At 38.0% G+C, this 56,934-nt stretch carries 68 protein-coding genes, 1 pseudogene, 2 riboswitches and 2 other annotated features (2 of these 73 only partly in view); of the genes and pseudogenes, 66 read left to right on the forward strand and 3 right to left on the reverse strand.

What is annotated here, in order from left to right; all coding sequences use genetic code 11:
• The 62 genes and pseudogenes from gltX to CD30_RS03525 form a co-directional block, all read left to right on the forward strand.
• Window positions 1–1,332, forward strand: the 3' portion of a protein-coding gene (gene gltX / locus CD30_RS03220) for a glutamate--tRNA ligase (protein ID WP_036172385.1). Its footprint begins 129 nt before the window's first position; 1,332 of the gene's 1,461 nt are visible here — the last part of the coding sequence; its start codon lies off the left edge, out of view; the stop codon is at window positions 1,330–1,332.
• Between the two features lie 101 nt (window positions 1,333–1,433).
• Window positions 1,434–1,659: a binding site (T-box leader), on the forward strand.
• A gap of 95 nt (window positions 1,660–1,754) precedes the next feature.
• Window positions 1,755–3,158, forward strand: coding sequence for a cysteine--tRNA ligase (cysS, locus tag CD30_RS03225; RefSeq protein ID WP_036172387.1), 1,404 nt, complete (start codon window positions 1,755–1,757; stop codon window positions 3,156–3,158).
• A 1-nt stretch (window position 3,159) separates the two neighbouring features.
• Window positions 3,160–3,579 (forward strand): Mini-ribonuclease 3, encoded by a 420-nt coding sequence (locus CD30_RS03230; RefSeq protein ID WP_036172388.1) that lies wholly within the window; start codon window positions 3,160–3,162, stop codon window positions 3,577–3,579.
• Window positions 3,576–4,331, forward strand: coding sequence for a 23S rRNA (guanosine(2251)-2'-O)-methyltransferase RlmB (rlmB, locus tag CD30_RS03235; RefSeq protein ID WP_036172390.1), 756 nt, complete (start codon window positions 3,576–3,578; stop codon window positions 4,329–4,331). Before CD30_RS03230 ends, rlmB begins: the two co-directional genes overlap by 4 nt.
• A 5-nt stretch (window positions 4,332–4,336) precedes the next feature.
• Window positions 4,337–4,849 carry an NYN domain-containing protein gene (locus CD30_RS03240; RefSeq protein WP_036172392.1) on the forward strand — a complete coding sequence of 171 codons (513 nt, stop codon included), beginning with the start codon at window positions 4,337–4,339 and terminating at the stop codon, window positions 4,847–4,849.
• 71 nt (window positions 4,850–4,920) lie between these two features.
• A complete protein-coding gene (gene sigH, locus CD30_RS03245) occupies window positions 4,921–5,568 on the forward strand; it encodes an RNA polymerase sporulation sigma factor SigH (RefSeq protein ID WP_036172394.1) in 648 nt (215 codons plus the stop codon).
• A gap of 83 nt (window positions 5,569–5,651) precedes the next feature.
• Window positions 5,652–5,798 carry a 50S ribosomal protein L33 gene (gene rpmG / locus CD30_RS03250; protein ID WP_036172396.1) on the forward strand — a complete coding sequence of 49 codons (147 nt, stop codon included), beginning with the start codon at window positions 5,652–5,654 and terminating at the stop codon, window positions 5,796–5,798.
• Between the two features lie 82 nt (window positions 5,799–5,880).
• On the forward strand, window positions 5,881–6,066 hold the full coding sequence (gene secE / locus CD30_RS03255) for a preprotein translocase subunit SecE (RefSeq protein WP_036172398.1): 186 nt from the start codon (window positions 5,881–5,883) through the stop codon (window positions 6,064–6,066).
• A 156-nt stretch (window positions 6,067–6,222) separates the two neighbouring features.
• Window positions 6,223–6,759, forward strand: a complete 537-nt coding sequence (gene nusG, locus CD30_RS03260; RefSeq protein WP_036172400.1) for a transcription termination/antitermination protein NusG — start codon at window positions 6,223–6,225, stop codon at window positions 6,757–6,759.
• Window positions 6,760–6,953: 194 nt separating this feature from the next.
• Window positions 6,954–7,379 (forward strand): 50S ribosomal protein L11, encoded by a 426-nt coding sequence (rplK, locus tag CD30_RS03265; protein ID WP_036172402.1) that lies wholly within the window; start codon window positions 6,954–6,956, stop codon window positions 7,377–7,379.
• A gap of 123 nt (window positions 7,380–7,502) precedes the next feature.
• Complete coding sequence (rplA, locus tag CD30_RS03270; RefSeq protein ID WP_036172404.1) at window positions 7,503–8,201, forward strand: 50S ribosomal protein L1; 699 nt, start codon at window positions 7,503–7,505, stop codon at window positions 8,199–8,201.
• A gap of 72 nt (window positions 8,202–8,273) precedes the next feature.
• Window positions 8,274–8,416, forward strand: a sequence feature (ribosomal protein L10 leader region).
• 30 nt (window positions 8,417–8,446) lie between these two features.
• Window positions 8,447–8,950 carry a 50S ribosomal protein L10 gene (rplJ, locus tag CD30_RS03275; protein WP_036172406.1) on the forward strand — a complete coding sequence of 168 codons (504 nt, stop codon included), beginning with the start codon at window positions 8,447–8,449 and terminating at the stop codon, window positions 8,948–8,950.
• An 82-nt stretch (window positions 8,951–9,032) separates the two neighbouring features.
• Entirely contained in the window at window positions 9,033–9,395 is a 363-nt protein-coding gene (gene rplL / locus CD30_RS03280; RefSeq protein ID WP_036172408.1) for a 50S ribosomal protein L7/L12, read from the forward strand.
• A 128-nt stretch (window positions 9,396–9,523) separates the two neighbouring features.
• A complete protein-coding gene (locus CD30_RS03285) occupies window positions 9,524–10,126 on the forward strand; it encodes a class I SAM-dependent methyltransferase (RefSeq protein ID WP_036172559.1) in 603 nt (200 codons plus the stop codon).
• Window positions 10,127–10,369: 243 nt separating this feature from the next.
• Window positions 10,370–13,936: a DNA-directed RNA polymerase subunit beta gene (gene rpoB, locus CD30_RS03290; protein WP_170933635.1), complete on the forward strand. Its 3,567-nt coding sequence runs from the start codon at window positions 10,370–10,372 to the stop codon at window positions 13,934–13,936.
• A 152-nt stretch (window positions 13,937–14,088) separates the two neighbouring features.
• The gene (gene rpoC, locus CD30_RS03295) at window positions 14,089–17,778 is read left to right on the forward strand and encodes a DNA-directed RNA polymerase subunit beta' (protein ID WP_036172414.1); all 3,690 of its coding nucleotides are present in this window, start codon (window positions 14,089–14,091) and stop codon (window positions 17,776–17,778) included.
• 129 nt (window positions 17,779–17,907) lie between these two features.
• Window positions 17,908–18,159: a 50S ribosomal protein L7ae-like protein gene (locus tag CD30_RS03300; protein WP_036172416.1), complete on the forward strand. Its 252-nt coding sequence runs from the start codon at window positions 17,908–17,910 to the stop codon at window positions 18,157–18,159.
• Window positions 18,160–18,255: 96 nt separating this feature from the next.
• The gene (gene rpsL / locus CD30_RS03305) at window positions 18,256–18,675 is read left to right on the forward strand and encodes a 30S ribosomal protein S12 (protein WP_036172418.1); all 420 of its coding nucleotides are present in this window, start codon (window positions 18,256–18,258) and stop codon (window positions 18,673–18,675) included.
• A 44-nt stretch (window positions 18,676–18,719) separates the two neighbouring features.
• A complete protein-coding gene (rpsG, locus tag CD30_RS03310; RefSeq protein ID WP_036172420.1) occupies window positions 18,720–19,190 on the forward strand; it encodes a 30S ribosomal protein S7 in 471 nt (156 codons plus the stop codon).
• Window positions 19,191–19,282: 92 nt separating this feature from the next.
• Window positions 19,283–21,361 (forward strand): elongation factor G, encoded by a 2,079-nt coding sequence (gene fusA / locus CD30_RS03315; RefSeq protein WP_036172422.1) that lies wholly within the window; start codon window positions 19,283–19,285, stop codon window positions 21,359–21,361.
• Window positions 21,362–21,491: 130 nt separating this feature from the next.
• Window positions 21,492–22,679, forward strand: coding sequence for an elongation factor Tu (tuf, locus tag CD30_RS03320; RefSeq protein ID WP_036172424.1), 1,188 nt, complete (start codon window positions 21,492–21,494; stop codon window positions 22,677–22,679).
• A 211-nt stretch (window positions 22,680–22,890) separates the two neighbouring features.
• Complete coding sequence (locus CD30_RS03325; protein WP_052126030.1) at window positions 22,891–23,604, forward strand: response regulator transcription factor; 714 nt, start codon at window positions 22,891–22,893, stop codon at window positions 23,602–23,604.
• A 9-nt stretch (window positions 23,605–23,613) separates the two neighbouring features.
• On the forward strand, window positions 23,614–24,633 hold the full coding sequence (locus tag CD30_RS03330; RefSeq protein ID WP_036172428.1) for a sensor histidine kinase: 1,020 nt from the start codon (window positions 23,614–23,616) through the stop codon (window positions 24,631–24,633).
• Between the two features lie 98 nt (window positions 24,634–24,731).
• Window positions 24,732–25,493 (forward strand): ABC transporter ATP-binding protein, encoded by a 762-nt coding sequence (locus CD30_RS03335; protein WP_036172561.1) that lies wholly within the window; start codon window positions 24,732–24,734, stop codon window positions 25,491–25,493.
• Entirely contained in the window at window positions 25,483–27,465 is a 1,983-nt protein-coding gene (locus CD30_RS03340; protein ID WP_036172430.1) for an FtsX-like permease family protein, read from the forward strand. Before CD30_RS03335 ends, CD30_RS03340 begins: the two co-directional genes overlap by 11 nt.
• Window positions 27,466–27,602: 137 nt before the next feature.
• Window positions 27,603–28,922, forward strand: coding sequence for a Na+/H+ antiporter family protein (locus tag CD30_RS03345; protein ID WP_036172563.1), 1,320 nt, complete (start codon window positions 27,603–27,605; stop codon window positions 28,920–28,922).
• A gap of 359 nt (window positions 28,923–29,281) precedes the next feature.
• Window positions 29,282–29,590 (forward strand): 30S ribosomal protein S10, encoded by a 309-nt coding sequence (rpsJ, locus tag CD30_RS03350; RefSeq protein ID WP_036172433.1) that lies wholly within the window; start codon window positions 29,282–29,284, stop codon window positions 29,588–29,590.
• 48 nt (window positions 29,591–29,638) lie between these two features.
• Window positions 29,639–30,268 (forward strand): 50S ribosomal protein L3, encoded by a 630-nt coding sequence (gene rplC, locus CD30_RS03355; protein ID WP_036172435.1) that lies wholly within the window; start codon window positions 29,639–29,641, stop codon window positions 30,266–30,268.
• A gap of 26 nt (window positions 30,269–30,294) precedes the next feature.
• Complete coding sequence (rplD, locus tag CD30_RS03360) at window positions 30,295–30,918, forward strand: 50S ribosomal protein L4 (protein WP_036172437.1); 624 nt, start codon at window positions 30,295–30,297, stop codon at window positions 30,916–30,918.
• Window positions 30,918–31,196, forward strand: coding sequence for a 50S ribosomal protein L23 (gene rplW, locus CD30_RS03365; RefSeq protein ID WP_036172439.1), 279 nt, complete (start codon window positions 30,918–30,920; stop codon window positions 31,194–31,196). The genes rplD and rplW overlap by 1 nt, the downstream gene beginning before the upstream one ends.
• Before the next feature lie 51 nt (window positions 31,197–31,247).
• Window positions 31,248–32,078: a 50S ribosomal protein L2 gene (rplB, locus tag CD30_RS03370; RefSeq protein WP_036172441.1), complete on the forward strand. Its 831-nt coding sequence runs from the start codon at window positions 31,248–31,250 to the stop codon at window positions 32,076–32,078.
• Window positions 32,079–32,138: 60 nt separating this feature from the next.
• Entirely contained in the window at window positions 32,139–32,417 is a 279-nt protein-coding gene (gene rpsS / locus CD30_RS03375; RefSeq protein WP_036172443.1) for a 30S ribosomal protein S19, read from the forward strand.
• 22 nt (window positions 32,418–32,439) lie between these two features.
• The gene (gene rplV / locus CD30_RS03380) at window positions 32,440–32,784 is read left to right on the forward strand and encodes a 50S ribosomal protein L22 (RefSeq protein WP_036172445.1); all 345 of its coding nucleotides are present in this window, start codon (window positions 32,440–32,442) and stop codon (window positions 32,782–32,784) included.
• A 3-nt stretch (window positions 32,785–32,787) separates the two neighbouring features.
• Window positions 32,788–33,444: a 30S ribosomal protein S3 gene (gene rpsC / locus CD30_RS03385; RefSeq protein ID WP_036172447.1), complete on the forward strand. Its 657-nt coding sequence runs from the start codon at window positions 32,788–32,790 to the stop codon at window positions 33,442–33,444.
• 2 nt (window positions 33,445–33,446) lie between these two features.
• Complete coding sequence (rplP, locus tag CD30_RS03390; RefSeq protein ID WP_036172449.1) at window positions 33,447–33,881, forward strand: 50S ribosomal protein L16; 435 nt, start codon at window positions 33,447–33,449, stop codon at window positions 33,879–33,881.
• The gene (rpmC, locus tag CD30_RS03395) at window positions 33,871–34,071 is read left to right on the forward strand and encodes a 50S ribosomal protein L29 (protein ID WP_036172451.1); all 201 of its coding nucleotides are present in this window, start codon (window positions 33,871–33,873) and stop codon (window positions 34,069–34,071) included. Before rplP ends, rpmC begins: the two co-directional genes overlap by 11 nt.
• Before the next feature lie 18 nt (window positions 34,072–34,089).
• Window positions 34,090–34,353, forward strand: a complete 264-nt coding sequence (rpsQ, locus tag CD30_RS03400) for a 30S ribosomal protein S17 (RefSeq protein WP_036172453.1) — start codon at window positions 34,090–34,092, stop codon at window positions 34,351–34,353.
• A gap of 42 nt (window positions 34,354–34,395) precedes the next feature.
• The gene (gene rplN / locus CD30_RS03405; protein WP_036172455.1) at window positions 34,396–34,764 is read left to right on the forward strand and encodes a 50S ribosomal protein L14; all 369 of its coding nucleotides are present in this window, start codon (window positions 34,396–34,398) and stop codon (window positions 34,762–34,764) included.
• Window positions 34,765–34,801: 37 nt separating this feature from the next.
• Window positions 34,802–35,110: a 50S ribosomal protein L24 gene (gene rplX / locus CD30_RS03410; RefSeq protein ID WP_036172457.1), complete on the forward strand. Its 309-nt coding sequence runs from the start codon at window positions 34,802–34,804 to the stop codon at window positions 35,108–35,110.
• A gap of 28 nt (window positions 35,111–35,138) precedes the next feature.
• Window positions 35,139–35,678, forward strand: coding sequence for a 50S ribosomal protein L5 (gene rplE, locus CD30_RS03415; protein ID WP_036172459.1), 540 nt, complete (start codon window positions 35,139–35,141; stop codon window positions 35,676–35,678).
• A gap of 21 nt (window positions 35,679–35,699) precedes the next feature.
• Entirely contained in the window at window positions 35,700–35,885 is a 186-nt protein-coding gene (locus tag CD30_RS03420) for a type Z 30S ribosomal protein S14 (protein WP_004233656.1), read from the forward strand.
• Window positions 35,886–35,915: 30 nt separating this feature from the next.
• Window positions 35,916–36,314: a 30S ribosomal protein S8 gene (gene rpsH, locus CD30_RS03425; RefSeq protein ID WP_036172461.1), complete on the forward strand. Its 399-nt coding sequence runs from the start codon at window positions 35,916–35,918 to the stop codon at window positions 36,312–36,314.
• A gap of 30 nt (window positions 36,315–36,344) precedes the next feature.
• On the forward strand, window positions 36,345–36,884 hold the full coding sequence (gene rplF, locus CD30_RS03430; protein ID WP_036172463.1) for a 50S ribosomal protein L6: 540 nt from the start codon (window positions 36,345–36,347) through the stop codon (window positions 36,882–36,884).
• 33 nt (window positions 36,885–36,917) lie between these two features.
• Window positions 36,918–37,277: a 50S ribosomal protein L18 gene (gene rplR / locus CD30_RS03435; RefSeq protein ID WP_036172465.1), complete on the forward strand. Its 360-nt coding sequence runs from the start codon at window positions 36,918–36,920 to the stop codon at window positions 37,275–37,277.
• Window positions 37,278–37,298: 21 nt separating this feature from the next.
• Window positions 37,299–37,799, forward strand: a complete 501-nt coding sequence (rpsE, locus tag CD30_RS03440; protein ID WP_036172467.1) for a 30S ribosomal protein S5 — start codon at window positions 37,299–37,301, stop codon at window positions 37,797–37,799.
• A gap of 13 nt (window positions 37,800–37,812) precedes the next feature.
• Window positions 37,813–37,995, forward strand: coding sequence for a 50S ribosomal protein L30 (gene rpmD / locus CD30_RS03445; protein WP_036172469.1), 183 nt, complete (start codon window positions 37,813–37,815; stop codon window positions 37,993–37,995).
• A 34-nt stretch (window positions 37,996–38,029) separates the two neighbouring features.
• Complete coding sequence (gene rplO / locus CD30_RS03450) at window positions 38,030–38,470, forward strand: 50S ribosomal protein L15 (protein ID WP_036172471.1); 441 nt, start codon at window positions 38,030–38,032, stop codon at window positions 38,468–38,470.
• Complete coding sequence (gene secY, locus CD30_RS03455) at window positions 38,470–39,765, forward strand: preprotein translocase subunit SecY (RefSeq protein WP_036172473.1); 1,296 nt, start codon at window positions 38,470–38,472, stop codon at window positions 39,763–39,765. The genes rplO and secY overlap by 1 nt, the downstream gene beginning before the upstream one ends.
• A 67-nt stretch (window positions 39,766–39,832) precedes the next feature.
• Window positions 39,833–40,489, forward strand: a complete 657-nt coding sequence (locus tag CD30_RS03460) for an adenylate kinase (protein ID WP_036172475.1) — start codon at window positions 39,833–39,835, stop codon at window positions 40,487–40,489.
• Between the two features lie 429 nt (window positions 40,490–40,918).
• On the forward strand, window positions 40,919–41,137 hold the full coding sequence (gene infA, locus CD30_RS03465) for a translation initiation factor IF-1 (RefSeq protein ID WP_016429904.1): 219 nt from the start codon (window positions 40,919–40,921) through the stop codon (window positions 41,135–41,137).
• Window positions 41,138–41,174: 37 nt separating this feature from the next.
• Complete coding sequence (gene rpmJ, locus CD30_RS03470; protein WP_000868344.1) at window positions 41,175–41,288, forward strand: 50S ribosomal protein L36; 114 nt, start codon at window positions 41,175–41,177, stop codon at window positions 41,286–41,288.
• Window positions 41,289–41,311: 23 nt separating this feature from the next.
• Window positions 41,312–41,677 (forward strand): 30S ribosomal protein S13, encoded by a 366-nt coding sequence (rpsM, locus tag CD30_RS03475; protein WP_036172481.1) that lies wholly within the window; start codon window positions 41,312–41,314, stop codon window positions 41,675–41,677.
• Window positions 41,678–41,701: 24 nt separating this feature from the next.
• Window positions 41,702–42,091, forward strand: coding sequence for a 30S ribosomal protein S11 (rpsK, locus tag CD30_RS03480; protein ID WP_036172483.1), 390 nt, complete (start codon window positions 41,702–41,704; stop codon window positions 42,089–42,091).
• 119 nt (window positions 42,092–42,210) lie between these two features.
• Window positions 42,211–43,155, forward strand: a complete 945-nt coding sequence (locus CD30_RS03485; RefSeq protein WP_036172485.1) for a DNA-directed RNA polymerase subunit alpha — start codon at window positions 42,211–42,213, stop codon at window positions 43,153–43,155.
• 44 nt (window positions 43,156–43,199) lie between these two features.
• Window positions 43,200–43,580, forward strand: coding sequence for a 50S ribosomal protein L17 (gene rplQ, locus CD30_RS03490; protein ID WP_036172487.1), 381 nt, complete (start codon window positions 43,200–43,202; stop codon window positions 43,578–43,580).
• Window positions 43,581–44,146: 566 nt separating this feature from the next.
• Complete coding sequence (locus tag CD30_RS03495) at window positions 44,147–44,992, forward strand: energy-coupling factor ABC transporter ATP-binding protein (protein ID WP_036172489.1); 846 nt, start codon at window positions 44,147–44,149, stop codon at window positions 44,990–44,992.
• Complete coding sequence (locus tag CD30_RS03500) at window positions 44,968–45,840, forward strand: energy-coupling factor ABC transporter ATP-binding protein (RefSeq protein WP_036172491.1); 873 nt, start codon at window positions 44,968–44,970, stop codon at window positions 45,838–45,840. The genes CD30_RS03495 and CD30_RS03500 overlap by 25 nt, the downstream gene beginning before the upstream one ends.
• Window positions 45,837–46,634, forward strand: a complete 798-nt coding sequence (locus CD30_RS03505) for an energy-coupling factor transporter transmembrane component T family protein (protein ID WP_036172493.1) — start codon at window positions 45,837–45,839, stop codon at window positions 46,632–46,634. The genes CD30_RS03500 and CD30_RS03505 overlap by 4 nt, the downstream gene beginning before the upstream one ends.
• 14 nt (window positions 46,635–46,648) lie before the next feature.
• On the forward strand, window positions 46,649–47,389 hold the full coding sequence (gene truA, locus CD30_RS03510) for a tRNA pseudouridine(38-40) synthase TruA (RefSeq protein ID WP_036172495.1): 741 nt from the start codon (window positions 46,649–46,651) through the stop codon (window positions 47,387–47,389).
• Window positions 47,390–47,600: 211 nt separating this feature from the next.
• Entirely contained in the window at window positions 47,601–48,038 is a 438-nt protein-coding gene (rplM, locus tag CD30_RS03515) for a 50S ribosomal protein L13 (protein WP_036172497.1), read from the forward strand.
• A 22-nt stretch (window positions 48,039–48,060) separates the two neighbouring features.
• Window positions 48,061–48,453, forward strand: a complete 393-nt coding sequence (gene rpsI / locus CD30_RS03520) for a 30S ribosomal protein S9 (RefSeq protein ID WP_036172498.1) — start codon at window positions 48,061–48,063, stop codon at window positions 48,451–48,453.
• Window positions 48,454–48,792: 339 nt separating this feature from the next.
• A pseudogene (locus CD30_RS03525) lies at window positions 48,793–49,053 on the forward strand (transposase); the annotation flags it as partial.
• A gap of 110 nt (window positions 49,054–49,163) precedes the next feature.
• Here CD30_RS03525 and CD30_RS03530 read toward each other — a convergent pair.
• The gene (locus CD30_RS03530; protein ID WP_036172502.1) at window positions 49,164–50,642 is read right to left on the reverse strand and encodes an aldehyde dehydrogenase family protein; all 1,479 of its coding nucleotides are present in this window, start codon (window positions 50,640–50,642) and stop codon (window positions 49,164–49,166) included.
• Between the two features lie 261 nt (window positions 50,643–50,903).
• A riboswitch (TPP riboswitch) is annotated at window positions 50,904–51,003 on the forward strand.
• A gap of 54 nt (window positions 51,004–51,057) precedes the next feature.
• A riboswitch (TPP riboswitch) is annotated at window positions 51,058–51,157 on the forward strand.
• A 122-nt stretch (window positions 51,158–51,279) separates the two neighbouring features.
• Here CD30_RS03530 and thiM point away from each other — a divergent pair.
• The 4 genes from thiM to CD30_RS03550 are packed head-to-tail and all read left to right on the forward strand — an operon-like array spanning window position 51,280 to window position 54,208.
• Window positions 51,280–52,023, forward strand: coding sequence for a hydroxyethylthiazole kinase (thiM, locus tag CD30_RS03535; protein ID WP_170933636.1), 744 nt, complete (start codon window positions 51,280–51,282; stop codon window positions 52,021–52,023).
• The gene (gene thiD, locus CD30_RS03540; protein ID WP_036172506.1) at window positions 52,020–52,835 is read left to right on the forward strand and encodes a bifunctional hydroxymethylpyrimidine kinase/phosphomethylpyrimidine kinase; all 816 of its coding nucleotides are present in this window, start codon (window positions 52,020–52,022) and stop codon (window positions 52,833–52,835) included. Before thiM ends, thiD begins: the two co-directional genes overlap by 4 nt.
• Entirely contained in the window at window positions 52,825–53,460 is a 636-nt protein-coding gene (gene thiE / locus CD30_RS03545) for a thiamine phosphate synthase (RefSeq protein WP_141096030.1), read from the forward strand. Before thiD ends, thiE begins: the two co-directional genes overlap by 11 nt.
• Entirely contained in the window at window positions 53,447–54,208 is a 762-nt protein-coding gene (locus CD30_RS03550) for a 3-oxoacyl-ACP reductase (RefSeq protein ID WP_036172508.1), read from the forward strand. The genes thiE and CD30_RS03550 overlap by 14 nt, the downstream gene beginning before the upstream one ends.
• Before the next feature lie 178 nt (window positions 54,209–54,386).
• Here the strand turns inward: CD30_RS03550 and CD30_RS03555 are convergent, their stop codons facing one another.
• On the reverse strand, window positions 54,387–55,073 hold the full coding sequence (locus CD30_RS03555; protein ID WP_036172510.1) for an N-acetylmuramoyl-L-alanine amidase family protein: 687 nt from the start codon (window positions 55,071–55,073) through the stop codon (window positions 54,387–54,389).
• 329 nt (window positions 55,074–55,402) lie between these two features.
• A protein-coding gene (locus CD30_RS03560) for a HAMP domain-containing sensor histidine kinase (RefSeq protein WP_036172512.1) crosses the window boundary here: on the reverse strand, window positions 55,403–56,934 show its 3' portion. It continues 250 nt past the right edge of the window; the window shows 1,532 of its 1,782 coding nt (coding positions 251–1,782); its start codon lies beyond the right edge, outside the window; the stop codon is at window positions 55,403–55,405.

Below are 56,934 nucleotides of genomic sequence, written 5' to 3' on the forward strand. Positions count from 1 at the left end.
GAGGATACTGATATTGAGCGTAATGTTGAGGGAGGAGAAGCATCTCAACTAGATAACTTACGTTGGTTAGGTATTATTCCAGATGAATCAATTGATATTGGCGGTCCATATGCACCTTATAGACAAATGGAACGTTTAGATATTTATAAAAAACATGCGGAAGAGATGTTAGAGCGTGGGGTTGCGTATAAATGCTTCTGTACAACAGAAGAACTAGAAGCATCTCGTGAGGCACAAAAAGCAAAAGGCGTAGCAGCTCCTACTTACGATGGAAAATGCCGTCATTTAACAGCAGAGCAGGTCGCTGAAAAAGAAGCTGCAGGAATTCCTTATACAATTCGTATTCGTGTACCTGAAAACACAACTTATCGTTTCACTGATTTAGTGCGTGGAGATGTAACCTTCGAATCAAAAGACATCGGTGACTGGGTTCTGGTAAAAGCAAATGGCATCCCAACTTACAACTATGCTGTAGTATTAGACGATCACTTTATGGATATTACACATGTATTCCGTGGGGAAGAGCATTTATCAAACACACCAAAACAAATGATGATCTTTGATGCTTTTGGCTGGGAGTATCCACAGTACGGTCATATGACATTAATTGTAAATGAAAATCACAAAAAATTATCTAAACGTGATGAATCGATCATTCAATTTGTTTCTCAATATAAAGACCTTGGTTACTTACCAGAAGCGATGTTTAATTTCTTTGCGCTGTTAGGCTGGTCTCCAGAAGGGGAAGAAGAAATATTCACGAAAGAACAATTTATCGAAATGTTTGATGAAAAGCGTCTTTCGAAGTCACCTTCTATGTTTGATAAAAATAAACTAACATGGATGAACAATCAATACATTAAAAAATTGTCGCTAGAAGAAGTAGTTGAACTATCTTTACCACATTTACAAAAGGCTGGCTTGCTTCCAGAAGAGCTTTCTCCAGAACAACAAGCTTGGGCAACAGGTCTTATTGCTTTGTATCATAATCAAATGAGCTTTGGTGCGGAAATCGTTGAATTATCAAGCCTATTCTTTAAAGATGAGATTGAATATGATGAGGAATCAAAAGAAGTTCTTGCGGGTGAACAAGTTCCTGAAGTAATGGCTTCTTTTAAAGCTCAACTTACAGCGCTTGAAAGCTTTGATGCACCATCTATTAAAGCGGCCATTAAAGCTGTTCAAAAGGAAACTGGACATAAAGGGAAAAACCTATTTATGCCGATTCGCGTGGTGACTACGGGGCAAATGCATGGTCCCGAATTAGCGGACGCTATTGCTTTAATCGGAAAAGAAAAAGCAATTGAACGCGTTTCAAAGTTTGCAAATTAGAATTAATTGACTTTTAATGACCATGTTGTAAAATGAACTTACAAAAATGTTCAAATGATTTTGAAAGTCTATTTCGTTAATATAAAAAGCATGTGAAATTGTTAAAAGCGTTGAGAAGGAGAAGTACGTAAAATATGTTTCAAAGAGAGGGTCATCATCGGCTGAAAGTGACCTAAACCTCTATTTTACAGAAATGCACCTTTGAGCACTTTGCCGAAGCATTAGTAGGCAGGTCGGGTAGTTCTCGTTATTGGACTTATGAGAGGAAGGCATATACTGCTTTCAATCAGAGTGGAACCGCGCAATTTGTGTATAGGCGTCTCTGTCATTTTAAAAAAATGATAGAGGCGTTTTATTTTTTACCGCTAATTATGTGAACCTTTCATTATGGATTATACGTTAAAAAAGGAGAGAAAGTTTAAATGACTATCCAAATATTCAACTCTTTGACAAGACAGAAGGAGCCATTCGTTCCGCTTGAAGAAGGAAAAGTAAAAATGTATGTATGTGGTCCAACAGTATATAACTACATTCATATAGGGAATGCAAGACCTGTCATCGTTTATGACACAGTTAGACGCTACTTCCAATACAAAGGCTACGATGTAAAATATGTATCAAATTTTACTGATGTAGATGACAAAATTATTAAAGCTGCCAACGAATTAGGAGAAGAAGTATTCGAATTAACAGAGCGCTTTATTCATGCGTATTTTGAAGATATTACAGCGCTTGGCTGTAAAAAAGCAGATGTCCATCCTCGTGTAACGAATCACATGGACGATATTATCGATTTTATTAAAGTGTTAGTTGATAAAGGATATGCCTATGAATCCCAAGGTGATGTATATTATCGTACTCGTAAATTCGAGGGATACGGGAAATTAAGCCATCAATCCATCGATGATTTAAAAGTAGGTGCAAGAATTGAAGCTGGTGAAAAGAAAGAAGATCCATTAGATTTCGCACTATGGAAAGCAGCGAAGCCTGGTGAAATTAAATGGGAAAGCCCTTGGGGAGAAGGACGTCCTGGCTGGCATATTGAATGTTCTGTCATGGCAAGAGAGCATTTAGGAGATACAATTGATATTCATGCAGGTGGTCAAGACTTAACATTCCCTCACCACGAAAATGAGATTGCGCAATCGGAAAGCTATACAGGAAAGACCTTCGCAAAATATTGGATGCATAATGGGTATATTAATATTGATAATGAAAAAATGTCAAAATCCCTTGGTAATTTCGTATTAGTACATGACATCCGTCAGCAACTAGATCCGCAAGTATTACGATTCTTTATGTTATCCGTGCATTATCGTCACCCAATTAACTTTGCACAAGACTTAGTAGAATCTGCTAAGGCTGGGTTAGAACGATTACGCACTGCTTATTCAAATGTTCAACATAGACTAACTGCGACAACGGACTTATCGGAAAATGGTGACGAGTGGTTAGAAAAAGTTGCAAAAGTAAAGGGCCAATTTGAAGAAGCAATGGATGATGACTTTAATACAGCAAACGCTATTTCTGCATTGTTTGAATTAGCACGAATTGCGAACACGTATTTAAATGAAAAAAATACAGAGGAACGAGTGTTAAAGGCCTTCACAGAAACCTTTGATCAGCTTGGTGGTGTGTTAGGTGTTCAGTTTAATGCAGAAAACGAATTGTTAGATGAGGAGATTGAAGCATTAATTGAAGAGCGTAATATGGCGAGAAAAAATCGCGATTTCGCTAAATCAGATGAAATACGTGATAAGCTTCTAGAAATGAACATCGTCCTAGAAGACACTCGTCAAGGAACACGTTGGAAACGAGGTCTCTAATATGTCGCAATTGCGAATAGAAGATGTCAAGCAACTAAATGCGTTAGCACTAGCTTATATGGGAGATGCCGTTCTTGAACAAAAAGTTCGAGAACATCTCCTTATGATTGGACGAGCAAAACCGAATCATTTGCATAAAGAGGCTACTCATTATGTTTCGGCAAAAGCCCAATCAATGGTTGTCCACCGATTAATTGATGAAAAGTATTTAACAGAAGAAGAATTAACCGTTTTTAAAAGAGGAAGAAATGCAAAATCAGGATCTGTACCAAAAAATACAGACGTCCAAACGTATCGAAATAGTTCGGGATTTGAAGCGGTATTGGGTTATTTATTTTTAACAAAGCAGATGGAGCGCGTGAATCATGTGATTGAATACGCAATCGAAATTGTCGAGCAATCGAAAGGGGCATCAACATGACTGAACAAAATAATGAAATGATAGCTGGAAAAAACCCTGTCTTAGAGGCTCTTCGTTCAGGCCGAGAAATTAATAAATTGTGGATTGCAGAAGGCGTTAAGAAAACCGGGATTAATGAAGTTCTCGATTTAGCGAGAGAGCGCGGCGTACTTGTCCAATTTGTACCTAAAAAAAAGGTGGACCAATTAACAGATGCTAACCATCAAGGCATTGTTGCCTCTGTTGCAGCTTATAACTATGCGGAATTAGATGATTTATTTGAAGCTGCAAAAGCTAAAAACGAAGACCCATTCTTTTTAATTTTAGATGAGCTAGAAGATCCTCATAATTTAGGATCTATTATGCGAACTGCAGATGCAATAGGTGTTCATGGTATAATTATTCCAAAAAGAAGAGCAGTAGGATTAACAGCGGTTGTTGCCAAGGCATCCACAGGTGCCATTGAGCACGTTCCAGTTGTGAGAGTGACGAATTTAGCTCAAACGGTAGATGAGCTAAAAGACAGAGGTGTTTGGATAGCGGGAACAGATGCAAAAGGATCAGTTGATTATCGTAAGATGGATGCCACTTTACCCCTAGCCATTATTATCGGCAGTGAAGGGCGCGGAATGAGTAGATTACTTAAAGAAAAATGTGATTTTTTATACCATTTGCCAATGATCGGTCATGTTACATCTTTAAATGCTTCGGTAGCAGCAAGCTTGTTAATGTACGAAGTATTTCGTAAAAGACAAGAACGATTGGATAAGTAATATCTATGCAAAACATTTTGTTAGTTGATGGTTACAATATAATTGGCGCTTGGAAAGAATTACGTCCGCTCCGTGATAAAAGTTTTGAAGAGGCACGAAACCGATTGCTCGATCTTATGGCAGAATACAAAGCAGCAATGGGCTGGAGAGTAATTGTTGTCTTTGACGCCCACTTGGTACCTGGCATTGAACAAACATATATACAAAATTCGGTTGAAGTAATCTATACAAGAAAAAATGAAACTGCCGATGAAAGAATTGAGAAACTAACAAATGAATTAAAAGGTCGTAAAATACAAATTTATGTTGCTACCTCTGATATGACAGAACAAAATGTGATTTTTGGTCAAGGTGCTCTCAGAAAATCTGCAAGAGAACTAGAAATTGAGATGCAAATTATACAGTCCCAAATCTCATCAGAAGTAAAAACAAAGCAAGTAGAGAAGCCAGCAAGTAGAATTTCTTTACCAAAGGAAATAGCAATAGAATTTGAGAAATGGAGACGAGGTTTGAAATAACTCATTGACCGATATTTTCCAATTCCGTTATACTGATTCTAAAAACGATTCCTGCGTTTGGGGTGAGGCCGTTGCTAAAAAGTAATCAAACACAAGTGTTACAGCGATTTGAGGATCATACTGATGAACAACTGATTGAATTAGTACATCAAGGTAGTACCGATGCGTTAGATTATTTAATAACAAAATATCGATTGTTTGTGAAAGCGAAGGCACGTTCCTATTTTTTAATTGGTGCAGATAAGGAAGATATAATTCAAGAAGGAATGATAGGTTTATATAAAGCGATACGAGATTTTAAGGGAGACAAGCTTTCGTCATTTCGGGCATTTGCTGAACTCTGTATCACCCGCCAAATCATCACGGCCATAAAGACAGCGACGAGACAAAAGCACATCCCATTAAATTCCTATGTTTCTCTTGATAAACCAATTTATGATGAAGAGTCTGATAGAACTTTATTAGATGTTATTACATCTACAGAATCTGAAGACCCAGAACATTTAATGATTCACCGTGAAGAGTATTCGCATCTAGAAGAAAAAATTGGCGAAATACTAAGTGAGTTAGAACAACAGGTTTTAGCATTATACTTAGATGGACAATCCTATAACGAGATATCTGAAGAATTGAATCGTCATGTTAAATCTATTGATAACGCACTCCAACGAGTTAAAAGAAAGCTTGAACGACATTTAGAAATTGATCAAAGTAATTAGTTTGATTTTACAGAATGTTGACACGAAGTTCTTTAGATGATAGTCTTTATAGGACATCCTGCGCAAAAAAAGAGTGATTATATATGGCGAAAAAAGTCGTATTGAGTTGTGAAAAATGTGGATCGAGAAATTATTCGTTCCCAGATAAAGAGGATTCAACAAAACGTCTTGAACTAAAGAAGTTTTGTGCTCATTGTAATGAGCATACTTTACACAAACAAACGAAATGATAAATTATATTCAATTATTGAGAGTGAATAGTTGAAATAGTAAACACATAGAATAGACGATTTGTTCGGAGGTTAAGCTGTAATGGGCAAGATAAAACAATTTTTCCATGATGTAATGTCAGAAATGAGAAAAACTAGCTGGCCAAAAAGTAAAGAGCTTACGAAATATACAGTAGTCGTTATTTCAACTGTAATATTTTTTGCAATATTCTTCATGCTAGTTGACTTAGGAATTTCGAGTTTAGTTCGTTGGTACTTTGCGTTATAATGATGTTAATATGAATATTTTGAAATAGCCCGTCACAAAGATTAACGGGTTTTTTTCATTTGTTTTATAATATTAAAGAGACTGTATTTAAAAAATTGTATCGATATACGTATTTCGTATATGTAAAGGAGGAACGGACGCTTAGTCCTGCTAATTATGGAGAAAAAGTGGTATGTAGTTCATACTTATTCGGGTTATGAAAATCGAGTGAAGGCAAATTTAGAAAAACGTGTTGAAACAATGGGCATGCAAGATAATATCTTTCGTGTAATCGTTCCTGAACATGAAGAGACAGATTTAAAAGACGGTAAAAAACGTACAGTAATGCGCAAAGTATTTCCGGGCTATGTGTTAGTGGAAATGATCTTAACTGATGAATCTTGGTATGTAGTTCGTAATACGCCTGGTGTCACTGGCTTTATCGGTTCTTCAGGTGGTGGAGCAAAACCAACACCGTTATTGCCTGAAGAAGCAGATCGACTACTTCGTCAAATGGGCATGACGAAGAAAACGGTTGGTGAAATTGATATAACTGTTGGTGAACTTGTTGAGGTTTTAGATGGACCATTTGCTCACTTCCAAGGGAAAGTTGAAGAGGTTGATGCGGACAAAGGTAAAGTAAAAGTTACTATTGACATGTTCGGCCGTGAAACAAAAATGGAATTAGATTTCGAGCAAATACAAAAAATATAGGTATAAATTGGGGAGTAAACTATTCAAATATTTTACTTGCTAATATGTTTTAAAAGTGATATCATTTCATAGGTCAGACTGTCCAAAGGATAGTTTGCATGAATAGTAATGTTATCGGCAAATTGCTGACAAACAGATATTGAGTGGGAGGGGAAACCCAATTACCACATCACGGACTTAAGGAGGTGTGTCTCGTGGCTAAAAAAGTTATTAAAATCGTAAAACTTCAAATCCCTGCTGGTAAAGCAAACCCAGCGCCACCGGTTGGTCCTGCACTAGGTCAAGCAGGTGTTAATATCATGGGATTCTGTAAGGAGTTCAACGCACGTACAGCTGATCAAGCTGGTTTAATTATTCCAGTTGAAATTACAGTGTTTGAAGACCGTTCTTTCACTTTTATTACAAAAACGCCACCTGCGGCAGTATTACTTAAAGTAGCAGCAGGTATCCAATCTGGATCTGGTGAACCAAACCGTAAAAAAGTTGCAACGGTTAAACGTGATAAAGTTCGCGAAATCGCTGAACAAAAAATGCCTGACCTAAATGCTGCATCTGTAGAAGCGGCTATGAAAATGGTTGAAGGTACAGCACGAAGCATGGGTATTGTTATTGAAGACTAATTCCCGAAACACTTGATGATGAAGGCTTTTGTAAATGAGGTTGCGTTAGGTTCTTTGGAACTCGCAACCTCTATTCGTGGGAGGATTATCCGCTACAACCACAATCAAGGAGGAAAATATAAAATGGCAAAAAAAGGTAAAAGACTGCAAGATGCAGTGAAATTAGTTGACCGTTCGAAATTATATGCAGCTGAAGAAGCAATCGCTTTAGCTCAAAAAACAAGCACAGTTAACTTTGACGCAACAGTTGAAGTAGCTTTCAAACTTGGTATAGATACTCGTAAAAATGACCAACAAATCCGTGGTGCTGTAGTACTACCAAACGGAACTGGTAAAACTCAACGTGTATTAGTATTCGCTAAAGGTGAAAAACTTAAAGAAGCAGAAGCAGCGGGTGCTGACTATGTAGGCGATGCTGAATACATCAACAAAATCCAACAAGGTTGGTTTGAGTTCGACGTAATCGTTGCAACTCCAGACATGATGGGTGAAGTTGGTAAACTTGGTCGTGTATTAGGACCTAAAGGTTTAATGCCAAACCCTAAAACTGGTACAGTTACTTTTGACGTAACTAAAGCTATCAACGAAATTAAAGCTGGTAAAGTTGAATACCGTGCTGATAAAGCTGGTATTATTCACGCTCCTATCGGTAAAGTTTCATTCGAAACTGAAAAATTAGTTGAAAACTTCTTAGCTGTATTTGACGTAGTTCAAAAAGCAAAACCTGCAGCAGCTAAAGGTACTTACATGAAATCTGTAAACGTAACTACAACTATGGGACCATCAGTGAAAATTGATTCTACTAGTGTAGTTGTTAAATAATATATTTGTTTAACTAATTCCACGAGAATATAGTTGACAACCATCCGCTTCTTTGGTAAGATGGATGCTGTTGTGAATCATCCATTTGTACCGTAGACAGTAGGGGTGCTTAGACACTTAATGATCCTACCGAGGACATCGGAAATCAGATTCTTTTTAGATGATGACTTTCTGCCTCTATGTCTGTACGGCATAGAGGCTTTTCTTTTGTCGGTATAAATGACATTCTAATAGGAGGTGTCAAAATGAGCAGTACAGCAATCGAATCAAAACAAGTAGTAGTACAAGAAATCGCTGAGAAGTTTCAATCTGCTTCTTCAGTAGTAGTAGTTGACTACCGTGGTCTAACTGTTGCTCAAGTTACTGAACTTCGTAAACAACTTCGCGAAGCTGGTGTTGAGTTCAAAGTGTTCAAAAATACTTTAGCTCGTCGTGCAGCAGAAATCGCTGGTTTAGAAGGTATTAACGAAGCATTAACTGGACCAAATGCTATCGCGTTCTCGAAAGAAGACGTAGTAGCTCCAGCTAAAATTATCAACGAATTCGCTAAGAAAAACGAAGCTCTTGAAATTAAAGCTGGTATTATCGAAGGTTCTATATCTTCAGCTGAAGATGTTAAAGCACTTGCAGAACTTCCATCACGCGAAGGTCTACTTTCTATGCTTTTATCAGTACTTCAAGCTCCAATGCGCAACTTCGCGCTTGCAACAAAAGCAGTTGCAGATCAAAAAGAAGAACAAGGCGCTTAATTCAAATAAGTGCTTAAAGTTACAATCTAACACAAGGCAAATGGCCTAAAAACAATCATATATCCAATAGGAGGAAATAATAATGAGCAAAGAGCAAATCTTAGAAGCTATCAAAGAGATGACAGTTCTTGAATTAAACGATTTAGTAAAAGCAATTGAAGAAGAATTTGGTGTAACAGCTGCTGCTCCTGTAGCAGTAGTAGGTGGCGCAGGTGCTGCTGCTGCTGAAGAAAAAACTGAATTTGATGTAGTACTAGCTAGCGCTGGTGACCAAAAAATCAAAGTTATCAAAGTGGTACGTGAAATCACTGGTCTTGGCTTAAAAGAAGCTAAAGAATTAGTTGACAACGCTCCAAAACCATTAAAAGAAGGCGTTTCTAAAGAAGAAGCTGAAGATATCAAAGCTAAAATCGAAGAAGTTGGCGCTTCTGTAGAAGTTAAATAATTTCACTTTCATAACGAAGGTATTTAAAAGTGATTGCAAAGGTCTATTAATGACTTTTGCAATTGCTAAAAAGCTCGTCCTAATCGGCGAGCTTTCTTCATTTCTCCTAAGGAGGCGTATAAATGTCTATGTCTGAACATTATTATTCGAAAAAGCCTCAAACAGAAAGTAAGCCACGTCATTGGACCTTTAATTTACTTGGGCACGAGTTTCGATTTGAAACGGATGCTGGTGTATTCAGTAAAAGCGAAGTAGATTTTGGATCCCGTACTTTAATAGAATCTTTTGTACTGCCAGAAGTAGATGGAGTCGTGATGGATATTGGATGCGGTTATGGTCCGATAGGGCTGGCAATTGCAAAAGAACATCCCGAACGAACAATTTACATGATGGACGTCAACGAAAGGGCGATTGCACTTGCGCAAAAAAACGCTCAAACTAACGGGATTCAAAATGTACGTATTTTTGAAAGTGATGGCGTATCAGCTGTTGAAGAAGACGTCAACGCGGCCGCAATATTAACCAATCCGCCAATAAGAGCCGGAAAAGAAACGATATTCCGCTTTTACGATGGCGCTTATGAAAAACTAGTATCAAACGGTGAATTGTGGGTTGTCATTCAAAAGAAACAAGGAGCACCATCAACAGTTGCTCATTTAGAAGAAAAATTTACCGAAGTTGAAGTAGTGGAGAAGAAAAAAGGGTACTGGATTATAAAGGCGAAAAAATAAGGAAGATATGTATAAAATATTGACTTGACAAATCGCCTGTGATAACATAATAAAATGCAAAAATATTATTTTGTGGGAGTATGCCCTTTTGTATGTAACCAGAATTTGATGGTTATACTTCCCATGAATAAGTTTAGTTTAACCGAAAATGAGATCTAAGAAAAGACTCGTTTTCTTTTTGTCTTTCGAAATCATACACTATTTGGATGATTTTGCAAAGACCTATTATCGCTTTAATGAGGGGTGAATAAGTTGACAGGTCAACTAGTTCAGTACGGACAACACCGCCAGCGTAGAAGCTTTGCGCGTATTAAAGAGGTGCTGGAGCTTCCGAATTTAATCGAAATTCAAACAGCATCTTATGAGTGGTTCCTTGAAGAAGGATTGCGTGAAATGTTCCGTGACATTTCGCCAATCGAAGATTTTACAGGCAATCTATCACTTGAATTCATCGATTACACTTTAGGTGAACCTAAATATGATGTCGATGAATGTAAAGAACGTGACGTTACTTATGCTGCGCCATTGCGCGTAAAGGTGCGTCTTCATAACAAAGAAACAGATGAAGTAAAAGAGCAAGATGTCTTTATGGGTGATTTCCCATTAATGACGGAAGTAGGTACTTTTGTAATCAATGGTGCCGAACGCGTTATCGTTTCACAATTAGTTCGCTCACCAAGCGTTTATTTCCATGACAAAACGGATAAAAACGGTAAAAAAGGGTTTGGCGCTACAGTAATTCCAAACCGCGGTGCATGGTTAGAATATGAAACTGATGCGAAAGATATCGTTTATGTTCGTATTGATCGTACTCGTAAGCTTCCGGCAACAGTATTACTTCGAGCTTTAGGCTTCGGTTCTGACCAAGAAATTATTGATATTTTAGGGGATAACGAGTATTTACGTAATACCCTAGAAAAAGATAATACGGACAGTACAGAAAAAGCATTATTAGAAATTTATGAACGCCTTCGTCCAGGAGAACCGCCGACAGTAGAAAGCGCAAAAAGCTTACTATATTCACGTTTCTTCGATGCTAAACGCTATGATTTAGCGAATGTTGGACGTTATAAAATGAATAAAAAGCTACACATTAAAAATCGTTTATTTAACCAAACGATTGCTGAAACGCTTGTTGATCCTGAAACAGGAGAAATTTTAGCTGAAAAAGGAACAGTTCTTGATCGTCGTAATCTAGATCGATTAATCCCTTATTTAGAAAAAGGCATTGGCTTCCGTACATTATCACAGGTTGGTGGTGTATTAGAAGAAGATGTAACTGTTCAGTCAATTAAAATTTTCGCTCCAAACGATGAAGCGCAAAAAGAAATCAATATTATTTCTAACGCCTATATTGAAGAAGAAGTGAAGAACTTAACTCCGGCAGATATTATCGCTTCAATGTCATACTTCTTTAATCTATTACACGGTGTTGGAAACACTGATGATATTGACCATTTAGGTAACCGTCGTTTACGTTCAGTAGGCGAATTACTACAAAATCAATTCCGTATTGGATTGTCTCGTATGGAACGTGTTGTACGTGAACGTATGTCAATTAACGATACGGCATCAATCGTTCCACAACAATTAATCAATATTCGTCCAGTAATTGCTTCAATTAAAGAATTCTTTGGTAGTTCTCAATTATCGCAATTCATGGACCAAACAAACCCTCTAGCTGAATTGACACATAAACGTCGTCTATCTGCATTAGGGCCAGGTGGTTTAACACGTGAGCGAGCTGGTATGGAAGTTCGTGACGTTCACTATTCGCACTATGGTCGTATGTGTCCGATTGAAACACCTGAGGGTCCAAACATCGGTTTAATTAACTCACTTTCATCATATGCAAAAGTAAATAAATTTGGTTTTATTGAAACGCCATATCGTCGTGTTGATCCTGAAACAGGTCGAGTAACGGAGCATATTGATTATTTAACAGCTGATGAAGAAGATAACTATATCGTTGCACAAGCAAACTCACCATTAAATCCTGATGGTTCATTTGCAAACGAGGAAGTTTTAGGTCGTTTCCGTGGGGATAACACAGTCTTCAAAAGAGATCGTGTTGACTACATGGACGTATCTCCAAAACAAGTAGTATCTGCTGCGACAGCATGTATTCCATTCTTAGAAAACGATGACTCAAACCGTGCATTAATGGGTGCGAACATGCAACGTCAAGCAGTTCCGTTATTAAACCCAGAAGCACCATTCGTTGGAACTGGTATGGAACACGTGAATGCTCGTGATTCAGGAGCTGCAGTAGTTAATAAATATCACGGTATTGTTGAACATGTTGAAGCTCGTTCAATTCATGTACGTCGAGTTGAAGAAATTGACGGTAAAGAGGTTAAAGGTGAATTAGTAAAATACAAACTACAAAAATTCACTCGTTCAAACCATGGTACGTCTATTAACCAACGCCCGATTGTAAAAGTTGGCGATCGTGTTAAACCGAAAGATATTTTAGCTGATGGTCCTTCTATGGAACAAGGTGAACTTGCATTAGGTCGTAATGTGCTAGTAGCCTTCATGACATGGGAAGGTTTCAACTATGAAGATGCCGTTATTATGAATGAACGCCTTGTACGTGATGATGTTTATACATCTGTTCATATTGAAGAATATGAATCAGAATCACGCGATACTAAACTAGGACCTGAGGAAATCACACGTGATATTCCTAACGTTGGTGAAGATGCTCTTCGCAACTTAGATGATCGTGGAATTATTCGTATAGGCGCTGAAGTTCGCGACGGTGATATTCTTGTAGGTAAAGTAACTCCAAAAGGGGTAACTGAGTTAACTGCTGAAGAACGCTTATTACATGCAATCTTTGGTGAAAAAGCTCGTGAAGTTCGTGATACTTCTTTACGTGTACCACATGGTGCAGGCGGTATCGTTCTTGATGTAAAAGTCTTCAATCGTGAAGATGGTGATGAACTACCACCAGGTGTTAACCAATTAGTTCGTGTTTATATTGTTCAAAAACGTAAAATCCGCGTTGGGGACAAAATGGCCGGACGTCATGGTAACAAAGGGGTAATTTCTCGTATTTTACCTGAAGAAGATATGCCATTCATGCCAGACGGAACACCGGTTGATATCATGTTAAATCCACTTGGGGTACCATCTCGTATGAACATCGGACAAGTTTTAGAGCTTCACTTAGGTATGGCTGCTCGTTACTTAGGTCTTCATATGGCTACACCAGTATTTGATGGAGCAAATGAAGAAGATGTTTGGGAAACAATGGAAGAAGCTGGTATGAACCGTGACGGTAAAACGATCCTTTATGATGGTCGTTCTGGTGAGCCATTCGATAACCGTGTATCTGTAGGTATCATGTATATGATTAAACTTGCTCACATGGTTGATGACAAACTACACGCTCGTTCCACTGGACCATACTCACTTGTTACACAACAACCACTTGGCGGTAAAGCTCAATTTGGTGGTCAACGTTTCGGTGAGATGGAGGTTTGGGCACTTGAAGCCTATGGTGCTGCTTACACACTTCAAGAAATTTTAACAATCAAATCCGACGATGTTGTTGGACGTGTTAAAACTTATGAAGCAATCGTTAAAGGTGAAAGTGTACCAGAACCAGGTGTACCTGAATCATTCAAAGTATTAATTAAAGAACTTCAATCTTTAGGTTTAGATGTGAAAATGTTAACTGTAAACGATGAAGAAGTTGAACTTCGTGATTTAGATGATGAGGATGAACTTCAACCAGCGGATGCTTTAAACATTTTGCCTGAAAACGGAAAAGAAGAAGATACTGTAGAATCATTTGAATAATAATAGTTATTGTATCGGGTAATTGAACTTTACCCGATACAATAAAAGCTATAATTTAACAAATTTATTTATACAAAAGAGTTCTCTTTTGTAATTGATGTCGAGCTTCGGAAGAGTCGGTAAAGGACTTATACTAAAGGGAGGTAGGCTCCTTGATAGACGTTAATGAATTTGAATATATGAAAATTGGTTTAGCATCACCTGATAAAATCCGTTCGTGGTCATATGGTGAAGTAAAAAAACCTGAAACAATCAACTATCGTACTTTAAAACCTGAAAAAGACGGTCTATTCTGTGAACGTATTTTCGGACCAACAAAAGATTGGGAATGTCACTGCGGTAAATACAAACGTGTACGCTATAAAGGTGTAGTTTGTGATCGTTGTGGTGTTGAAGTTACAAGAGCTAAAGTGCGTCGTGAACGTATGGGCCACATTGAATTGGCTGCTCCTGTATCTCATATTTGGTATTTTAAAGGTATTCCAAGCCGTATGGGACTTATCCTTGATATGTCTCCACGTGCATTGGAAGAAGTAATTTACTTTGCTTCATATGTTGTAATCGAGCCTGCTGGCACTAGTTTAGAAAAGAAACAACTTCTTTCTGAAAAAGAGTACCGTGCATATCGTGAAAAGTTCGGTAATAGTTTTGAAGCTGCAATGGGTGCAGAAGCTATTAAAAAACTTCTACAACAAATTGATTTAGAAGATGAAACAGCAGTCTTAAAAGAAGAACTAAAAACTGCTCAAGGTCAACGTCGTACTCGTGCGATCAAACGCCTTGAAGTAATCGAGTCATTCCGTAACTCTGGTAACAAACCGGAATGGATGATTTTAGATGTACTTCCAGTAATTCCACCAGAGCTTCGTCCTATGGTGCAATTAGATGGTGGCCGTTTTGCTACTTCTGACTTAAATGATTTATATCGTCGTGTTATTAACCGTAATAACCGTTTAAAACGTCTTCTTGATCTTGGTGCACCTAGCATCATCGTTCAAAACGAAAAACGTATGCTACAAGAGGCAGTTGACGCTCTAATCGATAACGGTCGTCGTGGTCGTCCTGTAACTGGTCCTGGTAACCGTCCGTTAAAATCCCTTTCTCATATGTTAAAAGGGAAACAAGGTCGTTTCCGTCAAAACTTACTAGGTAAACGTGTTGACTATTCTGGTCGTTCGGTTATCGTAGTAGGTCCAAACCTAAAAATGTACCAATGCGGACTTCCAAAAGAAATGGCTATCGAATTATTCAAGCCTTTCGTAATGAAAGAGCTTGTTGAACGTGGCCTTGCTCATAACATTAAGAGCGCGAAACGTAAAATCGAACGTTTGCACAACGAAGTTTGGGACGTTCTTGAGGATGTCATCCGTGAACACCCAGTTTTACTTAACCGTGCACCAACATTGCATAGATTAGGTATTCAAGCGTTTGAACCAACACTTGTAGAAGGCCGTGCAATTCGTCTTCACCCATTAGTATGTACAGCATATAACGCTGACTTCGATGGTGACCAAATGGCGGTACACGTTCCTTTATCTGCGGAAGCTCAAGCGGAAGCTCGTTTACTTATGTTAGCGGCACAAAACATCCTAAATCCAAAAGATGGTAAGCCAGTTGTTACACCATCTCAAGATATGGTATTAGGTAACTACTATTTAACACTTGAGCGTGAAAATGCTCGTGGTGAAGGTTCTGTATTCTATGGACCTAATGAAGTGTTAATTGCATATCAAACAGGTAATGTTCATTTACACACTCGTATCGCAATTAAAGCAAGTTCATTAAACAACCAAACATTTACTGATGAGCAAAATGAAATGTTCTTATTAACAACGGTTGGTAAGGTTATTTTCAATGAAATTTTACCTGAATCATTCCCTTACATTAATGAACCAACAGCTTATAATTTAGAGCAAAAAACGCCTGAAAAATATTTCACTCACTTAAGAATTGATGATGAGTTACTAAAAGAAGTGGAAGCTAGCGAAGGCTACAGTGCACTTTCTGAACAAGAAAAAATTGATGCGAAACGTCAAGCAGTATTGAAAAAATACTTTGAGCAAGCACCAATTATTCACCCATTCCGTAAAAAGTTCTTAGGTAGTATCATTGCGGAAGTGTTTAAACGTTTCCACATTACAGAAACATCTAAAATGCTTGACCGAATGAAAGACCTTGGATTTAAATATTCAACTAAAGCAGGTATTACTGTTGGTGTATCTGATATCGTTGTATTACCTGAAAAAGGCGAAATTCTAGAAGAAGCTCAGAAAAAAGTAGATAAAGTAACTGTTCAATTCCGTCGTGGTCTTATTACGGAAGAAGAACGCTATGATCGCGTAATTTCAAGCTGGTCAGCGGCTAAAGATGAAATTCAGTCAAAACTGATGGACTCTTTACCTAACACTAACCCTATCTTCATGATGAGTGACTCTGGTGCCCGTGGTAACGCATCAAACTTTACTCAGCTTGCAGGTATGCGTGGTTTAATGGCCAACCCAGCTGGTCGAATTATCGAACTTCCAATCAAATCTTCATTCCGTGAAGGTTTAACAGTATTGGAGTACTTCATCTCTACTCACGGTGCTCGTAAAGGTCTAGCCGATACAGCATTAAAAACTGCCGATTCAGGTTACTTAACACGTCGTCTTGTAGACGTTGCACAGGATGTAATCGTTCGTGAAGACGACTGTGGAACTGACCGTGGACTAACAATTGGTGCTTTAAAAGAAGGTACTGAAATTATCGAAGGTTTAGATGAACGTATTGTTGGACGTCATACGAAGAAAACAATTCGTCATCCTGAAACAGGCGAAGTAATTTTAGAACGTGATCAATTGATTACACAAGATGTAGCTCGTGAAATTATCGATGCGGGTATCGAAGAAGTAACAATACGTTCTGCATTCACATGTAATACAAAACATGGCGTATGTAAAAAATGTTACGGAATCAACCTTGCAACTGGTGAAGAGGTAGAAGTTGGAGAAGCGGTTGGTATTATCGCTGCACAATCTATCGGTGAACCAGGTACACAATTAACAATGCGTACATTCCATACAGGTGGGGTTGCAGGTAACGATATTACACAAGGTCTTCCACGTATCCAAGAGATTTTTGAAGCTCGTAATCCAAAAGGGCAGGCAGTAATTTCTGAAATTACAGGTACTGTTACAGAAATCGATGAAATTCGTGAAGGCTTAAAAGAGCTCACAATTCAAGGTGAAATTGAAACTCGTAAGTATCAAGCGCCTTATAATGCTCGATTAAAAGTTCAAATTGGTGATACGATCAGACCAGGTCAAATCTTGACAGAAGGTTCAATCGATCCAAAACAATTATTAAAAGTAAAAGATGTTGCGACAGTTCAAGAATACTTGCTAAAAGAAGTACAAAAAGTATATCGTATGCAAGGGGTAGAAATTGGCGACAAACACATCGAAGTGATGGTTCGTCAAATGCTACGTAAAGTTCGCGTAATTGAAGCCGGAGATACTGAATTGTTACCAGGATCGTTACTAGATATTCACCAATTCACTGAAGCAAACAGAGACGCCATTACAAATGGTAAAGTACCAGCTACATGTCGCCCTGTTATTCTTGGTATTACTAAAGCATCTCTTGAAACAGAATCATTCTTATCTGCTGCATCATTCCAAGAAACAACTCGTGTGTTAACAGATGCTGCAATCAAAGGTAAACGTGATGAATTACTTGGACTAAAAGAAAACGTAATTATCGGTAAGCTTGTTCCAGCAGGTACAGGTATGCAACGTTACCGTCAAATTCGTATTAAAGATGACCGAGTAGATGCACAAGAAGAACTTACTTCAGCTGAATAATTAATAAAAATGAATTCCAAGGAGAAATTCTCTCCTTGGAATTTTATAAAAATAATTGACAGTTTGATCGTGTAGTGATAATATACTTAAGGTTGATAGTTAACTGTCTGTACTTCGGAGGATATGTAAATGTCTTATGAAAAAGTTAAGCAGGCTAGTAAAACAATCATAGGGACAAAGCAAGCAATTAAAGCAATAAATGCTAGCCAAGTTAAAGAGATTGTCGTTGCACTTGATGCAGAAACCCGAGTAACCGATCCAGTAATCCTTCTTGCAAAAGAAGTCGGTATACCAGTGAATCTCGTCGAGTCGAAAAAAGAGCTTGGAAAAGCTTGCGGCATTCAAGTGGGTGCTGCAGTTGTTGCAATTGCAATGCATTAGTTTTTGTGTTAAATCACAAAGACTTGTTTTTTACCCAAAAAATGAACCACCTGGATGTGTGGTATTACATGAATGAAACGAAGGGAGGAAAAACCGATGCCTACAATTAACCAATTGGTACGTAAGCCTCGTAAATCTAAAATCACGAAATCAAATTCACCTGCGTTAAATAGAGGGTATAACAGTTTCAAAAAATCTTTAACAAACGTTAACTCTCCACAAAAACGTGGCGTTTGTACTCGTGTTGGTACAATGACACCTAAAAAACCTAACTCAGCGTTACGTAAATACGCTCGTGTACGTTTAACTAACCAAATCGAAGTTACAGCTTACATTCCTGGTGAAGGTCATAACTTACAAGAACACAGCGTTGTATTAATTCGCGGTGGACGTGTAAAAGACTTACCAGGGGTACGTTATCATATCGTTCGTGGTGCTCTTGATACTGCTGGTGTAAATGGCCGTATGCAATCACGCTCTTTATATGGTACAAAACGTCCAAAAGAGAAAAAATAATTTGACTTAAATAAATAGATAATTATTTGAAAGGAGGAAAACACATGCCTCGTAAAGGTCCTGTTTCCAAACGTGACGTGTTACCAGATCCAATTTATAATTCAAAACTAGTAACTCGTTTAATCAACAAAATGATGATTGATGGTAAAAGAGGTACTTCTCAAAAGATTTTATACGGTGCGTTCGAATTAGTTAAAGAACGTTCTGGTAATGATCCAATTGAAGTATTCGAAGCTGCATTAAATAACGTAATGCCAGTTCTTGAAGTACGTGCTCGTCGTGTTGGTGGTTCTAACTACCAAGTACCGGTTGAAGTTCGTCCAGAACGTCGTATTACATTAGGTCTTCGTTATTTAGTTAACTACTCTCGTCTTCGTGGTGAAAAAACTATGGAAGAGCGTTTAGCTAACGAAATCCTTGATGCATCTAACAACACAGGTGCTTCAGTGAAAAAACGTGAAGATATGCACAAAATGGCAGAAGCAAACAAAGCATTTGCACACTATCGTTGGTAATTTAAACTACGTGCTGGTGATAAACTAGTACGTAGATTTAAATATATAGTCAAAAAAATGTCTATACCCAATATGGAAGGAGAAAATTTCCTATGAAACGCGAATTCTCACTAGAGAATACACGTAATATTGGGATCATGGCTCACATTGATGCTGGTAAAACAACAACAACTGAGCGTATCCTTTATTACACTGGTAAGATTCACAAAATCGGTGAAACTCATGAAGGTGCCTCTCAAATGGACTGGATGGAGCAAGAACAAGAACGTGGTATCACTATCACTTCTGCTGCGACAACAGCTCAATGGAAAGGTAACCGAGTAAACATCATTGACACACCAGGACACGTAGACTTCACAGTAGAGGTTGAACGTTCATTGCGTGTACTTGATGGTGCAGTAACAGTACTTGATGCTCAATCTGGTGTTGAGCCACAAACTGAAACTGTATGGCGTCAAGCTACAACTTATGGTGTTCCACGTATCGTATTTGTTAACAAAATGGATAAAATCGGTGCGGATTTCTTGTACTCAGTGAAAACTCTTCACGAACGTTTACAAGCAAACGCTCACCCAATTCAATTACCAATCGGTTCTGAAGATCAATTCGAAGCAATTATCGATTTAGTTGAAATGAAAGCAATCTTCTATGGTAACGACCTTGGTACTGATATCCAAGAACGTGAAATTCCTGAAGAATATAAAGCACAAGCTGAAGAATACCGTGAAAAATTAATTGAAGCGGTTGCCGAATTAGATGAAGAGCTTATGGAAAAATACTTCGCTGGTGAAGAAATCACTATCGAAGAGCTAAAAGCTGGTATCCGTAAAGCAACTTTATCAGTAGAATTCTATCCAGTTATTTGTGGTACAGCGTTTAAAAATAAAGGTGTTCAATTAATGCTTGATGCAGTAATTGACTATCTACCTGCTCCGACAGACGTAGAATCAATTAAAGGTGTAGATCCTGACACAGGTGAAGAAATCGTTCGTCATTCTAGCGATGAAGAACCATTCTCTGCACTAGCATTCAAAGTTATGACTGACCCTTATGTTGGTAAATTAACATTCTTCCGTGTGTACTCTGGTATCTTAGATTCAGGTTCATACGTACAAAACTCTACAAAAGGTAAACGTGAACGTGTAGGTCGTATCCTTCAAATGCACGCGAACTCTCGTGAAGAAATTTCAAAAGTATTCGCTGGTGATATCGCTGCAGCTGTTGGTCTTAAAGATACTACTACTGGTGACACTCTTTGTGACGAGAAAAATCTTGTTATCCTAGAGTCTATGGAATTCCCAGAACCAGTTATCTCTTTATCTGTAGAACCAAAATCAAAAGCTGACCAAGATAAAATGAGTCAAGCTTTACAAAAACTTCAAGAAGAAGATCCAACATTCCGTGCTCATACTGACCAAGAAACTGGTCAAACAATCATCTCTGGTATGGGTGAGCTTCACCTTGATATCCTTGTAGACCGTATGAAACGTGAATTCAAAGTAGAAGCTAACGTGGGTGCTCCACAAGTTTCTTACCGCGAAACATTCCGTGGTTCGGCTCAAGTACAAGGTAAATTCACACGCCAATCTGGTGGTCGTGGACAATACGGTGACGTTTGGATTGAATTCTCTCCAAACGAAGAAGGTAAAGGATTCGAATTTGAAAATGCAATCGTTGGTGGGGTTGTACCTCGTGAATACATTCCAGCTGTTGAAGCAGGTCTTCGTGACGCGCTTGACCGCGGTGTAGTTGCTGGTTACCCATTAATCGACATCAAAGCGAAATTGTACGATGGGTCTTACCATGATGTTGACTCTAACGAAATGGCATTCAAAATCGCTGCTTCTATGGCTCTAAAAGCTGCAGCTTCTAAATGTAACCCTGTTCTTTTAGAACCAGTAATGAAAGTAGAAGTAGTAATTCCAGAAGAATATCTTGGTGATATCATGGGTAACATCACTTCTCGTCGTGGACGTGTAGAAGGTATGGAAGCTCGCGGTAACGCACAAGTTGTTCGTGCAATGGTTCCACTTTCTGAAATGTTCGGATATGCAACAACATTACGTTCTGCAACACAAGGTCGTGGTGTGTTCTCAATGGTATTCGATCACTATGAAGAAGTACCGAAATCAATTGCTGAAGAAATCATCAAAAAAAATAAAGGTGAATAATTGAAATTTCATCTTGTATCAAGTATAAATAATTTGTAAGCTATGATTGACTGGCTGAAAAGGGCCCTTTCTCAGCCAGCAGTTATAACATAAAAAAATAATAAAAACACATATTAGGAGGCTAACTCTAATGGCTAAAGAAAAATTTGACCGTTCGAAAACGCATGCTAACATTGGTACAATTGGACACGTTGACCATGGTAAAACTACATTAACTGCTGCTATCGCAACAGTACTTTCTAAAAAAATGGGTGGTACAGCTAAATCATACGCTGATATCGATAACGCTCCAGAAGAAAAAGAACGTGGTATCACAATCAATACTTCTCACGTAGAATATGAAACTGAAACTCGTCACTATGCTCACGTTGACTGCCCAGGACACGCTGACTATGTTAAAAACATGATCACTGGTGCTGCTCAAATGGACGGCGGTATCTTAGTAGTATCTGCTGCTGATGGCCCAATGCCACAAACACGTGAACACATCCTTTTATCACGTCAAGTAGGTGTACCATACTTAGTAGTATTCTTAAACAAATGTGATATGGTTGATGACGAAGAATTATTAGAATTAGTAGAAATGGAAGTTCGTGACTTATTATCAGAATACGATTTCCCAGGTGACGATGTTCCTGTAATTAAAGGTTCTGCTCTTAAAGCTCTTGAAGGTGAACCAGAATGGGAAGAAAAAATCGTTGAGTTAATGGACGCTGTAGACAGCTATATCCCAACTCCAGAACGTGACACTGAAAAACCATTCATGATGCCAGTAGAGGACGTTTTCTCTATCACTGGTCGTGGTACAGTTGCAACTGGTCGTGTAGAACGCGGTCAAGTTAAAGTTGGTGACGTAGTAGAAATTATCGGTCTTGCTGAAGAAGCTAAATCTACAACTGTAACTGGTGTAGAAATGTTCCGTAAATTATTAGACTATGCTGAAGCTGGAGATAACATCGGTGCATTATTACGTGGTGTTGCTCGTGAAGAAATTCAACGTGGACAAGTATTAGCTAAACCAGGCTCAATCACTCCACACACAAACTTCAAAGCTGAAGTTTACGTTTTATCAAAAGAAGAAGGTGGACGTCATACTCCATTCTTCTCAAACTACCGTCCTCAGTTCTACTTCCGTACAACTGACGTAACTGGTGTTATCAACTTACCAGAAGGCGTTGAAATGGTAATGCCTGGTGACAACATCGAAATGAACGTAGAATTAATCTCTCCAATCGCTCTTGAAGAAGGTACAAAATTCTCTATCCGTGAGGGTGGACGTACTGTAGGCGCTGGTGTAGTAGCTTCTATCCAAAAATAATTTAGCATTTTGCTATCTAAACCAATTCGTAGGGACGCCTATGAATTGGTTTTTTTATTTTATAAAAAGATGCTGTAGATGTGTTTGCTAACATTAATAAAAATATAACAGCACCGCTTATCTTTATATATTAAATAGATAAACAGATAGGCACAAACATTTAGTAAAGAAAAACTTGTTATTCACTTTTCTTTTATCCATTTCCATCCAAATGTTACAATTGAATGAAGAGGTGAAGACGGTGGATACAAAAATACTTCTAATAGAAGATGATCAATCCATTTTTGAAATGATACAGGAACGTTTTGTAGGGTGGAATATGCAAGTCATTAAACCGCCTGATTTTCAAAAAGTGATGGATTGTTTTATTGATGAGAGACCACAGTTAGTCATTATAGATATACAACTACCGGCTTTTGATGGATTTCACTGGTGTAGAGAAATACGAACTATTTCAAAAGTGCCTATCATTTTTTTATCTTCTAGGGATCATCCAATGGATATGGTGATGGCCATGCAATTGGGAGCGGACGATTTCGTGCAAAAGCCGTTTCATATGGATGTATTGCTGGCGAAGGTACAAGCTATATTACGACGCACATATGATTACACGGAAGAAGAAACGGAATTAGTTCGTTGGAATAATGCAACAGTAGATTATAGCAAGGCCATGGTTTTAATAGATAATAATTCATGTGAACTGACAAAGAATGAGCTGTTTATATTAAGGCTGCTATTACAACATGTGAATAAAGTTGTTTCAAGAGACGAATTAATGCGGAAACTTTGGGATGATGAAAGGTTTGTGAATGATAATACGTTATCAGTCAATGTGAATCGACTGAGAATTAAGCTTGAAGAGATAGGATTGAAAGATGTTATTGTAACGAAAAAGGGATTAGGTTATATGGCGATTTCTTTATAGAGGTGACGAATGTTTTTTCTATTGTTTTTAAAAGAACGGTGGGCGTGGATTTTTTTTATCCTTGCACTGCTTATATTTATTAATACAATTTTCTTTTTAGATTCAGGATTATCTGGAATATCGATTAGTTATTTTAATATAGTCACTATCTTGCTAACTGTAGTATTTTTTGTATGGCGTTATTTTAAAGAAACCCAAGCATTAGTTCATTTCCTGGGAAATTTATCGAATGTAAGAGAACCATTAAATTCGGAAAATAGTTCTCTTTCACCTTTTCAAAGAAAATATTTTGAGGAGTTTCAAAAAGTAATTCAACGGAATGAAGCCATTATTAATCATCTGAAAGTTAAACATTTAGAGGATATGGAAGGTAAGCTCGCTTGGGTTCATGAAATGAAAACCCCATTAACTGCAATGAACTTAATGATTGAACAGGTGGAAGATGTAAAGCTTCGAAATAGACTTGAAAATGAGTGGATAAGAGCGCATTTATTATTAGACCAACAACTACATCATAAGAGACTAGCTTCTATAGAAAAAGATAATCGATTAGAAAGAGTCGTATTAAAGGCTATCATTTTTAAAGAGATTCGAGATTTTCAGACGTGGTGTATGGAAAAAGGAATTGGTTTTCAAACAGATCGATTAGATCAGGAGGTTATTTCAGATAGAAAATGGCTTTCTTTTATTGTGCGCCAAATTCTCTCTAATGCCATTAAATATAGTCATGAGAACAGTGAAATTAATATTTACACGGAATTAGACGATACGGGACATGTACTTTTGCATTTTGAGGATAGTGGGATAGGTATTAGCCCAGAGGATATACCTCGGGTTTTTCAAAAATCATACACCGGAACAATCGGTCGAGAATCAGTTCAATCATCGGGAATGGGTCTTTATTTAGCAAAAAATGCAGCTGAAAAACTAGGGATAGAGATAGTTGTTAACTCAACGTTACATAAAGGCTCCATATTCACTTTAAGATTCCCAATGCAAAATGAATATCAAAACATTATCGGTAGATGACAAAATTGTCACCTACCATTTATTTTTGTCATGTTAAACGGAGGTAGAGAGAATGCTATACATATACAATGGATACAGGTAAAGAAAGGGTGAAGCAAATGTCTGTATTAGTTGGTAGAAAAATAAGAAAAATCTATGGTAAAAAATCTACGGCACAAGAAGTGTTGAAGGGCATTGATATAGAAGTTAATGAGGGTGAGTTTGTAGGAATTATGGGGCCATCAGGTTCAGGTAAAACGACACTATTAAACGTCTTATGTTCAATCGATCATCCAACTGAGGGTGTTGTAGAAATTAATGGACAAAGTTTAAGTGGCATGAAAGAAAAGGATTTAGCTAAATTCCGGCGAGAACAGCTAGGGTTTATTTTTCAGGATTATAATCTACTCGACACACTTACAGTTAAAGAAAATATTTTACTTCCATTCTCTATTAGTAGGTTGCCAAAGGTGGCTGCAGAAAATCGATTAAAAGAATTGGTCGGAATTTTAGGGATTGCAGATATTTTAAATAAATATCCAAATGAAATATCAGGTGGACAAAAGCAAAGAACTTCTGCTGCCCGTGCATTAATTTCAAATCCTGCGTTAGTATTTGCAGACGAGCCGACTGGTGCACTGGATTCTAAATCAGCAACGGCATTGTTAACGAATTTAGAAAAAATAAATCAACAAAAATCTGCTACGATCATGATGGTTACCCATGACTCTGTAGCTGCAAGTTTCTGTTCACGAGTCTTATTTTTAAAAGATGGTGCTATCTATACAGAAGTTTACAGAGGGGATAAAACTAGACAGCAATTTTTCCAACAAATCATTAATACTCAAAGTGTACTGGGCGGTGACGGCTATGACGCTTAGTCGATTAGTTATTCGAAGTATGCGGAAGAATCTTAAGCAATACTACTTATACTTCTTTGCACTTATCTTTAGTGTGACACTTTGTTTTTCCTTTACTACACTACAATATAATCCGAGTGTAAATGAAGCGTTAGAACGAAGTGGAACAGCTTCTGCTGGTTTTGGTGCCGCAAGCTATATTTTATATGTAATCATTACATTGTTTGTACTATACGCAAATCAGCTCTTTATGAAAAGAAGAAATAAAGAAATTGGCTTATATCAGCTAATTGGAATGACAAAGGGATTAGTTGTTCGTTTGATTGCACTTGAAAATATCGTGCTATTTGTATTGGCAGTCGGTATAGGGATGCTTATTGGCTTTTTAAGCTCACGGTTATTTGCCATGATTTTAATGAAAATGCTTGAGATTGATATGGTGATTCAATTAACATTTTCCAATGAAGCACTTAAACAATCAATTATTATCTTTGCTATTCTTTTAGCAGTTATTATACTCCAGCTAATATGGATGGTTCGACGAGTTTCATTATTATCCTTGTTCAGTGCAGCAAAGCAAGCTGATGAACGTATAAAACGTTTTAGCATTTTCCAAGCAATCATGGGACTATTAGGGATATTGTTAATAGCCTATGGATATTATGAATCAACAATTTTATTTGATTTTGAAGGTACGGGAACTGTTAAAAATCTATTTTTACAGATGCTCATCATACTGGCATCTACTATGATAGGTACATTTCTATTTTTCCGTTACTCCGTATCGCTCATCATGAATGCTATTCGAGCGAATAAAAAAGGGCATTTAAAGGTGACAGATGTATTAGCAGTAACGCCAATCATGCATCGAATGAAAGGCAATTCAAAGTCCCTTACTTTAATTACACTGCTTACAGGATTAGCTGTAGGGATTATGAGCTTGTCATATATTGCCTATTACTCCTCAGAGGCGAATGCTAGACAATCTTCTCCGTATGACTATATTTTATTGAATAATCAGGGAACTGAGTTTATGGATCAGTTACAACTTGCAGGGATTGAATTTGATAAAGATAGCTATGAAATGTCTGAAGTAACATTGAAAATTAAAGATTTACTTCCAGAGAAGATGGAAGATAATAGTCTTGTATTTACTGGGGAAGCACTTACAACCGTTGTGCCTTTGAGTAATTTACAGCAAATACAACCGAACGTAACGCTAAAAAATAATGAAGCCTTCATCACTAGCTATGCTACCGTCCTATCTGAGATATTACCTCTTAATGCTGGAAGAGAGATTACAGTAAAAGCAGGTGAAACTGATATACCATTATATATTACAGAGATTCGGGAAGACTTTATGTTATCGGAGCAAGTAACATTTGGCAGTCCGGTTATAGTCGTAACAGATGAAAAGTTTGAGGAAATTCAGTCAAGTAGTCCAAATGAAAAATATACAGCACAAATTGGTATCAATCTTAAAAACAAACAGGATACAATACAAGCAGAAGAGCTATATAAAAATTTATTTGATCAAAAAACAATAACAGATCAAGAAGAAGGCCAACGTTTTGTTCAACTTTCATCCTATGAAGAACTAAGAAAACGTAATATTACTGCGCTTGGCTTAACTATTTTTGTAACAGCCTTTTTAGGATTAGCCTTCTTACTAACGACAGGAAGTATCCTGTACTTTAAACAAATGGCAGAAGCAGAGGATGAAAGAGAGTCCTACAAAATTCTTCGTAAAATCGGTTTTTCTACAAACGATATTTTAAAGGGAATTTATGCGAAGCAAGCCTTTAATTTTGGTGTTCCATTAGCGATCGGTTTATTACACAGTTATTTTGCAGTTAAATCAGGCTGGTGGCTATTTGGTACAGAATTAGTTGCTCCATTATTAATAACAATGGGCCTATACATTATGCTATACGGCGTTTTTGCAATTCTTTCAATCCAATATTATAAAAGGGTTGTAAAAAGTTCATTATAATATAGTAGAAAGTCGTTATAATTTTTCGAATGTATCGAATATTATAACGATTTTTCTTTCCATTGACTTTTTAGAATAATCCAATTACACTTTAACACGTTGTCAATTTAGCAGATGAAAGTGTGGGTATTTCAATTATGAATGCAGTTATTGTAGCTGTTGTCGTTATGTTAGTTTTAAGTTTAATACGAGTTAATGTAGTACTTTCGCTAGTGATTGGTGGTGTAATAGGTGGCTTAGCAGGTGGGTTATCAATTGCTGATACTATAAACGCTTTTAATGGAGGTCTCGGTAATGGAGCGGAAGTCGCGCTTAGCTACGGTTTACTTGGTAGCTTTGCAGTAGCTATCTCGAAAACAGGTATTACTGAGCTTTTAATAAATAAAATTTTAGGACTAGTCAATAAAAATGGAGAATCGAATAAGAAAGGATTAGTAAAAGCACTTATTTTTATCTTCTTATTTTTAATGGCAATCTTTTCTCAAAACTTAATACCTATACATATTGCATTTATTCCATTATTGGTTCCGCCAATTTTAAAAATTCTCAATATGTTAGAAATAGATCGTCGTCTAATCGCGTGTATTTTAACATTCGGTTTAATAACACCTTATATATTCCTACCGTACGGATTTGGGTTTATTTATCAAGATTTAGTAGCTAAACAAATAGGACTTGCGGGACTCGAAATTCAAATGTCTGATATTCCGATGGCGATGGCATTGCCAGCACTTGGAATGTTAGTTGGATTACTTCTTGCGTTCTTTGTTTATCGCAAGCCGAGAAAGTATAATAATAATAATGAAGTAAGTGAAGAAAAATTTGAAGTAACGATTACAGCAAGAAATATATTGTTTACAATTGTTGCTTTAATTGTCTCGGTATTAGTGCAAATTTCAACAGATTCTATGATTATAGCTGCACTTTCAGGAATATTAGTGTTGTATGTAACAGGAGCACTAAAATGGAACGATGCGGATGTCATTCTATCTGAAGGGATGCGAATGATGGCATTTATAGGATTTGTTATTATTTCTGCTAATGGATTCTCAGAGGTGATTAAAGCAACTGGTCACGTAGAATCCCTTGTTGAAAATACGTTAGCTATTTTAAATGGGAATATGAGCTTAGCTGTTTTATTAATGCTTATTATCGGCTTAGTCGTTACGATGGGAATTGGATCGTCCTTTGCGACAATACCAATTATTGCGGCAATATTTGTTCCATTGTCTTTAGAGTTAGGGTTAAGTCCATTAGCTATCATTGCATTAATAGGAACAGCAGGTGCGTTAGGGGACGCTGGATCTCCTGCATCAGACTCAACACTTGGTCCAACTTCTGGGTTAAATGCAGATGGACAGCATAATCATATCTGGGACTCATGTGTACCGACTTTTATTTTTTATAACATTCCATTAATTATTTTTGGATGGATTGCAATCATGTTTGTACTATAAACAATTGGCTTCCTTATAAAATGGGGAGCCGATTTTTTTATTGTATAAATCAATGAAACTTAACTCAAATTACCAGTATAAAATTGAAGGAAAACGATTGATTATATGTGCCATCTTCTATATACTGAAAGTCGACTGAAGTTAAGATTAGCTAAAAAACAATATAGAAACATAATAATAGAAAGAATTTAGCAAAAATCCTTGCTTATTCTTTTTTTATTGTATATAATGTTGAATGTTGGTCTTTGACTGCGATGAAGCGGGAGGTTGCCGACACACCCGGCCGCTTTGCCATGGCGCGTGTGTGGGAAATTTCCGTGGAGAATGTCTAGTAAATAGGCGAAAAAGGAGGGAAAATAATGGCAAAACAAAAGATTCGTATCCGTTTAAAAGCGTATGATCACCGTGTTCTAGATCAATCCGCTGAGAAAATTGTGGAAACTGCTAAACGTTCAGGTGCAAGTGTATCAGGTCCGATCCCGTTACCAACTGAGAAGTCTGTGTACACAATTCTTCGTGCGGTTCACAAGTACAAAGATTCTCGTGAACAATTCGAAATGCGTACGCATAAACGTTTGATCGACATCATTAACCCAACACCACAAACTGTTGATGCGTTAATGAAACTTGACTTACCATCTGGCGTTGATATTGAAATCAAACTTTAATGGTAAAAACAAATAGAAACTTTTTAAATATCACAGGAGGTGTGACAAATGACTAAAGGAATCTTAGGTAGAAAAATCGGTATGACTCAAGTTTTCGCTGAAAACGGAGATTTAATCCCTGTAACAGTTATCGAAGCTACTCCAAACGTTGTTCTTCAAAAGAAAACTGTTGAAACTGATGGCTACGAAGCAATCCAAATTGGTTTCGAAGATAAGCGCGTTAAGCTTTCAAACAAACCAGAACAAGGTCACGTAGCAAAAGCGAATACTGCTCCTAAGCGCTTCATTCGTGAATTCCGTAACGCAAACGTTGCAGAGTACGAAGTTGGTCAGGAAGTCAAAGTAGAAATTTTCGCTGAAGGCGATGTAGTAGACGTAACAGGAGTTACTAAAGGTAAAGGTTTCCAAGGTGTAATTAAACGCCACGGACAATCTCGCGGACCAATGGCTCACGGTTCTCGTTACCACCGTCGTCCTGGTTCAATGGGGCCAGTTGCTCCGAACCGCGTATTCAAACAAAAGAAATTACCTGGTCAAATGGGTGGAAATGTAGTTACAATCCAAAACTTAGAAATCGTTAAAGTTGATGCAGAGCGTAACTTACTACTTGTTAAAGGTAATGTTCCTGGTTCTAAAAAAGCATTAGTTACAGTGAAGTCAGCTGTAAAATCTAAATAATCTCTTTAAGAAAGGAGGAAACAGGAATGACAAAGGTATCTGTACTTAGTCAAACAGGTGCTTCAGTTGGTGAAATCGAATTAAACGACTCAGTTTTCGGAATTGAACCAAATGAAGCTGTATTATTCGACGCAGTAATCGCTCAACGCGCTTCTCTACGTCAAGGTAATCATAAAGTGAAAAACCGTTCTGAAGTTGCTGGTGGTGGTCGTAAACCATGGCGTCAAAAAGGAACTGGTCGTGCTCGTCAAGGTTCTATCCGTTCTCCACAATGGCGTGGCGGTGGTACTGTATTCGGACCAACTCCAAGAAGCTATAGCTATAAATTACCAAAGAAAGTTCGTCGCTTAGCTCTTAAATCTGCTTTATCAGCTAAAGTTGTAGAACAAAACTTACTTGTTCTTGATGCACTACAATTAGATGCACCAAAAACAAAAGATTTCAAAGCAATCTTAGGTAACTTAAACTTAGACAAAAAAGCTTTATTCGTTACTGCTGAATTAGATGAAAACGTAGCATTATCTGCTCGTAACATCCCTGGTGTAACTGTTTTAACAGCTAATGGAATCAACGTTCTTGATCTTTTAGGTCATGACAAAGTTGTATTTACAAAAGCTGCAGTAGAAAAAGTTGAGGAGGTGCTTGGATAATGGAAGCACGTGATGTACTAAAACGTCCGGTCATTACTGAGCGTTCTTCTGAGCTTATGGCTGAGAAAAAATATACTTTCGAAGTTGATGTTCGTGCGAACAAAACTGAAGTAAAAGACGCTGTAGAAGAAATCTTTGGAGTAGAAGTTGAAAAAGTAAACATCATGAACTACAAAGGTAAATTCAAACGCGTTGGTAAATTCGGTGGATACACTAACAAACGTCGTAAAGCGATCGTTAAATTAACTGCTGATAGTAAAGAAATCGAAATCTTTTAATTTATAGTCCGTACGGATTTGAAATGAAGAATAAAGAAGGAGGGAAAACACATGGCGATTAAAAAGTATAAACCAACCTCAAATGGTCGTCGTAACATGACGTCATCTGACTTTGCGGAAATCACAGCAACTAAACCTGAAAAATCTTTACTTGCTCCTAAAAAACGCAAAGCTGGTCGTAACAACCAAGGTAAAATTACTGTTCGTCATCATGGTGGTGGTCACAAGCGTCAATACCGTGTTATCGATTTCAAACGATTGAAAGATGGCATTCCTGGACGCGTTGCTACTATCGAATATGATCCAAACCGCTCTGCGAATATCGCATTAATCAATTATGCTGACGGTGAAAAAACTTACATTTTAGCTCCTAAAGGATTAGAGGTTGGTCAAACAATCGTTTCTGGTCCAGATGCTGATATTAAAGTAGGTAATGCATTACCATTAGCAAACATCCCAATGGGTACAACAATCCATAACATCGAGTTAAAACCTGGTAAAGGCGGACAATTAGTACGTTCTGCTGGTACTTCTGCACAAGTACTTGGTCGTGAAGGTAAATATGTAATCGTTCGTTTACAATCTGGTGAAGTACGTTTAGTATTAGCTACTTGCCGTGCAACTATCGGTCAAGTTGGTAATGAACAACACGAACTTATCCACATTGGTAAAGCGGGTCGTACTCGTTGGTTAGGTAAACGCCCAACTGTTCGTGGTTCTGTAATGAACCCTAACGATCACCCACACGGTGGTGGTGAAGGACGTTCTCCAATCGGACGTAAATCTCCAATGACACCATGGGGCAAACCAGCTCTTGGTTACAAAACTCGTAAGAAAAAGAATAGAACTAGCAAGTTAATTATTCGTAGTCGTAAAAAATAAAGTGATGATACTACGGTTCGATATTAGAGCCGTGGTGGAGTCACGGAGGGAGGTTCCTAAATGGGTCGCAGCTTGAAAAAAGGACCTTTTGTCGACGATCACTTAATGAAAAAAGTTGAAGCGCAAGAGAGTTCCGAGAAAAAACAAGTTATTAAAACTTGGTCTCGCCGTTCTACTATCTTCCCAAATTTCGTTGGATTAACGATTGCTGTATACGATGGACGTAAACATGTACCTGTATACGTAACAGAAGATATGGTAGGTCACAAACTTGGCGAGTTCGCACCAACTCGTACTTACAAAGGTCATGGTGCAGATGACAAGAAAACAAGACGCTAATTTTGAGAGGAGGTAATTTCAAATGACACAAGCTAAAGCTATCGCTCGCACAGTGCGTATCGCTCCTCGTAAAGTACGTCTAGTTGTAGACTTAATTCGAGGTAAGCAAGTTGGTGAAGCAGTTGCAATTTTACGTCATACTCCAAAAGCGGCGTCTCCAGTCGTTGAAAAAGTGTTGAAATCTGCAGTTGCTAACGCTGAACATAACTATGAATTAGATGTAAATAACTTAGTTGTTTCTGAAATCTTTGTTGATGAAGGTCCAACTTTAAAACGTTTCCGTCCACGCGCACAAGGTCGTGCGTCGGCAATAAACAAACGCACAAGCCACATTACAATCGTGGTATCTGAGAAGAAGGAGGGTTAATCCGTGGGTCAAAAAGTACATCCAATAGGATTACGAGTTGGTATTATTCGTGACTGGGAGTCAAAATGGTACGCTGAAAAAGACTATGCGACTTTACTTCATGAAGATATCAAAATTCGTAAATATATCGAATCTGCTTTAAAAGAAGCTTCTGTTTCTAAAGTAGAGATCGAACGCGCTGCAAACCGCGTAAATATTACAATTCACACAGCGAAACCAGGTATGGTTATTGGTAAAGGCGGTCAAGAAGTAGAAAACTTACGCAAATACTTAAACGATACAACTGGTAAACGTGTACACATTAACATTGTAGAAATTAAAAAAGCTGATCTTGATGCTCGTTTAGTAGCTGAAAATATCGCTCGTCAACTTGAGAACCGCGTTTCATTCCGCCGTGCTCAAAAACAAGCAATCCAACGCACAATTCGTGCTGGTGCAAAAGGAATTAAAACACAAGTATCTGGTCGTTTAGGTGGCGCTGATATCGCGCGTGCTGAACACTATAGCGAAGGAACTGTTCCACTTCATACTCTTCGTGCTGACATTGACTATGCTCATGCAGAAGCTGACACAACTTATGGTAAATTAGGTGTTAAAGTATGGATTTACCGTGGTGAAGTCCTTCCTACGAAGAAGAACTCTGTGGAAGGAGGCAAATAATTATGTTATTACCAAAACGCGTTAAATATCGTCGTGAACACCGTGGTAACATGCGTGGTGAAGCAAAAGGCGGTAAAGAAGTAACATTTGGTGAATGGGGCCTACAAGCTCAAACAGCTAGCTGGATTACTAACCGTCAAATCGAATCTGCCCGTATCGCAATGACACGTTACATGAAACGTGGCGGTAAAGTATGGATTAAAATCTTCCCGCACAAACCATATACGAAAAAGCCTCTAGAGGTACGTATGGGTTCCGGTAAAGGTTCTCCAGAAGGATGGGTAGCAGTAGTAAAACCAGGAAAAGTAATGTTTGAAATTGCTGGTGTATCTGAAGAGATCGCACGCGAAGCACTTCGCTTAGCATCACATAAACTTCCTGTTAAGTGTAAAATAGTTAAACGTCAAGAAACTGGTGGTGAATCTAATGAAAGCTAATGAACTTCGTGAACTTGCCACTTCTGAAATAGAATTAAAAGTGAAATCACTGAAAGAAGAGCTTTTCAACCTTCGCTTCCAATTGGCGACTGGTCAATTAGAAAACACAGCTCGCATCCGTGAGGTTCGTAAAGCGATAGCTCGCATGAAAACTGTGATTCGTGAAAGAGAAATCAGTGCAAATAACTGATAAAGGAGGTTCGAAAGTATGACTGAGCGTAACCAGCGCAAAGTTTACACAGGCCGTGTTGTTTCTGACAAAATGGACAAAACAGTAACTGTTCTTGTTGAAACTTATAAAAAACATAAATTATACGGTAAACGTGTAAAGTACTCTAAAAAATTCAAAGCTCATGATGAATTAAACGAAGCGAAAATCGGTGATATCGTACGTATCATGGAAACTCGCCCACTTTCAGCTACTAAGCGTTTCCGTCTAGTGGAAATCGTAGAAAAAGCGGTTATTATTTAATAACATTTTCGGAAAACCAATTCCGAAGGGAGGTAACCTTAAATGATCCAACAAGAAAGTCGTATGAAAGTTGCTGACAACTCAGGTGCTCGTGAAGTATTAACAATCAAAGTACTTGGTGGTTCTGGACGCAAAACTGCAAACATCGGCGATATCGTCGTGTGTACAGTTAAGAAAGCAACACCAGGGGGCGTTGTCAAAAAAGGTGACGTTGTAAAGGCTGTTGTCGTTCGTACTAAATCAGGTGTACGTCGTAAAGATGGTACTTACATTAAATTTGATGAAAATGCTTGCGTTATTATCCGTGACGATAAATCACCTCGTGGAACACGTATTTTTGGACCTGTTGCACGTGAATTACGTGATAGCAACTTCATGAAAATCGTTTCTCTAGCTCCAGAAGTTCTTTAATTTCATGACAGTACCAATCAAGGAGGTGCGACACAAAATGCATGTTAAAAAGGGCGACAAGGTAAAAGTTATTACTGGTAAAGATAAAGGTAAAGAAGGCGTGGTATTAGCCTCATTCCCTAAACAAGATCGCGTTCTTGTTGAAGGTGTAAACATCGTTAAAAAACACGTAAAACCTAACCAGTTAAACCCACAAGGTGGTATTGTAAGCCAAGAAGCTGCAATCCACGTTTCGAACGTAATGCTAATCGATCCTAAGTCTGGCGAGCCGACTCGCGTAGGCTACAAAATCGAAGATGGCAAAAAAGTTCGTGTTGCAAAAAAATCAGGTGCAGTAATCGACTAATTAGAAATATGAGAAGGGAGGTACAAACATGAGCCGCCTAAAAGATAAATATTTAAATGAAGTTTCTCCTGCTCTAATGAGCAAATTTAATTATAAATCAGTTATGCAAGTGCCAAAAGTTGAAAAAATCGTAATCAACATGGGTGTTGGTGACGCTGTTCAAAACTCAAAAGCATTAGACGCTGCTGTAGAAGAACTAACAATTATCACAGGTCAAAAACCAGTAGTAACAAAAGCGAAAAAATCAATCGCTGGATTCCGTTTACGTGAAGGTATGCCAATCGGAGCAAAAGTTACTTTACGTGGTGACCGCATGTATGAATTCTTGGATAAATTAATCGCAATCGCACTTCCACGTGTACGTGACTTCCGTGGTGTTTCTAAAAAAGCATTCGATGGTCGCGGTAACTACACACTAGGTGTTAAAGAACAATTGATTTTCCCTGAAATCGATTACGATAAAGTTTCAAAAGTACGCGGTATGGACATCGTGATCGTAACGACTGCGAATTCTGACGAAGAAGCTCGCGAGTTATTGACACAATTCGGTATGCCGTTCCAAAAGTAATAAAACAAGGAGGGCAAGAACGTGGCTAAAAAATCAATGATCGTAAAACAACAACGTAAGCAAAAGTTTAAAGTACAAGAATACACACGTTGTGAACGCTGTGGTCGTCCACATTCTGTATATCGTAAATTTAAACTTTGCCGTATTTGTTTCCGTGAACTTGCATATAAGGGACAAATTCCTGGCGTTAAAAAAGCTAGCTGGTAATCCCCTAATTTGGGAAGGAGGTAAAATTCAATGACAATGTCTGATCCAATTGCAGATATGCTGACTCGCATTCGTAATGCGAACATGGTACGTCACGAGAAGTTAGAAGTTCCTGCTTCAAACTTAAAGAAACAAATCGCTGAAATTTTAAAGCGTGAAGGTTTTATCCGTGATGTAGAGTATGTTGAAGACAATAAACAAGGTATTATCCGTATCTTCTTAAAATACGGTAAAGATAATGAACGTGTTATCACTGGTTTAAAACGTATTTCTAAACCTGGTTTACGCGTTTACGCTAAAACAAACGAAGTACCAAAAGTATTAAATGGCTTAGGTATCGCTTTAGTATCAACTTCTCAAGGTGTTATCACTGACAAAGAAGCACGTGCTAAACAAATCGGCGGAGAAATCTTAGCTTACATTTGGTAATACGCTATAAACGAATGGAGGTGCAACTAAATGTCTCGTGTAGGTAAAAAACCAATTGAGGTTCCTGCAGGCGTAACAGTGACTGTCGCTGAAGATAACACTGTTACTGTTAAAGGTCCAAAAGGCGAACTTACTCGCTCTTTCAATAAAGATATTAAAATCGAACAAGAAGGTAACGTGATTACATTAACTCGTCCTTCTGAATCAAAAGAACACCGTACAATCCACGGTACAACTCGTGCGTTACTAGCTAACATGGTAACTGGTGTTTCTGAAGGATTCTCTCGTTCACTAGAACTTATCGGTGTCGGTTATCGTGCGCAACTACAAGGTAAAAAGCTTGTACTAAACGTTGGTTACTCACATCCAGTGGAGTTCACACCAGAAGAAGGTTTAGAAGTCGAAGTTCCTTCAAACACAAAGATTGTTGTTAAAGGTATTAGTAAAGAACGTGTTGGTGCATTAGCATCTAACATTCGTGACGTACGCCCACCAGAGCCATATAAAGGTAAAGGGATCCGTTACGAAGGTGAATACGTTCGTCGTAAAGAAGGTAAAACAGGTAAATAATGCTGCCTAAGGCATTAGAAAGGAGTGACCTCAGTGATTACGAAACAAGATAAAAATCAAGTTCGTAAAAAACGTCATGCGCGTGTTCGTTCTAAAATTACGGGTACTGCTGAACGTCCACGTTTAAACGTGTTCCGTTCTAATAAGAACATCTATGCGCAACTTATTGATGATGTTGCAGGAACAACTCTTGTTAGTGCATCAACTCAAGAAAAAGGTTTTGAGGGTGCAGGTAACAATATCGAAGCTGCAACAAAAATCGGTGAAATTATCGCTAAACGTGCTGTGGAAAAAAATATTACTGCTGTAGTATTTGACCGCGGTGGTTACTTATATCATGGACGTGTGAAAGCTTTAGCTGAAGCTGCACGTGAAAACGGCTTAGAATTTTAATAAGAAGGAGGGACATACTTCATGAGTCGCATTGACGCAAACAAACTTGAACTTGAAGAACGCGTAGTAACGATCAACCGTGTTGCTAAGGTTGTAAAAGGTGGACGTCGCTTCCGCTTCACTGCACTAGTTGTTGTTGGAGACAAAAACGGTCATGTTGGTTTCGGTACTGGTAAAGCACAAGAAGTTCCAGACGCAATCAAAAAAGCTGTTGAAGACGCGAAGAAAAACTTAATTGAAGTACCACGTGTTGGTGGAACAACTCCACACGAAGTGCACGGTCGCTTTGGCGCAGGTAAAATTTTAATTAAACCTGCATCAGCTGGTACAGGAGTTATCGCTGGTGGTCCAGTACGTGCCGTACTAGAACTTGCTGGTATTACTGATATTCTTTCAAAATCACTAGGTTCAAATACACCTATTAATATGGTTCGTGCAACTGTATCAGGTTTAAAAGAACTTAAACGCGCAGAGGACGTTGCAAAACTACGCGGTAAATCAGTGGAAGAATTATTAGGATAAGGGGGGAATCAAAATGGCTAACAAACTAGAAATCACCCTTACTAAATCTTTAATCGGTACGAAACCAGGGCAACGTAAAATTGCTGAAGCCCTTGGTTTACGTAAAATGAACCAAACTGTGGAACATGCTGACAACGCAGCTATCCGCGGTATGCTAGACAAAGTAGCTCATTTAGTTACTGTAAAAGAAAATTAATATCCCTAAACAATGAACAAGGAGGTGCCACCATATGAAACTTCATGAGTTAAAACCAGCAGAAGGATCACGTAAAGAGCGTAACCGTGTTGGACGTGGTATCGGTTCTGGTAACGGTAAAACTGCAGGTAAAGGTCACAAAGGTCAAAACGCCCGTTCAGGCGGAGGAGTTCGTCCTGGATTTGAAGGTGGTCAAAACCCACTATTCCGTCGTTTACCAAAACGCGGCTTTACGAACATTAACCGTAAAGAATACGCTATCGTGAACATTGATACTTTAAATCGTTTTGAAGATGGCGTTGAAGTAACACCTGCATTATTAGTGGAAACTGGTGTAGTGAGCAATGAAAAAGCTGGCGTTAAAGTGTTAGGCAATGGAACACTTAACAAAAAGCTAACTGTTAAAGCTCATAAGTTCTCTGCATCGGCTAAAGAAGCAATTGAAAATGCCGGTGGAACAACAGAGGTGATTTAATGTTTCAGACAATCTCTAACTTCATGCGCGTTCGAGATATACGAAATAAAATCATGTTTACACTAGTTATGCTAGTAATTTTCCGTATTGGATCTTTTATTCCAGTACCAAACGTAGATGCTGATGTACTTCAAGTAGCCGACCAGTTCAATCTTATCGGATTCTTAAATACATTTGGTGGTGGAGCATTGGCTAACTTCTCAATATTTGCTTTGGGGATTATGCCTTACATCACTGCATCAATTATCGTTCAGCTACTACAGATGGACGTTGTACCCAAGTTTGCAGAGTGGGCTAAGCAAGGTGAAGTCGGAAGACGTAAGCTTGCACAATTCACTCGCTACTTTACAGTCGTTTTAGCATTCCTCCAAGCATTTGCTATGTCCTTTGGATTTAACCAAATGTATGGTGGGCAATTAATCACTGATACGAGTGTGATGTCTTATATAACGATTGCTATTGTATTAACTGCTGGTACAGCATTCTTACTGTGGCTAGGTGAGCAAATCACTGCACATGGTGTTGGTAACGGTATTTCAATTATTATCTTTGCGGGGATTGTGGCTGCCATTCCAACAGCGGTTAACCAAGTATATGCACAACAAGTTGAAGGTGCAGGAGATCAATTGTTCATTAAGATCATTGTTCTTGTATTACTTGTATTAATTTTATTAGCAATTGTAGTTGGTGTTATCTACGTACAACAAGCTTTACGTAAAATTCCAATTCAATATGCTAAGCGTGTTGCTGGTCGTACACCACAAGCTGGTGGACAACAAACACATTTACCGTTAAAAGTTAATGCTGCAGGGGTTATTCCAGTAATCTTTGCAATGGCATTTATCGTAACACCTCAAACGTTAGTTGCATTCTTTGGGCAAAATGATATTACAACGTTCATTTCAAATACATTTAATTATACAGAACCTGTTGGTATGTTAATTTATGTTGCGTTAATCGTTTTATTCACTTATTTCTATGCATTTATCCAAGTGAATCCAGAGAACTTAGCTGATAATTTGAAAAAACAGGGTGCATATATTCCTGGTATTCGTCCAGGAAATGATACTCAAAGTTATTTAACTAAAGTATTATACCGTTTAACATTTATTGGGGCACTATTCTTAGTTGTTATATCGATCTTACCAATCCTATTTATTAATTTCATGAATCTACCAGCTGCTGCACAAATTGGTGGTACTAGTGTCATTATCGTAGTAGGGGTTGCGTTAGAAACAATGAAACAACTTGAGTCACAATTGGTTAAACGTCATTATAAAGGCTTTATGAAATAGAATGTTGGTAAATAGGAAACTTCTTTTGTTTCCTATGCCAGCTAGCTTTAAGGGGGAGACAAAACGTATGAATATCGTTTTAATGGGTCTGCCTGGTGCTGGTAAAGGTACACAAGCAGATAAAATTGTTGAGAAGTACGCAATCCCTCATATTTCTACAGGCGATATGTTCCGTGCTGCAATTAAAGAAGGCACAGAATTAGGATTAAAAGCTAAATCGTTTATGGATCAAGGTGCGTTAGTGCCTGACGAAGTAACGATTGGTATCGTTCGCGAACGACTAAGTCAACAAGATTGCGAAAAAGGTTTCTTACTTGATGGATTCCCACGCACAGTACCACAAGCAGAAGCATTAGATAAAATCTTATCTGATATGGATAGAAAAATTGATCATACAATTAATATTCAAGTTGATAAGGAAGAACTAGTTGCTCGTTTAAGTGGTCGTCGTATTTGTAAAGTTTGCGGCGCATCGTATCATCTTGTATTTAACCCACCCAAAGTGGAAGGTAAATGCGATAAAGATGGTGGCGAATTATACACACGTGCCGATGATAATCCTGAAACGGTTGCAAACCGTCTGGAAGTAAATATGAATCAAGCGCAACCTTTGCTTAACTATTATGAAGCAAAAGGTGTTTTAACGAATATAGATGGACAGCAGAATATTGATAAAGTATTTGCTGATCTTGACGCTCTTTTATTAGAGGGCAGCCGCAGCTAATACCCGGCATTAGGCGAATATAAATTGCTTTTCGCGCGAGAACTGCGGTGCAACAACGTACACAAACTTGAGAGTTGCAAAAGCATATTGTGCCCGATATACACTATTTGTAAGTGTAATGCTTTATAAGAATGACACTTAAGAAAGTGTGTTAAGGGTTTCGTGGAAGCATCTGTGTAAACGGGTATGAATCTCTCATCCAAGACATTCCGGCTATCGTTAAACAAAAAGGATTACAGTTTCCGAAACCGGATCTGTTCTTTCCGTGGATTGTGTGAAGCGAAACCAGACGAGCGTCTTTCGAACATCTCTCATACAATCCAAGCATATGTTAATGGAGTTGCTTCTATTTTGGAAGAACACAGTTGGATGGATTCTCTATGATGGATTTGAGAATCACAAATTGCATATAGAAGGGAGACAGGGTTGATGGCGAAAGACGATGTAATTGAAGTCGAAGGAACAGTTGTTGAGACTTTGCCAAACGCGATGTTTAAGGTAGAATTAGAAAATGGGCACACGATTCTAGCACACGTATCTGGAAAGATTCGTATGCATTTTATCAGAATTTTACCTGGAGATAAGGTTACTATTGAGTTATCTCCTTACGATTTAACTCGCGGTCGTATCACATACCGTTTTAAATAATCTTTTGCACTCCGGACTATTAAGGAGGTTGGGTTAGATGAAAGTGAGACCATCTGTGAAACCGATCTGCGAAAAATGTAAAGTAATTCGCCGACGCGGTAAAGTAATGGTAATCTGTGAAAATCCTAAACACAAACAAAAACAAGGATAACTTAAAGGAGGTGCACATATACAATGGCACGTATTGCTGGTGTTGATATTCCTCGCGATAAACGCGTTGTAATTTCATTAACTTACATTTACGGTATCGGTAAAACTACATCTCAAAAAGTATTAGCTGCTGCTAATGTATCTGAAGATACTCGCGTGCGCGATCTTACTGAAGATGAATTAAACCGTATTCGTGAACAATTAGATAAATACAAAGTTGAAGGTGACTTACGTCGTGAAATCTCATTAAACATCAAACGTTTAATGGAAATCGGTTCATTCCGTGGTATCCGTCACCGTCGTGGCTTACCTGTTCGTGGTCAAAATACGAAAAATAATGCGCGTACGCGTAAAGGTCCTCGTAAAACTGTAGCGAACAAGAAAAAATAATAAGTAAAGGGGGTTCCTTTTAACATGGCTCGTAAACAACAAACTCGTAAACGTCGTGTGAAAAAAAATATCGAATCTGGTATTGCTCACATCCGTTCTACATTTAACAATACAATTGTAACGATTACAGATATGCAAGGTAATGCGGTATCTTGGTCTAGTGCAGGTGCGCTTGGTTTCAAAGGCTCACGTAAATCTACTCCATATGCTGCTCAAATGGCTGCTGAAGCTGCTGCAAAAGCATCCCTTGAACATGGTCTGAAGACGTTGGAAGTAACTGTTAAAGGTCCTGGTGCAGGTCGTGAAGCTGCTATTCGTGCACTTCAAGCTGCAGGTTTAGAAGTAACAGCAATTAAAGATGTTACTCCAGTTCCACATAACGGTTGCCGTCCACCAAAACGTCGTCGTGTGTAATGGGTGCATCTCAAGATTTTGAGTCATCATCTTTGTACAAAATGTAAAGTTGTGCAATTATAGTAGTATATGATGGTATGAACCTAATACATTCGATGTTTTGAAGGAGGGTAAATTGAATGATCGAAATTGAAAAACCAAAGATTGAAACTGTGGAGATCAGCGAAGATTCCAAATATGGTAAGTTTGTTGTTGAACCGCTAGAACGCGGGTATGGAAACACTTTGGGTAATTCTTTACGTCGTATCCTTCTATCTTCACTACCTGGAGCTGCTGTAACATCCATCCAAATTGATGGAGTATTACATGAATTCTCTACTGTTGAAGGTGTAGTTGAAGATGTTGCTTCAATTATTTTGAATATCAAAAAGCTTGCACTTAAAATCTACTCTGACGAAGAAAAAGTTATTGAGATTGATGTGAAAGGTGATGCAGTAGTAACTGCTGCTGATATAACTCACGATAGTGACGTTGAAATTTTAAATCCAGATCTATATATTGCAACAATCGCAAAAAATGGTCATTTGCGCATGCGTATGTATGCTCGCCGTGGCCGTGGATACACTCCTGCTGATCAAAACAAACGTGAAGATCTTCCTATCGGCGTGATCCCGATCGACTCTATTTACACTCCAGTTTCACGCGTTAATTTCCAAGTAGAAAACACTCGTGTTGGTCAAAACTCTGACTTCGATAAGCTTTCACTTGATGTGTGGACTGATGGAAGCATTGGTCCAAAAGAGGCGATTTCGCTCGGAGCAAAAATTTTAACTGAGCACCTTAATATCTTCGTAGGATTAACGAACGAAGCACAAACTGCTGAAATCATGGTCGAAAAAGAAGAAGATCAAAAAGAAAAAGTTTTAGAGATGACTATCGAAGAACTTGATCTTTCTGTTCGTTCTTACAACTGTTTAAAACGTGCTGGTATCAATACGGTATTAGAACTTGCAAACAAGTCTGAAGACGACATGATGAAAGTGCGTAACCTTGGTCGTAAATCACTAGAAGAAGTAAAAGCGAAATTAGAAGAGCTTGGTTTAGGATTACGTAAAGAAGACTAAGCGATACTTTTCTAGATAAGAAACATATAAAGGAGGGAACATCCATGGGTTACAGAAAACTTGGCCGTACAAGTTCTCAACGTAAAGCGTTATTACGCGATTTAGCTACTGACTTAATCGTAAACGAGCGCATTGAAACTACTGAAGCACGTGCGAAAGAATTACGTTCTGTAGTTGAAAAAATGATTACTTTAGGTAAACGTGGAGATTTACATGCTCGTCGTCAAGCTGCTGCATTCATTCGTCGTGAAGTAGCAACTACAACTGATGAGAATGGTAATGAATCAACTTCATTTGCACTTCAAAAGTTATTTGATGATGTAGCACCACGCTATGCTGATCGTCAAGGTGGTTACACTCGTATCCTTAAAGTAGGACCTCGCCGTGGTGACGGTGCGCCTGTAGTAGTAATCGAATTAGTTTAATTTCATTATTAGCTGTAGGCTTAGAGGGTGTCCGGTTCACCGGTTGAACTAAGGCACCTCTCTTTATATACTTTTAATTTAACTTATGTTAAGTGACGGAGTATATGCAAAACATTGTATTATTCTCTAATAAGAGATGATTTGATGTTATTCTTTAATGATTTATACGACAATAAAATGGCTTAGAGCGTTTAAATGAGCGAATCCAATGGATTAACGTCTCGTCTAGCTCTGGTGCACCTCATTCTGTAGAATTTGGAAATGAGCAGCCAAATTCTAATATTTAAATGTTGTAATAGCGCATTTCTCTGAATGAGGTGCGCGCTTTTTTATTCTCTTATTATTTGGCAAAGAATACCAAAGTAATAGAGTATCTAGTGATTTTAATTTCATACATATTTAAAAATAAGATACGTTTAATGTTGGATTTTTATTTATCCTTTTATGTTCAAACGTACCTTATTTTTGTATATGTGTAGCGTTTGTAATTTCATACGATTGCTGGTAGCCAACATGTGAAAAACAGTGTAATTTAGTAGTTGAGCAAGTTGAGAGGAGTTTTGAAGGTGCGAGAAATTTTATCGTTTAATAATGTAAGTTTTACATATACACCTGAGAAAGAAGATGCACGTAAAGCCGTCCAAAACGTATCATTTTCCATAAACGAAGGAGAATGGATTTCAATCGTTGGACATAATGGATCAGGTAAGTCTACGATGGTCAAAATTATTTCAGGTCTACTTTTCCCACAAGAAGGCGAAGTACGTGTGATGAGCAATGTATTAACAGAAGAGAATTTGTGGGAAACACGCTCCCAAATCGGAATGGTTTTTCAAAATCCAGATAATCAGTTTGTAGGAGCTACCGTACAGGACGATGTTGCATTTGCTTTAGAGAATAATGGCGTACCCTATGAAGATATGGTGGAACGTGTTCATCATTCTTTAAAACAAGTGAAAATGGACAAGTTTTTAAATCATGAGCCACACCATCTGTCGGGTGGTCAAAAACAACGAGTTGCTATTGCAGGTGCACTTGCAATGCGACCTAAAATATTGATATTAGACGAAGCTACGGCGATGCTTGATCCTCAAGGGCGTGACGAGGTATTACAGACGGTAAGTACATTACGTGAAGATATCGGACTTACAGTGTTGTCCATTACACATGATGTGGAAGAAGCATTGCTAGCTGATCGCATTCTGTTTATGAACGACGGGAAAAAATATGCAGAGGGGACTCCAGAAGAGATCTTTGCATTAGGCGATAAGCTAATAGAATTTGGACTTGAATTACCATTTGCTATGAGAATGACGAAATTACTAAAATCAAATGGTGTTGAATTAGTCGGAGAACATATGACAGAAGAAGAGCTGGTGAATGATCTATGGACATCAAACTTCAACAAGTAAGCTACGCATATTCAATAGGAACACCATTTGAGAAATATGCCTTATTTGATGTAGATTTAGAAATACCAAGTAAAACATATCAGGCCATTATAGGACACACAGGTTCGGGTAAATCAACTATATTACAGCATTTTAACGGGCTTCTTAAGCCTTCTAAAGGTGAAGTCCATCTAGGTGGACGTGTAATTGTTGCTGGGAAAAAAGCAAAGGACTTAAAGCCAATACGTCAAAAGGTAGGGATTGTTTTTCAGTTTCCTGAGCACCAATTGTTTGAAGAAACAGTATTAAAGGATATTATGTTTGGCCCTATGAATTTTGGTGTTTCAGAGGAAGAAGCTGAAAAAAGAGCAAGGGAACTAATTCAACTAGTAGGATTACCAGAAACAGTTTTAGATAAATCTCCCTTTGATTTATCTGGTGGTCAAATGCGAAGAGTTGCAATCGCTGGTGTACTTGCAATGGAGCCTGAAGTAATTGTTTTGGACGAGCCAACAGCTGGCCTTGATCCACGGGGACAAAAAGAAATTATGGACATGTTCTATGAGCTACATAAGGAACAAGGTCTTACAACAATACTTGTGACGCATAGCATGGAAGATGCAGCTCGCTATGCAGATAATCTTGCTATCATGCATGAAGGCCGTTGTGTATTGACTGGTGCACCTCGAGAAATTTTTGCAGATGCAGAAACATTAGAAAGCTATCGATTAGAATTACCACGTATTGTGAAATTCCAACATAAAATCGAGAAGATGATAGGTACAACACTTTCTAAAGTATGTTTAACAGAAGAGGAACTGGCAACAGAAATTGCCCATGCTCTTAAGAAAGGGCGTGATCAGCAATGATGGAGAAAATGATCTTCGGTCGGTATATCCCGGGCGACTCGTTCGTCCATTTGCTAGATCCCCGTTCGAAATTGATTTTTGTTTTTGCCTATATAGTCATTGTTTTTATTGCTAATAATACTGTCACATACGTACTTTTATTAGTCTTTACGCTATTTGTTATATTAATGTCACGTATTCGTTTATATTTTTTAATTAATGGGTTAAAACCAGTACTGATATTATTAGTATTTACATTCCTCATTCATATCTTCTTCACAAGAGAGGGTAATATTATTTTTGAGCTTGGATTCTTCCAAGTGTATGAGGAAGGGTTACGACAAGGGATTTTTATTTCCATTCGATTTGTTGTATTAGTATTTATAACTTCGATATTAACATTAACTACTTCCCCAATTTCGATTACAGACGGATTGGAAGTATTGTTAAATCCTTTGAAAAAGATTAAACTGCCTGTACATGAATTGGCATTAATGATGTCTATTGCTCTTCGATTCATCCCAACGTTAATGGATGAGACAGATAAAATCATGAAGGCACAAATGGCTCGTGGATCGGATTTAAGTGCTGGACCACTTAAGGATCGTATAAAGGCTGTAGTTCCTTTACTAGTACCGTTGTTTGTTAGTGCCTTTAAACGTGCTGAGGATTTAGCTACTGCAATGGAGGTACGTGGATATCGAGGCGGAGAAGGACGTACACGTTATCGAAAACTTAAATGGGACTGGCGCGATACAGTAAGTATTTTAATATTAGTAGTGCTAACGGCTCTTCTAATATTCTTGCGTGACTAAAAGAGGTGAATGCTTTGCGCCGTTTAAAAGCGACGATTAGTTATGATGGGACAAGTTTTTCAGGCTATCAGGTTCAGCCAGGAGAGCGGACAGTACAGCTTGAATTAGAAAATGTGTTAACGAAAATGCATAAAGGTCAAATGATTCGAGTGACTGCAAGCGGTCGAACTGATTCGAAGGTACATGCAACAGGACAAGTCATTCATTTTGATACAAATTTATCCATACCGGTAGAACGTTATCAAAAAGCATTAAATGTTCAATTGCCACGCGATATTCGTGTTTTAGAAGTGGAAGAGGTATCAAGTGACTTCCATGCACGATTCAGCGTTAAAGGCAAAAGGTATCGATATATTTGGAATTGCGAGGATGTTCAAAGTCCATTTAGAAGAAACTATACAATCGATACAAATGGAGTTAAACCCGATACTAATAAAATGAAGGATGCTGCAAATCATATATTAGGTACACATGATTTTTCATGCTTCTGTGCAGCTAATACAAGTGTTGTTGATAAAGTTCGCACCATACACTCTCTTGAATTAGAATGGCATCAAGAGGAACTTCATATGGTCATCGAAGGAAACGGGTTTCTATATAACATGGTTAGGATCATTGCAGGGACACTTTGGGAAGTCGGCATAGGAAAACGTGACCCAAGTAATTTAAAAGCCGTAATCGAGTCTATGGATCGTAATAAGGCAGGGAAAACAGCTCCACCCTATGGATTATATTTAGAGAAGGTATATTATTAAGGGATAAATTTCATACAGGGAAGTTCGAGAAAATTTATACTAAAATGTAGAAACAACTTTACCAGGTGTACATTTTTCTCTTGACTTATTTCGCTAAATATTATATTATGACATATGGTATTTTCATTACCAACCACAAATAAGCCCCGAAACTTATTAAGTGTATATAATGAAAAATAACGGTAATCGAATCGATTAGGAGGACATATAAATGCGTACAACATTCCTGGCTAAAGGTCATGAAGTAGAGCGTAAATGGTTAGTAGTTGACGCAGAAGGCCAAACTCTTGGACGTTTAGCTTCTGAAGTAGCTTCTATCTTACGCGGTAAACATAAACCAACTTTCACACCAAACGTAGACACTGGTGATTATGTAATTGTTATCAATGCTGATAAAATTCACTTAACAGGTAACAAATTAGAAGGTAAATTATATCGCCATCACACAATGTTTGCAGGAGGTTTAAAAACTCGTACTGCAGGCGAAATGTTAGAAAAATACCCAACAAGAATGATCGAATTAGCAGTTAAAGGGATGCTTCCTAAAAACTCTTTAGGTCGTAAAATGTTTGGTAAACTAAATGTTTACACTGGAACAGAACATCCACATGCTGCACAAAAACCAGAAAGCTATCAGCTTCGCGGATAATTAATAAGAGGAGGATTTACCCTTGGCACAAGTTCAATATATCGGCACAGGTCGTCGTAAAAGCTCAGTAGCTCGTGTACGTTTAGTACCAGGCGAAGGCAAAATTGTTATCAACAACCGTAGTATCGAAGAATATTTACCATTCGAAACTTTACACTTAATCATTAACCAACCATTAGAAGCTACACAAACTAAAGGTAGTTATGATGTATTTGTAAACGTAAACGGTGGAGGATTCACAGGTCAAGCAGGCGCTATCCGTCATGGTATCGCTCGTGCATTATTACAAGTTGACCCAGATTTCCGTCCAGCTTTAAAATCTGCTGGATTATTAACACGTGACCCACGTATGAAAGAACGTAAAAAATACGGTCTTAAAGGCGCGCGTCGTGCACCTCAGTTCTCAAAACGTTAATTTTTACGTTTTCAAAAATCCCACAGCCATTGCGGTTGTGGGATTTTGTTATATATAGCCCACAATTCCCTGAAAGTAGCAGGCATCCACTTGCTACTTTCACTAAAAAACGAAGAAAATAGAAAATAGGTGAATGAGAAAAACAAATTTCCCATTCACCTGTTTATAATTTGGGGACTTTTTGGACAGCCCTTTTTTTATCATTGTTATCCAGCAGAAATTACTCCTGTTGCACTACAAGAGTAATATAGTGTAAATGTTTTTTTAGATGACATATTAAGATAATTAATTATATCCGAACCTTCAAGTTTCATAGTTTTTCCGCCATCTTAAATTTTAAGATATCAAAGAACATTAAAAGAGCATGGCATAAGGCAAAGTATGTCCCGTAAGGGAAATTGTTTAGACAACGCCGTCATTGAAAATTTCTTTGGCTTATTAAAGTCTGAGTTGCTTTACCTGCAGGAATTTAAAAGTATAGAGCACTTTGAAGAAGAATTGGATGCCTATATTTATTACTATAATCACAAACGCATGAAGACAAAGTTAAAAGATCTAAGTCCAATACAATACCGGACTCAGATCTTAGAAGCTGCTTAAATTATTTGTCTAACTTTTTTGGGTCAGATCAAACTCTAAAATGTGAGTTGATCTACAGTTTGGGCTTATTTATGCAAATAAGGTTTCTTGTTATTAGTTAGAATGAAATTTTATTCCGGAATATAAGGTAATTCCTTCATAGTTGGCACATTGATGACATGAGTTTCTGTATAAGATTTAATCCCATCTAATCCATATTCACGTCCAACGCCTGATTGTTTCACTCCACCGAATGGGAAGTGAACGTCTAATCCTTGCACTGCAGCAGTGTTGATCATAGTTGTACCAGCTTCAATGCGGCGCGCTACTTTAAGCGCGTGTTCTTCTTCGCCCCATACTGAGCTTGTTAAACCATAGATACTTTCGTTATGCAGGTTAATCACTTCTTCTTCATCATCGAATGGAAGAATCGGAACAGTTGGACCGAATTGTTCTTCTACTACCACGCGATCATGAACATCTGCACCTAATACAAGTGTTGGTTGCAGGAAGTATCCGTTATCCATTAATTCAGGGTTTAGAATTGTTCCTAATGGAATGATTTTTGCCCCTTTATTTTTTGCATCTTCCACTAAACTGTTCACATAGTTTACTTGGGCTTTGTTATTCACTGGACCAACTGTAACGTCAGGGTGGAATGGATCGCCAACTTTAATCCATTTGTTGGCTGCTTCAATGTATTTTTCAACAAACGCATCATAGATTGAACGGTGAACATAGACACGTTTAGCAATCATGCAAATTTGTCCGGCTGTTAAGAAGTTTGAAATAACCATACGGCGTAATGCGCGTTCGTCATTTACATCAAAGTCTTCCAGAACGATGGCTGCGTCATTGCCGCCAAGCTCTAACGTCATATTTTTAATTGTGTCGGATGCAGCTTTCATGATATGTTTCGCTGTATTTGTCCCACCTGTAAAGGCGATTTTCGCAATTTTTGGATTGGATGTAAGCTCAACCCCAACTTCTGCGTCACCGTTTACAAGATTCAATACGCCTGCTGGGAACTCGTCCGCGATGATCTCAGTTACAAGACTTACCGCTAAAGGTGCAAATGGGCTTGGTTTTAGTACCATTGTATTCCCTGTTAATAGAGCAGGTGCAATTTTTATAGTAGATAGAGAAATTGGATAGTTCCAAGGTGTGATAGCTGATACTACACCAATCGGGTCATGTGAGATGATTGTTCGACCGTTTTCATGGTTTAATTCTTCAGGTGAAGTAGCTTTTTTCACATTTTCAACGGCAAATTCCATCCACATTAGAGAAATCGCAATTTCTCCTTGTGCATCATAGAGTGCTTTACCATGTTCACGAGATAATAATTCTGCAATTTCTGGCAGTTGATCTTTAATTTTTTGAATGGCACGATTCATTCTTGCAATACGATCGTCAACATCACTCCATTTCCAAGTTTTAAAGGCTTCATAGGCTGCATCAATTGCTTGGATTGTTTCTTCTCTCGTATTATTTGGAGCGTAACCAACAATCTGCTCAGGGTGTGTTGGATTTTCGCGCGTAATTTTTTTATCTGTTTGTATTTTCTCGCCATTAATAATGGCGTTGACTGAAATAGGTTCTTTAGACATAGATGATTCCTCCATAATTAATAAACTTCGCTTACAGCTAGAATAATAATTCTATTAAATTACTTAATCAAGAAAGTTGCTCATACCTTAAATAGGCTTATATAAAATTAAATACATTCATACTGATTGATATAGCAAAATTTTACAAAGTGAAAGTTGGTACGTTCCTCATATTTACCTATTCAAGCGCATTGCTTAACACTTGTATTTCGAAGAAGGCCTAGATTTTTCAATTATTTGGTGTAATATAGAAATTAGTTAAATGTTTTGCAGGGGGACACGATCGGTGTTGAGAAGGTAAAACCTGACCCTTAGAACCTGATCCGTTAATACGGGCGTAGGGAGCAACGTACAATTTACATGTGTGCTTGTATGCTCTCCTTTTTTTGGAGGGCTTTTCTTTTGCAAAATTACTTTAACATTGCGGGGGGACACAATTTGTGTTGAGAAGGTTAAAACCTGACCCTTAGAACCTGACAGTTAACACTGACGTAGGGAGCAATGAAGGGTGTAATCCAACCTTTTTTAGCCTCTACTTTCAAAGTAGGGGCTTTTTGCTCTCCATAAATAAGGAGGAGAAGAACATGTTATTTCGTGAAGAAATTCAAAATGAAATAATTCTACTAGGAGGTGATGCATTATGCTAGCAAAAATTAATCAAAATAAACCCCTTGTTCATTGTATTACCAACTATGTAGTAGCGAATTTTACAGCGAATGGGTTATTGGCTATTGGTGCATCTCCAGTAATGGCAGACGAAGTAGAAGAAGTTGCAGATATGGTATCGATAGCAGGCGGACTGCTATTAAATATTGGCACAGTGAATAGTCGCACTCATGATGCAATGCTGGTTGCAGGGAAAAAGGCCAATCAATGCGGAGTACCGGTTGTGTTGGATCCTGTAGGAGTTGGCGCAACAGCTTATCGAAAAAATGCTGTTGCACAAATTCTTGAACAGGTAAAAATCGATGTACTTCGCTGTAATGAAGGAGAACTTGCTTCGATTTACGGAGTTTCCTGGGCATCGCGCGGCGTTGATAGTGGGGATGGCGAGATGGATACAATGCATGTAGCAAAAGAAGTGGCAAAGAAATATCAATGTATCGTCGTGGTAACAGGCGCAACGGATATTGTGACAGATGGGCAAGACGTGATCGAAGTGCATGGCGGCAATATTTTGGCAACACGAATAACGGGTGCTGGCTGTTTATTAAGCGCGATTTGTGCAGCAGTTTTAGCATGCAGCGAGCAGCCGATGCAGGACTTGGCTGCAACATTAAAGCAATATAAAGAAGCCGGTGAGCAAAGTGGAAAAGTGTTAGGAGCATTCCAAGTCGAGTTTATCAACGCATTACAGAAAATTGCGGAGGAATGGCGATGATTGCTTTAACAATTGCAGGTTCTGACTCTGGTGGAGGAGCAGGAATTCAAGCTGATATTAAAACCTTTCAAGAACTTGGGGTATTTGGCACAACGGCGATGACGGCACTTACAGCACAAAACACACTTGGTGTACATGGCATTTTTGATGTAACACCTGAATTTTTGAAGCAGCAAATCGATGCTGTACTGTCGGATATTGATGTACGAGCCATTAAAACAGGCATGCTTTTTTCGGCAGAGCTCATTAACGTAGTGGCAGAAGGCATGAAAATGCAAAGCATCCCCCTTGTCGTTGATCCTGTCATGATAGCAAAAGGCGGTGAAAGTTTATTGCAGGAAGCCGCAGTGGAGGCATTAAAAACAAAGCTGCTTCCAATAACAACTATTTGTACACCGAATATTCCCGAAGCAGAGGTTCTTACTGGGATGACGATAAACAATGAAAGTGATATTAAACAGGCTGCGAAAAAAATATTGGCAATGGGTGTACAGTATGTGGTGATGAAGGGCGGTCACTTACAAGGTGAATTTTCAAAGGATATAGTTTATTGGAGAGGCGGCTACTTTACTATGAAAACCCCACGTGTAGAAACAAAGAATACACATGGTACGGGGTGTACATTCTCGGCGGCGATTACAGCTAATTTGGCAAAGGGATTGTCGGTAGAAGAGGCGATTATTGAAGCGAAGAAATTCATCCAGCTGGCCATTTTAACACCGTTATCCATCGGCAATGGGCATGGACCAACGAATCATTTCGCATATAAAAAAGCATTCGGGCAATGTGAGGTAACTGTCCATGAATCGTAATGACTTGAACGTGTATTTTATTATGGGAACGGCAAATAGCGCACAGCCGTTAGTAATTCTTGAAAAGGCGTTGCAAGCAGGGATAACTTGCTTTCAATTCCGTGAAAAGGGAGAAGGCTGTTTAACCGGTGAAGACTATGAAGCATTTGCGCGGTCATGTCAAAAGCTTTGCAGGAAGTATGGTGTGCCGTTTATCGTGAACGATGATGTTGCTTTGGCATTAAAGCTGGATGCTGACGGGATTCATGTTGGGCAAGAGGATGCAGCGATTACCGAATTCAGGGCATATGCGAAGGATAAAATCATTGGTGTTTCGGTACATAATGAGCATGAAATGGCTCTGGCTGTACAAAGCGGTGCAGATTATGTTGGCATCGGTCCCATTTATCAGACAAAATCCAAGAGCGATGCTAGACCACCTGCAGGATTACATTTTTTACGTAAAGCACGAAGCCAGTATCCGGGGTTTCCGATTGTCGGCATTGGTGGCATCAATGAAAAAAATGCAGCAGAAGTACGATCTGCTGGTGCAGATGGCGTCTCTGTCATTTCTGTTATCTGTGAAAGCTTGAATATAGAGAAAACCGTACAGAAACTTAGGGGGAATGGAAATGGAGCTACATGAACAAACGGTGTTAATAACAGGGGCAAGTAGAGGTGTAGGGGAGGAGCTTGTAAGAGCCTTTGCAAGTGAAGGTGCCAATGTCATTATTAACTATTATAAAAGTCGGGAAAAAGCACAAAGCTTAGCCAAAGAACTAGGGGATAAGGTCATTGCTTTACAAGCGGATATACGCAACAAACAAGAAGTGATTCAAGTGGTTGAAGCGGCAAAGCAATATTTTGAAACCCCTGTTACAACAGTTGTAAATAATGCATTAATCGATTTTGAGTTTAATCCAAATACGCAAAAGAACGCGTTTGAGCTTAGCTGGGCTGATTATAACAAACAATTTGAAGGAACGATTCAAGGTTCTCTAAACAGCATCCAGGCGTGCTTAAATGACATGAAAGAAATGGGCTTTGGGCGGATCGTTAATATTGGTACGAATCTTTTTCAAAATCCTGTTGTTGCCTATCACGAATATACAACAGCTAAAGCGGCATTACTTGGCTTAACTCGTAATATGGCCAAAGAATTGGGTACTTATGGTATTACGGTTAATATGATGTCTGGTGGACTATTAAAGCAAACAGATGCAAGTAAAGTTACAACAGAAGAAGTTTTTCAAATTATTGAAGCCTCTACTCCCTTACAAAGAGTTACAACACCACGGGAATTAGCGGATGTTGCCTTATTTTTTGCATCTCCCTGGGGACGAGCAATTACAGGTCAAAACCTCGTTGTCGATGGTGGTCTGGTAATGGATTAGGAAAATTCAACCGAAATACTAAAACAATTTTGAGCTTCCTCCGTATTAATGAAATACAGATAATATAAGTACGGAGGAGGGGTTCAATGGATAGTTCAAGTAAAATGAAACTTGATACCGAGATATAAATAAGCTCCACATAAAATTTTGTATGAATGGATGGGGTATGATTATGTCTTTAAAAAAACCAAATGCCTTGACCCTGTTTTTCCAATTCAGCTCGGTAGTCCTTAATACCTTCAACAATTGAAGCGGCGACACGGTTTTGAAAATCATCAGTCCACATCTTAGACTCGTCCTGAGGGTTAGTCAAATACCCAACCTCTATTAGAGCTGATGGCATTTTTGTATCCTTTACAACGAATAAATCTTTCTTCGTTGTCCCCCTATCTTTAAATCCAGTCGCTTCAGCTACATGTTTTTGTATTGCTTTAGCAAAAGTTTGAGAGTTCTCGTGATAATAAAACGTTTCAGTGCCGGAAACATTGGAGTCAGAAAAGGTGTTTCCGTGAATAGAGATAAATAAATCTGCGTTTAGTTTATTGGCGTACTTAGGCCGATATCGACTTTCTTGTGAGATAAAGCTATCATCTGCTCTCGTCATATAAACCTGAATTTGAGGTTCCTGTTCTAAAAGGTTTACAACTTTCTTAGCTACACTTAAAGTGAAATTTTTTTCATATTGTCCACTATCTCCTATTGCTCCAACATCTTGACCACCATGACCTGCATCAATCACAACTTTTAAAATCGGGGTATGTTCTTTATAGCTCTCGCCAGTGCTAACTTCATTGGTATTAACGTAAGCAGATAATATGCAAATTGAAACGATGATCAATATAACGAATAATATTTGTTTTTTCATCTTCTACCTTCTCTCTAAATTTCTATACCTTTTGGCTTGCTATAGACTAAAATCGCATAGATAATCTATTTTTCTATTTCAATCCCTTCAAACTATTTAAAGATTATTAGAGAGAGATAAAGATTAGGTAAAGATAATATCGATATCATTTAAAAAATACTAAAAAGTAAATCCAGATATAAAGATAACGTTAGATTGAATTCTAATAGAGATGGTTCATGAGTAGGTAAACAAAAAAGCTATCCGTAAAACACCTTTTGCAGAAAGGTCCTTTGGATAGCTCAACTAAAATATATATTTTTCTATGCATTAAAATTTGGTGAAAAGTATTACGACTTATTTAAATAGAAGTAAAACAGCACACCATCCATTGTATTCATTACACCATACTGAACACCATGTAGTTCTAATATATTTTTAGAAATAGCAAGGCCTAATCCCGTGCCACCTTTTGAACGCTGTCGAGACATATCACCACGATAAAAACGATCCCATATTTTTTCTAAATGTTCCTGTGCAATATGAGCTCCTTTATTTTCTACACATACCTTTATACGATCATTTTCTTCCATTGTGGAAATTAAAATCCTATTATTTTCTGGAGTGTAACGAATCGCATTGGTAATAAAGTTCGTAATAACTTGTTCAATTCGATGCTGATTTGCAACGACCTTCGTATGAGAAAGCTGTTTGTGAACATGTAATTGCTTATTCGTTATTTCTAAAGCTAATTGTTCACATATATACTCAATCACCTGATCTATATAAAAGACATCCATTTCCATTTTAAACGTACCAGACTCGAATTTTGCTAAATCGAGCATATCAACAATAAGCATATCCATTTTATCTACTTCTTTTGCCATTGCTTTAAAATAATAATCTCTTTTATGACTAGCCACACCATCTTCCAAAATTGAGATGCAGCTCTTCATAATACTTAGAGGAGTCTTTAATTCATGCGAAACGCCTGAAATGAATTCTTTTCGAGTAGTTTCTAATTGTTTTTCTTTTTCTATGTCCTGTTGCAATTGGTTAATATACGAATGCAAGGTGTTGGAAAGTGTATTGATATTGTCTGATAAAGTACCAATTTCATCTTTTGATGTAACAGGTATTGTCTCTGAAAAATCCAAGTTAGCCATCTTATTTGTCGTTTCATTTATTTGTAACAAAGGTTTAGCAATTTTTTTTGAATAATAAAATGACACCAAAACAATAAGAAGAAGCACAAATAAAATGACGTAAGCATAATAATCCTGTATCATTTGTACAGCTTCATCAACGGGCTGTAATGAGGTCATAACAAAAATATAAATTGTTTCACCTGTCGTATCTTTCATGGGGCTAATAAATATTTTGTATTTAATATTATTTTCTTCATAGTCCATAGCTTCAGTATAGTCATGATGATTTTCATTCATTAAGAGGTTTACTTGAAACTGTTTTATTCTATCTATAAACACACGATTTGTATAGATGTCAGAACCGAAAGTTCCAACTGGTAATCGTAATTCCTGAATGACACCCTTTACAAAAATCTGCGAGCCGCCTTTTGGGTAAGTCTCTGTTGCAGCTTTGTTTCCATATAACCTTTCTGATAGTTGCCGATTCTCTAAAACAAAATTCTTATCCTCTAAAGTTAAAATCGTAGGAACCAATGTATTATCTATTATTACACCATCAATTAACACAGGATTTCCCTTATCTAAATCAAACTTAAGCCTTTCCACATCTTCTAAACTAGTAAGGCTATTCAACGGGACGTTCACCACAAGATTTGAAAAATCCTTATTTTGAGAAGAATCTAAATGAATTTCTAACGAAAAATCATTTGCATATTTAATATTTCCCGCACTAT

It is taken from the genome of Ureibacillus massiliensis 4400831 = CIP 108448 = CCUG 49529, assembly GCF_000772965.1.
Lineage (GTDB): Bacteria > Bacillota > Bacilli > Bacillales_A > Planococcaceae > Ureibacillus > Ureibacillus massiliensis.

What these genes read in the sequence shown, in the direction of transcription:
- secE (WP_036172398.1), top strand. Translation starts at nt 5,881, where the DNA reads ATGGGCAAGATAAAACAATTTTTCCATGATGTAATGTCAGAAATGAGA.
- rpsJ (WP_036172433.1), top strand. Translation starts at nt 29,282, where the DNA reads ATGGCAAAACAAAAGATTCGTATCCGTTTAAAAGCGTATGATCACCGT.
- CD30_RS03335 (WP_036172561.1), top strand. Translation starts at nt 24,732, where the DNA reads ATGTCTGTATTAGTTGGTAGAAAAATAAGAAAAATCTATGGTAAAAAA.
- rplD (WP_036172437.1), top strand. Translation starts at nt 30,295, where the DNA reads ATGACAAAGGTATCTGTACTTAGTCAAACAGGTGCTTCAGTTGGTGAA.
- CD30_RS03505 (WP_036172493.1), top strand. Translation starts at nt 45,837, where the DNA reads ATGATGGAGAAAATGATCTTCGGTCGGTATATCCCGGGCGACTCGTTC.
- rplQ (WP_036172487.1), top strand. Translation starts at nt 43,200, where the DNA reads ATGGGTTACAGAAAACTTGGCCGTACAAGTTCTCAACGTAAAGCGTTA.
- rplF (WP_036172463.1), top strand. Translation starts at nt 36,345, where the DNA reads ATGTCTCGTGTAGGTAAAAAACCAATTGAGGTTCCTGCAGGCGTAACA.
- rpmJ (WP_000868344.1), top strand. Translation starts at nt 41,175, where the DNA reads ATGAAAGTGAGACCATCTGTGAAACCGATCTGCGAAAAATGTAAAGTA.
- rpsG (WP_036172420.1), top strand. Translation starts at nt 18,720, where the DNA reads ATGCCTCGTAAAGGTCCTGTTTCCAAACGTGACGTGTTACCAGATCCA.
- CD30_RS03340 (WP_036172430.1), top strand. Translation starts at nt 25,483, where the DNA reads ATGACGCTTAGTCGATTAGTTATTCGAAGTATGCGGAAGAATCTTAAG.
- rplN (WP_036172455.1), top strand. Translation starts at nt 34,396, where the DNA reads ATGATCCAACAAGAAAGTCGTATGAAAGTTGCTGACAACTCAGGTGCT.
- CD30_RS03230 (WP_036172388.1), top strand. Translation starts at nt 3,160, where the DNA reads ATGTCGCAATTGCGAATAGAAGATGTCAAGCAACTAAATGCGTTAGCA.
- CD30_RS03555 (WP_036172510.1), bottom strand. Translation starts at nt 55,073, where the DNA reads ATGAAAAAACAAATATTATTCGTTATATTGATCATCGTTTCAATTTGC.
- rplV (WP_036172445.1), top strand. Translation starts at nt 32,440, where the DNA reads ATGACACAAGCTAAAGCTATCGCTCGCACAGTGCGTATCGCTCCTCGT.
- thiD (WP_036172506.1), top strand. Translation starts at nt 52,020, where the DNA reads ATGATTGCTTTAACAATTGCAGGTTCTGACTCTGGTGGAGGAGCAGGA.
- rplE (WP_036172459.1), top strand. Translation starts at nt 35,139, where the DNA reads ATGAGCCGCCTAAAAGATAAATATTTAAATGAAGTTTCTCCTGCTCTA.
- CD30_RS03300 (WP_036172416.1), top strand. Translation starts at nt 17,908, where the DNA reads ATGTCTTATGAAAAAGTTAAGCAGGCTAGTAAAACAATCATAGGGACA.
- rplA (WP_036172404.1), top strand. Translation starts at nt 7,503, where the DNA reads ATGGCAAAAAAAGGTAAAAGACTGCAAGATGCAGTGAAATTAGTTGAC.
- CD30_RS03345 (WP_036172563.1), top strand. Translation starts at nt 27,603, where the DNA reads ATGAATGCAGTTATTGTAGCTGTTGTCGTTATGTTAGTTTTAAGTTTA.
- CD30_RS03530 (WP_036172502.1), bottom strand. Translation starts at nt 50,642, where the DNA reads ATGTCTAAAGAACCTATTTCAGTCAACGCCATTATTAATGGCGAGAAA.
- rpsS (WP_036172443.1), top strand. Translation starts at nt 32,139, where the DNA reads ATGGGTCGCAGCTTGAAAAAAGGACCTTTTGTCGACGATCACTTAATG.
- tuf (WP_036172424.1), top strand. Translation starts at nt 21,492, where the DNA reads ATGGCTAAAGAAAAATTTGACCGTTCGAAAACGCATGCTAACATTGGT.
- rpmG (WP_036172396.1), top strand. Translation starts at nt 5,652, where the DNA reads ATGGCGAAAAAAGTCGTATTGAGTTGTGAAAAATGTGGATCGAGAAAT.
- rpsM (WP_036172481.1), top strand. Translation starts at nt 41,312, where the DNA reads ATGGCACGTATTGCTGGTGTTGATATTCCTCGCGATAAACGCGTTGTA.
- infA (WP_016429904.1), top strand. Translation starts at nt 40,919, where the DNA reads ATGGCGAAAGACGATGTAATTGAAGTCGAAGGAACAGTTGTTGAGACT.
- rpsH (WP_036172461.1), top strand. Translation starts at nt 35,916, where the DNA reads ATGACAATGTCTGATCCAATTGCAGATATGCTGACTCGCATTCGTAAT.
- rpsQ (WP_036172453.1), top strand. Translation starts at nt 34,090, where the DNA reads ATGACTGAGCGTAACCAGCGCAAAGTTTACACAGGCCGTGTTGTTTCT.
- rplC (WP_036172435.1), top strand. Translation starts at nt 29,639, where the DNA reads ATGACTAAAGGAATCTTAGGTAGAAAAATCGGTATGACTCAAGTTTTC.
- rplJ (WP_036172406.1), top strand. Translation starts at nt 8,447, where the DNA reads ATGAGCAGTACAGCAATCGAATCAAAACAAGTAGTAGTACAAGAAATC.
- rpsL (WP_036172418.1), top strand. Translation starts at nt 18,256, where the DNA reads ATGCCTACAATTAACCAATTGGTACGTAAGCCTCGTAAATCTAAAATC.
- CD30_RS03460 (WP_036172475.1), top strand. Translation starts at nt 39,833, where the DNA reads ATGAATATCGTTTTAATGGGTCTGCCTGGTGCTGGTAAAGGTACACAA.
- rplO (WP_036172471.1), top strand. Translation starts at nt 38,030, where the DNA reads ATGAAACTTCATGAGTTAAAACCAGCAGAAGGATCACGTAAAGAGCGT.
- rlmB (WP_036172390.1), top strand. Translation starts at nt 3,576, where the DNA reads ATGACTGAACAAAATAATGAAATGATAGCTGGAAAAAACCCTGTCTTA.
- CD30_RS03240 (WP_036172392.1), top strand. Translation starts at nt 4,337, where the DNA reads ATGCAAAACATTTTGTTAGTTGATGGTTACAATATAATTGGCGCTTGG.
- rpsK (WP_036172483.1), top strand. Translation starts at nt 41,702, where the DNA reads ATGGCTCGTAAACAACAAACTCGTAAACGTCGTGTGAAAAAAAATATC.
- secY (WP_036172473.1), top strand. Translation starts at nt 38,470, where the DNA reads ATGTTTCAGACAATCTCTAACTTCATGCGCGTTCGAGATATACGAAAT.
- rplM (WP_036172497.1), top strand. Translation starts at nt 47,601, where the DNA reads ATGCGTACAACATTCCTGGCTAAAGGTCATGAAGTAGAGCGTAAATGG.
- rpsE (WP_036172467.1), top strand. Translation starts at nt 37,299, where the DNA reads ATGAGTCGCATTGACGCAAACAAACTTGAACTTGAAGAACGCGTAGTA.
- nusG (WP_036172400.1), top strand. Translation starts at nt 6,223, where the DNA reads ATGGAGAAAAAGTGGTATGTAGTTCATACTTATTCGGGTTATGAAAAT.
- CD30_RS03325 (WP_052126030.1), top strand. Translation starts at nt 22,891, where the DNA reads ATGTTACAATTGAATGAAGAGGTGAAGACGGTGGATACAAAAATACTT.
- CD30_RS03285 (WP_036172559.1), top strand. Translation starts at nt 9,524, where the DNA reads ATGTCTGAACATTATTATTCGAAAAAGCCTCAAACAGAAAGTAAGCCA.
- rplW (WP_036172439.1), top strand. Translation starts at nt 30,918, where the DNA reads ATGGAAGCACGTGATGTACTAAAACGTCCGGTCATTACTGAGCGTTCT.
- CD30_RS03500 (WP_036172491.1), top strand. Translation starts at nt 44,968, where the DNA reads ATGGACATCAAACTTCAACAAGTAAGCTACGCATATTCAATAGGAACA.
- thiE (WP_141096030.1), top strand. Translation starts at nt 52,825, where the DNA reads ATGAATCGTAATGACTTGAACGTGTATTTTATTATGGGAACGGCAAAT.
- fusA (WP_036172422.1), top strand. Translation starts at nt 19,283, where the DNA reads ATGAAACGCGAATTCTCACTAGAGAATACACGTAATATTGGGATCATG.
- rplX (WP_036172457.1), top strand. Translation starts at nt 34,802, where the DNA reads ATGCATGTTAAAAAGGGCGACAAGGTAAAAGTTATTACTGGTAAAGAT.
- cysS (WP_036172387.1), top strand. Translation starts at nt 1,755, where the DNA reads ATGACTATCCAAATATTCAACTCTTTGACAAGACAGAAGGAGCCATTC.
- rplL (WP_036172408.1), top strand. Translation starts at nt 9,033, where the DNA reads ATGAGCAAAGAGCAAATCTTAGAAGCTATCAAAGAGATGACAGTTCTT.
- CD30_RS03550 (WP_036172508.1), top strand. Translation starts at nt 53,447, where the DNA reads ATGGAGCTACATGAACAAACGGTGTTAATAACAGGGGCAAGTAGAGGT.
- rpmD (WP_036172469.1), top strand. Translation starts at nt 37,813, where the DNA reads ATGGCTAACAAACTAGAAATCACCCTTACTAAATCTTTAATCGGTACG.
- CD30_RS03485 (WP_036172485.1), top strand. Translation starts at nt 42,211, where the DNA reads ATGATCGAAATTGAAAAACCAAAGATTGAAACTGTGGAGATCAGCGAA.
- rpmC (WP_036172451.1), top strand. Translation starts at nt 33,871, where the DNA reads ATGAAAGCTAATGAACTTCGTGAACTTGCCACTTCTGAAATAGAATTA.
- rplB (WP_036172441.1), top strand. Translation starts at nt 31,248, where the DNA reads ATGGCGATTAAAAAGTATAAACCAACCTCAAATGGTCGTCGTAACATG.
- rplP (WP_036172449.1), top strand. Translation starts at nt 33,447, where the DNA reads ATGTTATTACCAAAACGCGTTAAATATCGTCGTGAACACCGTGGTAAC.
- CD30_RS03330 (WP_036172428.1), top strand. Translation starts at nt 23,614, where the DNA reads ATGTTTTTTCTATTGTTTTTAAAAGAACGGTGGGCGTGGATTTTTTTT.